At 75.4% G+C, this 47,938-nt stretch carries 42 protein-coding genes and 1 pseudogene; 22 read left to right on the plus strand and 21 right to left on the minus strand.

Translation table 11 applies throughout. The annotated features are described in order from the left end of the window. Window positions 1-44 precede the first annotated feature (44 nt). A complete protein-coding gene (locus tag IE329_RS35055; protein ID WP_190215080.1) occupies window positions 45-1,670 on the plus strand; it encodes an AMP-binding protein in 1,626 nt (541 codons plus the stop codon). Window positions 1,671-1,938: 268 nt separating this feature from the next. After that, window positions 1,939-2,685, plus strand: a complete 747-nt coding sequence (locus tag IE329_RS35060; RefSeq protein WP_190215081.1) for an SDR family NAD(P)-dependent oxidoreductase — start codon at window positions 1,939-1,941, stop codon at window positions 2,683-2,685. 461 nt (window positions 2,686-3,146) lie between these two features. Here the strand turns inward: IE329_RS35060 and IE329_RS35065 are convergent, their stop codons facing one another. Beyond that, complete coding sequence (locus IE329_RS35065) at window positions 3,147-3,776, minus strand: ScbR family autoregulator-binding transcription factor (protein ID WP_190215082.1); 630 nt, start codon at window positions 3,774-3,776, stop codon at window positions 3,147-3,149. Window positions 3,777-3,925: 149 nt separating this feature from the next. Here IE329_RS35065 and IE329_RS41730 point away from each other — a divergent pair. Then, window positions 3,926-5,134 (plus strand): annotated as a pseudogene (locus IE329_RS41730) (ScbA/BarX family gamma-butyrolactone biosynthesis protein); the annotation flags it as partial. Between the two features lie 877 nt (window positions 5,135-6,011). Beyond that, complete coding sequence (locus IE329_RS35075; RefSeq protein ID WP_190215121.1) at window positions 6,012-6,278, plus strand: hypothetical protein; 267 nt, start codon at window positions 6,012-6,014, stop codon at window positions 6,276-6,278. Window positions 6,279-6,345: 67 nt separating this feature from the next. On the opposite strand, the gene IE329_RS35080 is transcribed toward IE329_RS35075, so the two are convergent. Then, window positions 6,346-6,918 carry a TetR/AcrR family transcriptional regulator gene (locus IE329_RS35080; RefSeq protein ID WP_190215083.1) on the minus strand — a complete coding sequence of 191 codons (573 nt, stop codon included), beginning with the start codon at window positions 6,916-6,918 and terminating at the stop codon, window positions 6,346-6,348. Between the two features lie 74 nt (window positions 6,919-6,992). Here IE329_RS35080 and IE329_RS41735 point away from each other — a divergent pair, with 74 nt between their 5' ends. Next, entirely contained in the window at window positions 6,993-8,477 is a 1,485-nt protein-coding gene (locus tag IE329_RS41735; RefSeq protein WP_190215084.1) for an acyl-CoA dehydrogenase family protein, read from the plus strand. Between the two features lie 1,549 nt (window positions 8,478-10,026). On the opposite strand, the gene IE329_RS35090 is transcribed toward IE329_RS41735, so the two are convergent. From IE329_RS35090 to IE329_RS35100, 3 genes are read right to left on the minus strand one after another with little or no spacing between them, the layout of a single operon-like run. After that, window positions 10,027-10,734 carry a B3/B4 domain-containing protein gene (locus tag IE329_RS35090; RefSeq protein ID WP_190215085.1) on the minus strand — a complete coding sequence of 236 codons (708 nt, stop codon included), beginning with the start codon at window positions 10,732-10,734 and terminating at the stop codon, window positions 10,027-10,029. Between the two features lie 40 nt (window positions 10,735-10,774). Then, complete coding sequence (locus IE329_RS35095) at window positions 10,775-11,422, minus strand: FMN-binding negative transcriptional regulator (protein ID WP_190215086.1); 648 nt, start codon at window positions 11,420-11,422, stop codon at window positions 10,775-10,777. 23 nt (window positions 11,423-11,445) lie between these two features. Then, window positions 11,446-12,279, minus strand: coding sequence for a DMT family transporter (locus tag IE329_RS35100; protein ID WP_190215087.1), 834 nt, complete (start codon window positions 12,277-12,279; stop codon window positions 11,446-11,448). A 120-nt stretch (window positions 12,280-12,399) separates the two neighbouring features. Between IE329_RS35100 and IE329_RS35105 the strand changes: the two genes are divergently transcribed. Continuing rightward, window positions 12,400-12,975, plus strand: a complete 576-nt coding sequence (locus IE329_RS35105) for a helix-turn-helix domain-containing protein (protein ID WP_190215088.1) — start codon at window positions 12,400-12,402, stop codon at window positions 12,973-12,975. Window positions 12,976-13,998: 1,023 nt separating this feature from the next. Here the strand turns inward: IE329_RS35105 and IE329_RS35110 are convergent. The 6 genes from IE329_RS35110 to IE329_RS35135 form a co-directional block, all read right to left on the minus strand. After that, window positions 13,999-14,430, minus strand: coding sequence for a MerR family transcriptional regulator (locus IE329_RS35110; RefSeq protein WP_190215089.1), 432 nt, complete (start codon window positions 14,428-14,430; stop codon window positions 13,999-14,001). A 15-nt stretch (window positions 14,431-14,445) separates the two neighbouring features. Further along, the gene (locus IE329_RS35115) at window positions 14,446-14,673 is read right to left on the minus strand and encodes a hypothetical protein (protein ID WP_190215090.1); all 228 of its coding nucleotides are present in this window, start codon (window positions 14,671-14,673) and stop codon (window positions 14,446-14,448) included. A 1,036-nt stretch (window positions 14,674-15,709) separates the two neighbouring features. After that, window positions 15,710-17,143, minus strand: a complete 1,434-nt coding sequence (locus IE329_RS35120) for an MFS transporter (RefSeq protein WP_190215091.1) — start codon at window positions 17,141-17,143, stop codon at window positions 15,710-15,712. 67 nt (window positions 17,144-17,210) lie between these two features. Beyond that, the gene (locus IE329_RS35125) at window positions 17,211-17,561 is read right to left on the minus strand and encodes a tautomerase family protein (RefSeq protein WP_190215092.1); all 351 of its coding nucleotides are present in this window, start codon (window positions 17,559-17,561) and stop codon (window positions 17,211-17,213) included. 200 nt (window positions 17,562-17,761) lie between these two features. Continuing rightward, a complete protein-coding gene (locus tag IE329_RS35130; RefSeq protein ID WP_190215093.1) occupies window positions 17,762-18,565 on the minus strand; it encodes an SDR family oxidoreductase in 804 nt (267 codons plus the stop codon). A gap of 490 nt (window positions 18,566-19,055) precedes the next feature. Beyond that, complete coding sequence (locus IE329_RS35135) at window positions 19,056-19,661, minus strand: TetR/AcrR family transcriptional regulator (RefSeq protein ID WP_190215094.1); 606 nt, start codon at window positions 19,659-19,661, stop codon at window positions 19,056-19,058. Window positions 19,662-19,940: 279 nt separating this feature from the next. Between IE329_RS35135 and IE329_RS35140 the strand changes: the two genes are divergently transcribed. The 4 genes from IE329_RS35140 (at window position 19,941) to IE329_RS35155 (ending at window position 24,081) form a co-directional block, all read left to right on the plus strand. Next, window positions 19,941-20,711 carry an AfsA-related hotdog domain-containing protein gene (locus tag IE329_RS35140; RefSeq protein ID WP_190215095.1) on the plus strand — a complete coding sequence of 257 codons (771 nt, stop codon included), beginning with the start codon at window positions 19,941-19,943 and terminating at the stop codon, window positions 20,709-20,711. Window positions 20,712-20,871: 160 nt separating this feature from the next. Beyond that, window positions 20,872-21,498 carry a hypothetical protein gene (locus IE329_RS35145; protein WP_190215096.1) on the plus strand — a complete coding sequence of 209 codons (627 nt, stop codon included), beginning with the start codon at window positions 20,872-20,874 and terminating at the stop codon, window positions 21,496-21,498. Window positions 21,499-21,646: 148 nt separating this feature from the next. Continuing rightward, on the plus strand, window positions 21,647-22,600 hold the full coding sequence (locus tag IE329_RS35150; RefSeq protein ID WP_229928014.1) for a hypothetical protein: 954 nt from the start codon (window positions 21,647-21,649) through the stop codon (window positions 22,598-22,600). A gap of 416 nt (window positions 22,601-23,016) precedes the next feature. Continuing rightward, on the plus strand, window positions 23,017-24,081 hold the full coding sequence (locus IE329_RS35155; protein WP_190215097.1) for a 3-oxoacyl-ACP synthase III family protein: 1,065 nt from the start codon (window positions 23,017-23,019) through the stop codon (window positions 24,079-24,081). Window positions 24,082-24,277: 196 nt separating this feature from the next. Here IE329_RS35155 and IE329_RS35160 read toward each other — a convergent pair whose 3' ends face one another. Continuing rightward, window positions 24,278-25,153: an HAD family hydrolase gene (locus IE329_RS35160; RefSeq protein ID WP_190215098.1), complete on the minus strand. Its 876-nt coding sequence runs from the start codon at window positions 25,151-25,153 to the stop codon at window positions 24,278-24,280. A gap of 447 nt (window positions 25,154-25,600) precedes the next feature. Here IE329_RS35160 and IE329_RS35165 point away from each other — a divergent pair, with 447 nt between their 5' ends. Beyond that, entirely contained in the window at window positions 25,601-27,181 is a 1,581-nt protein-coding gene (locus IE329_RS35165) for an acyl-CoA carboxylase subunit beta (protein ID WP_190215119.1), read from the plus strand. After that, the gene (locus IE329_RS35170; RefSeq protein ID WP_190215099.1) at window positions 27,178-27,402 is read left to right on the plus strand and encodes an acyl-CoA carboxylase epsilon subunit; all 225 of its coding nucleotides are present in this window, start codon (window positions 27,178-27,180) and stop codon (window positions 27,400-27,402) included. The genes IE329_RS35165 and IE329_RS35170 overlap by 4 nt, the downstream gene beginning before the upstream one ends. Before the next feature lie 158 nt (window positions 27,403-27,560). On the opposite strand, the gene IE329_RS35175 is transcribed toward IE329_RS35170, so the two are convergent. The 3 genes from IE329_RS35175 to IE329_RS35185 form a co-directional block, all read right to left on the minus strand. Next, the gene (locus IE329_RS35175) at window positions 27,561-28,169 is read right to left on the minus strand and encodes an isochorismatase family protein (RefSeq protein WP_190215100.1); all 609 of its coding nucleotides are present in this window, start codon (window positions 28,167-28,169) and stop codon (window positions 27,561-27,563) included. Window positions 28,170-28,432: 263 nt separating this feature from the next. Beyond that, on the minus strand, window positions 28,433-29,431 hold the full coding sequence (locus tag IE329_RS35180; protein ID WP_190215101.1) for a GlxA family transcriptional regulator: 999 nt from the start codon (window positions 29,429-29,431) through the stop codon (window positions 28,433-28,435). Between the two features lie 350 nt (window positions 29,432-29,781). Continuing rightward, a complete protein-coding gene (locus IE329_RS35185; RefSeq protein ID WP_229928015.1) occupies window positions 29,782-30,843 on the minus strand; it encodes a PP2C family protein-serine/threonine phosphatase in 1,062 nt (353 codons plus the stop codon). A gap of 366 nt (window positions 30,844-31,209) precedes the next feature. On the opposite strand from IE329_RS35185, the gene IE329_RS35190 reads away from it, so the two are divergent. The 5 genes from IE329_RS35190 to IE329_RS35210 all read left to right on the plus strand — a co-directional run bounded on the left by IE329_RS35190 (window position 31,210) and on the right by IE329_RS35210 (window position 35,887). Next, on the plus strand, window positions 31,210-32,463 hold the full coding sequence (locus IE329_RS35190) for a sensor histidine kinase (protein WP_190215102.1): 1,254 nt from the start codon (window positions 31,210-31,212) through the stop codon (window positions 32,461-32,463). Window positions 32,464-32,517: 54 nt separating this feature from the next. Beyond that, window positions 32,518-33,204, plus strand: a complete 687-nt coding sequence (locus IE329_RS35195; RefSeq protein WP_190215103.1) for a response regulator — start codon at window positions 32,518-32,520, stop codon at window positions 33,202-33,204. A gap of 415 nt (window positions 33,205-33,619) precedes the next feature. Further along, window positions 33,620-34,000, plus strand: a complete 381-nt coding sequence (locus tag IE329_RS35200; RefSeq protein WP_190215104.1) for a hypothetical protein — start codon at window positions 33,620-33,622, stop codon at window positions 33,998-34,000. A 123-nt stretch (window positions 34,001-34,123) separates the two neighbouring features. Continuing rightward, window positions 34,124-34,396, plus strand: coding sequence for a hypothetical protein (locus IE329_RS35205; RefSeq protein ID WP_190215105.1), 273 nt, complete (start codon window positions 34,124-34,126; stop codon window positions 34,394-34,396). 399 nt (window positions 34,397-34,795) lie between these two features. Further along, on the plus strand, window positions 34,796-35,887 hold the full coding sequence (locus IE329_RS35210; RefSeq protein ID WP_190215106.1) for a lytic polysaccharide monooxygenase: 1,092 nt from the start codon (window positions 34,796-34,798) through the stop codon (window positions 35,885-35,887). Window positions 35,888-36,033: 146 nt separating this feature from the next. Here IE329_RS35210 and IE329_RS35215 read toward each other — a convergent pair whose 3' ends face one another. The 3 genes from IE329_RS35215 to IE329_RS35225 all read right to left on the minus strand — a co-directional run bounded on the left by IE329_RS35215 (window position 36,034) and on the right by IE329_RS35225 (window position 39,458). Continuing rightward, window positions 36,034-36,378: a RidA family protein gene (locus IE329_RS35215; RefSeq protein ID WP_190215107.1), complete on the minus strand. Its 345-nt coding sequence runs from the start codon at window positions 36,376-36,378 to the stop codon at window positions 36,034-36,036. A 198-nt stretch (window positions 36,379-36,576) separates the two neighbouring features. Then, window positions 36,577-37,689: a restriction endonuclease gene (locus IE329_RS35220; RefSeq protein ID WP_190215108.1), complete on the minus strand. Its 1,113-nt coding sequence runs from the start codon at window positions 37,687-37,689 to the stop codon at window positions 36,577-36,579. Window positions 37,690-37,835: 146 nt separating this feature from the next. Then, window positions 37,836-39,458 carry an MFS transporter gene (locus IE329_RS35225; RefSeq protein WP_190215109.1) on the minus strand — a complete coding sequence of 541 codons (1,623 nt, stop codon included), beginning with the start codon at window positions 39,456-39,458 and terminating at the stop codon, window positions 37,836-37,838. Between the two features lie 436 nt (window positions 39,459-39,894). Here IE329_RS35225 and IE329_RS35230 point away from each other — a divergent pair, with 436 nt between their 5' ends. After that, the gene (locus tag IE329_RS35230; RefSeq protein ID WP_190215110.1) at window positions 39,895-41,106 is read left to right on the plus strand and encodes a hypothetical protein; all 1,212 of its coding nucleotides are present in this window, start codon (window positions 39,895-39,897) and stop codon (window positions 41,104-41,106) included. 79 nt (window positions 41,107-41,185) lie between these two features. Here the strand turns inward: IE329_RS35230 and IE329_RS35235 are convergent, their stop codons facing one another. After that, entirely contained in the window at window positions 41,186-42,109 is a 924-nt protein-coding gene (locus IE329_RS35235; RefSeq protein WP_190215111.1) for an RNA polymerase sigma-70 factor, read from the minus strand. Window positions 42,110-42,283: 174 nt separating this feature from the next. Continuing rightward, window positions 42,284-42,757 (minus strand): carboxymuconolactone decarboxylase family protein, encoded by a 474-nt coding sequence (locus tag IE329_RS35240; RefSeq protein WP_190215112.1) that lies wholly within the window; start codon window positions 42,755-42,757, stop codon window positions 42,284-42,286. A 382-nt stretch (window positions 42,758-43,139) separates the two neighbouring features. Between IE329_RS35240 and IE329_RS35245 the strand changes: the two genes are divergently transcribed. The 4 genes from IE329_RS35245 (at window position 43,140) to IE329_RS35260 (ending at window position 46,938) form a co-directional block, all read left to right on the plus strand. Further along, entirely contained in the window at window positions 43,140-43,466 is a 327-nt protein-coding gene (locus IE329_RS35245; RefSeq protein WP_190215113.1) for a hypothetical protein, read from the plus strand. Beyond that, complete coding sequence (locus IE329_RS35250; RefSeq protein ID WP_190215114.1) at window positions 43,463-44,062, plus strand: hypothetical protein; 600 nt, start codon at window positions 43,463-43,465, stop codon at window positions 44,060-44,062. Before IE329_RS35245 ends, IE329_RS35250 begins: the two co-directional genes overlap by 4 nt. A gap of 311 nt (window positions 44,063-44,373) precedes the next feature. Continuing rightward, entirely contained in the window at window positions 44,374-45,954 is a 1,581-nt protein-coding gene (locus tag IE329_RS35255) for a PP2C family protein-serine/threonine phosphatase (RefSeq protein ID WP_190215115.1), read from the plus strand. 528 nt (window positions 45,955-46,482) lie between these two features. After that, complete coding sequence (locus IE329_RS35260) at window positions 46,483-46,938, plus strand: hypothetical protein (protein WP_190215116.1); 456 nt, start codon at window positions 46,483-46,485, stop codon at window positions 46,936-46,938. A 96-nt stretch (window positions 46,939-47,034) separates the two neighbouring features. On the opposite strand, the gene IE329_RS35265 is transcribed toward IE329_RS35260, so the two are convergent. Then, a complete protein-coding gene (locus IE329_RS35265; RefSeq protein WP_190215117.1) occupies window positions 47,035-47,814 on the minus strand; it encodes a helix-turn-helix domain-containing protein in 780 nt (259 codons plus the stop codon). Window positions 47,815-47,938 lie beyond the last annotated feature (124 nt).

Here is a 47,938-nt window from a genome sequence, read left to right on the forward strand (position 1 = left end):
TTCCAGCCGGGCCTGAGCACCTACCGTCGCGGGGACGCGGCGTCATGATCTTCACGGGGCCGCACGCGCCGACACCGGTTCCGGAGACGGCGTTCACGTCGTTCGTGCTGGAGCATGCCGGGCGTTGGACGGACAGCGTCGCGCTGGTGGACCTGGCGGGGGAGGCTTCCTTCACGTACGGGGAGCTGGTCGCCGGGGTGAGGCGGGTGGCGGGCGCTCTGCGGGCCCGCGGGTTCGGCCGCGGGGACGTGCTGGCCCTGCTGGCGCCGAACGTGCCGGAGTACCCGGTGGTGTTCCACGCGGCGGCGTCGCTGGGCGGCACGGTGGTGGTCCTCAACCCGCTGGACACGACGGAGGATCTCCTCACGCATCTGGGCGGCGCGGGCGCGGTCGTCCTGGTGACCAGCGAGGAGCAGGCGGCCAGGGCGGCGGAGCTGGTGGCGGGCAGCAAGCTGCGGGAGGTGGTGGTGTTCGGGCAGGCGCCCGGCGCGACGCCGTTCGCGGAGCTGCTGGGCCATGACGGCCCCGCCGACGGCTCTGTGTCCGACCCTGCGTCCGGGCCTGCTTCCGGCGCCGGCGCGTCGAATCCGGTGAGTGGACCGGTGCCGGTGGTGGCGGTGGACGCGGCCTCGGACGTGGTGGCGTTGTTGCACTCCTCGGGCAGTACGGGGCGCCCGAAGGGGGTGATGCTGACGCATCGCAACATGAGCGCCAACGTGCTGCAGACGATCGGCGGGGCGCCGCTGGACGAGGGGGAGCGGGTCCTGGCGGTGGCGCCGTTCCATCACGCGTTCGGGCTGATCATGGTGATGAACGCGAGCCTGCGCCAGGGTGCGACCGTGGTGACGATGCCGCGCTTCGACCCGCAGGCCTACCTGCAGGCGATCCAGGACCACCGGATCACCCGTCTGTACGTGGTGCCGACGATCGCGGTGCTGCTGGCGCGCAGCCCGCTGGTGGAGCGCTTCGACCTGTCGTCGGTGCGCACGATCGTCTCGGGCGGTGCGGCGCTGGACCCGGAGATCGCGCGGTTGTGCGCGGAGCGGTTGGGGTGCCGGGTGGGGCAGGGCTACGGACTCACCGAGGGCCTGGTGTCGTTCATGCAGGTGGAGGGCTCGCCGGCGGGGTCGGTGGGCCGGGCGACGCCGAACATCGAGTTCAAGATCGTGGACATCGCCACGGGCCGGGCCCTGGGGCCGGGGCAGGAGGGCGAGGTCCTGGTACGGGGCCCGCACGTGATGAAGGGGTACCTGGACGCACCGCAGGCGACGCGCGAGGTACTGGAGGCGGACGGCTTCCTGCACACCGGCGACCTGGGGCGGGCCGACGCGGACGGGGAACTGTTCCTGGTGGACCGGATCAAGGAACTGATCAAGTACAAGGGCCAGCAGGTCTCACCGGTGGAGCTCGAAGCGGTCCTGATGACGCATCCCAAGGTCGCCGACGCGGCGGTGATCGGGGTGCCGGACGAGGAGGCCAGCGAGATCCCGAAGGCGTTCGTGGTCGTACGGGAACCGGTCACGGCCCAGGAGATCATGGCGTTCGTCGCCGACCGCGTCGCACCGTACAAGAAGGTCCGGCAGGTGGAATTCATCGACGCGATCCCGCGCACCCCCGTCGGCAAGACCGAACGCCGAAGTCTGAAGGAGCGCGAACGCGCCGCTCGGTGATGTGCCCCGCTCGCCGCCGGCGGTCAGACTGCCAGCAGTTCTGGCGTATCGTCAGAAGCTGTCCGTTGTAACGTAGTTGCCGGATCACGGGATCGCGGGACGGTTTGGCTGGTGGCTGGTGGCTGGTGGCTGGTGGCTGGTGGCTGGTGGCCGGTGGCCGGTGGCCGGGGTCCTGGTCCCGGCCTTGTTGCCGGTGGCCGGGTAGTGAGGTTGTTTTCGGGCCGGGGTTGTCCCGGTGCGGGTTTCGGCACGGGTCTGGGAGGACGTCATGAGTGATCTGTCGGGCAGGACCACCATTGTGGTGGGGGCTAGCCGGGGGCTGGGACGGGGGATTGCCGGGGCCTTCGCGCAGGCGGGCGCTCCGGTGGTGGCGGTGTCCCGGACGGCGGCGGAGTTCCCTGCGGCGGTCGGCGGGGAGGGTGGCATCGTGGCGGAGCTCGCCGACGCGGGTGACGCGTCGGTGGCGGGCCGGCTCCTGGACCTTCACGAGCCGGACAACGTGATCGTGGTGGCGGGTGCGAATCCGCTCATGCGTCCGTTGCAGCAGCACACCTGGGAGTCGTTCTCCGCGAACTGGGAGAGCGACGTGCGGATCACCTTCCACTGGCTGCGGGAGATCCTCCTCAAGCCGCTGCGTCCTGGGGCCCGGGTCATCGTGGTCAGCAGCGGCGCGGCCCTGGCCGGATCGCCGCTCAGCGGTGGTTACGCGGGGGCGAAGGCCACCCAGCGTTTCATCACCGGCTACGCACAGGACGAGGCGCAGCGTGCGGGGCTGGACATCACGTTCACGACCGTGCTGCCCCGGATGACGCCGGCGACGGAGCTGGGCCGTTCCGCGGCACGGGCCTACGCGGTGCGCAACGGGCAGTCGCAGGAGGAGTACCTGCAGCAGATGGGTCCGGTGCTGACCCCGGAGATCGCCGGCGCCGCGCTGCTGGAGCTGGTGGGTGAGAAGGCCACCGAGGTGGCGCCCGGGTACCTGCTGACCGGCGCGGGGCTGAAGAAGCTCGGCTGAGTCCTCCCTGCACGGCGTGCGCACGCGGCGCGGGCCCGTCCCTGACCTCTTGGGGCGTGCCCGCGCCGTCGTGCTGCCACGCGGCGAGGCGCCGACGCCGGCGCCGGCCGTTCGCTGTGGTGCCGTCGGGGGCCTGTTGTCCGGTTCCCGTGCACGGCGGTGGTACCAGTGCTGGTGCTGGGTCTTTTCAGGCGCTCAGCACTGTGGGCGGCGGCCGTGGTTGGCTTTGTGCTTACTGCGTGCCTTCTTCTTGCGGCGTCGCTTGGACGACATGTCCGCTCCTTTCGCGGGGGCCGGGTCGTTCTCATTCCAAGGTGGCACACCTGGGCCCCGGTGGCGCGTCGTCGACCCCGGCCCCCGGTTGGCGTGCGGTGTCACCCGCGTCCGCCCGTGTTCACCTGCCTCCTTCCGGGTGCGGCTCGTCGCCTGCCTGCCACTGGCCTGTCGCCTGCCGGGTCTGGTCAGGGTGTGGGTGGGGTGGGGAGGATGGTGGCGAGGATTTCTTTGGTGCGCTCGGTGATGTCGGTGCGGTTGTTGAGGGTCCAGGAGATGTGTTGGGCGCCGAAGAAGGCGGCGGTGAGGACGCGGGCGGTGGTTTGGGGGTGGGGGTGGGTGGTTCGGGTGAGCCAGTTGGTGATGGTTTGGGTGAAGTTGATGTACGGGGTGGGGAGGTCGGTGTTGATCAGGTTGCGTTCGATCTGGAGGCGGGCGCCGGCTTGGATGAGGGTGTTGTTCTGGAAGGCTTGGGCGGTTTGGGTGAGGAGTTGGGTGATGGCCTCGTGGGGGTCGGGGTGTTGTTGTTCGATGTCGTGGGTGAGGTGGGCGAGGGTTTGGTAGAACTCGTCGGTGACGGCTCGGGCGAGGGCTTCCTTGTTGGGGTAGTGGAAGTAGACGGCGCCTTTGGTCATGCCGGCGAGTTGGGCGATGTCCTGGACGGTGACGGCGGGGAAGCCCTTGTCGGCGAAGGCGTGGGCAGCGGCGCCGAGGATCTGGGCGCGGGTCCGTAGGGCGCGGTCCTGGGTGAGGCCGGCTCGTCCGTGTTCGGTGGTGGGGTTGACTGCTGGGGGGCGTGGTGGGTTCGCCGGTGGCATGGGGTCCTCGTGGTGTGTGGTTGGGGGTGGTTGGTCGGTTGGGTGGTGCATCTTGAAATATACCTTCTCGGAGGTATATTTGCTGTCGTGTCGGTGGGTGGGGTGCCGGCTGTCGGGTTTGTCGGTGGTCTGTCAAGGGGGAATTGTTGATGTCGCAGCGTGTCGTGTCCGTCATACCCGCGCAGCGTGGCCAGGCGGGCGAGGTCGGCCAGGTCGGCCAGGTCGGCCAGGTGGGTCCGGTGGGTTCGGTGGGTCCGGTGGGGGAGCCTGGCGAGCCCGGCGGGGTGGGTGGGCCTGGCCCCGTGGTGGGCCCGGTGGACCCGGTGGGTTCGGCGGGTTCGGCGGGTTCGGCAGGCTTGGTGGGTGGGTGTGGCGAGGCGGGTGAGGCGGGCGGGGTGGGTCCGGTGGGGGAGCCTGGTCCGCGGGGTGAGCGGGGCGGGGTGGGCCCGCGTGGTCCGGTGGTGGAACCGGTGGAACCGGTGGAACCGGTGGGTGAGCGTGGCGGTGGCGGGGTGGGTCCGGTGGGTCCGGTGGACCTGGTGGGCTCGGTGGTGGGTCCGGTGCCTGGTGTGGGGGTGGGGTTGAGTTTTGAGCGGCCGGTTGCGCGGGGTTTGGTGCATCGGGCTGCGGTGGCGGAGGTGTTTGTGACGGATGGGGTGGATTTGGGGGAGGGGCGGTTTTTGGTGGCGGCGCAGTGGCCGCGTGATCATGCGTTGTATCACCCGGATGTGGCGGGGTTGAGTGATCCGTTGTTGTTTGCGGAGACGATTCGTCAGGCGTTGGTGTTTGTGGGGCATCGGTTTCGGGGGGTTCCGTTGTCGGATCGTTTTGTGGGGTGTGGGTTGGATTTTGAGATTACGGATCCGGTGGGTCTGCGGGTGGGGGCGGTGCCGGTTGCGGTGGTGTTGGAGGTGGTGTGGGGGGTGTCGTCGTCGCGGCGGCACGGGGTGTGTGTGGAGGTGGAGTTGGTGGTGGGTGGGCGGCGTTGTGGGCGGGGGAGTCTGCGGGTGGTTGTGGTGGACGGCAGGCGGTACGGGGTGTTGCGGGGGCGGGCGGCTGCTGCCGCTGCGGCGGCGGGGGGTCCGGCGGGGGGTCCGGCGGGTGTTGCCGCTGCTGCCGCTGCGGAGGGCCGGGCGGGTGCCGCTGCTGCCGCTGTGGGGGGTCCGGGGTCGGGGTGGCGGTTGCCGGCGGCGGCGGTGGGGCGGTTGCGGGCGAAGGACAGTGTGGTGGTGCGGGCGGGTGGGGGGTGGGAGTTGGGGTTGGATCTTGATCATGCGATTCTTTTCGATCATCCGGGTGACCATGTGCCGTTGATGGTGATGCTGGAGGGTTTCCGGCAGTTGGGGCATCATCTGGTCACTTCTTCGGGGGGCCCGGGGGAGGGGGAGGGGCTCTCCGTCCCGGACGGCGGCACTGTTCCGGATGCCGGCAGTGCCGTGCGGGGTCCGGGCGAGGTTCGTGGGGGCGCTGCGGCCCCGGAGGGGCGCGCGACGGGGCAGGGTCCTGGTGTCCCGGGTGCCGGTGGTGGCGGGCAGGGTCGCGCCGTCGGGCAGGGCCGTGTTGGGGCGGAGGGCCTCGGTGTCCCGGGTGCCGGCATCGGCGGGCGGGGCCCGTTGTCCGGTCCGGTGGGTGGCGTGGTTCTTGGGGGTCTCTCCGTCCCGGATGCCGGCACGGTGCCGGGCGTGGGTGGTGGCGGGCAGGGTCCGGGTGAGGTTCGTGGGGGCGCTGCGGCCCCGGAGGGGCGCGTCACGGGGCAGGGTCCTGGTGCCGGTGGTGGCGGGCAGGGCCCGTTGTCCGGTCCGGTGGGTGGCGTGGTTCTTGGGGGTCTCTCCGTCCCGGATGCCGGCACCTTCCCGGAGGGCGCCGTCGCGGGTGCCGGCAGTGCCGTGCGGGGTCCGGGCGAGGTTCCTGGGGGTGCCGCCGCCCTGCAGGGGCGCGCCGGGCAGGGCCCGTTGCCTGTTCCGGTGGGCGACGCAGGTCCCGGGGATTTCACCGCTCCGGACGCCGCGACCGTTGCGCAGGGCGTCACCGTTGCGCAGGGCGTCACCGTCCCGGGCGCCGGTGGTGGCGGGCAGGGTCGCGCCGCCGGGCAGGGTTGTGCCGTTCCGGACGCCGCGACCGTTTCGGAGGGCGTCACCGTTCCGGGTGCCGGTGGTGGCGGGCAGGGTCGCGCCGGCGGGCTGGGTTGTGCCGTTCCGGGTGCCGCGACCGTTTGGGAGGGTGTCGCCGTCGCGGATGCCGCTGGTGCTGGTGGTGCTGGTGGTGGTGCTGGTGGTGCTGCTGGTGGTGCTGGCGTTGCTGTCGTGGATGCCGTTGGTGCTGGTGGTGGTGTGGGTGGTGCCAGTGGTGGTGGTGCTGGTGGTGGTGTGGGTGGGGTGCCGGTGTTGTTGTCGTTGTCGACGGTGTGTTTGGCGTTCGGTGAGTTGGATCGTCCGGTGGGGTTGGTGGTGCGGGAGGATTGTGGGGGTGGTGGGGGTGGTGGGGGTGTGCGGCGGTTGGTGATTGATGCGGTGCAGGGTGGTTCGACGTTGGCGACGTCGACGGGGGTGTGGGCGTTGCCGGTGGGGGGTCATGGGGTTCGGGGCGGGTGGGGGGCGAGTGCGTCCCAGATGGCTTGCACCCTGGTGGACATTCCGGAGCGTTGGAGGGTGGGGGCGGTGTAGTAGGCGCCGACGAGGACGACGACGAGGAGGTCGGCGAGGACGGCGGGTTCGGCGGGGGGTGCGGGGGTGGAGGTTTCGAGGAGTTGGGTTGCGCGTCGGCGCAGTTCTTCGAGGAAGGGTGGTGCGCTCTCGCCGGTGAGTGCTCCGTCGACGGCCAGGCGCAGGGCGGCGTTGACCTGGATGTCGGATTCGACGGCGCGGGCGATGGTGAGGGCCATGTCCCGCAGGTCGGTGAGCGGGTCGGTGCCGGGGTGGGGTGCGGCGGGGTGGGGGAGGAGTTCGTCGAGGAGGGCGACGAGGGCGGCGGCGATCTCGCCCTTGGAGCTGAAGTGTCCGTAGAGGGCGCCTTTGGTGAGGTTCATGCGCTGTGCCATGCGCAGGAGGCTGGCGTCGGCGAAGCCGTGCCGGGCGAACTCGGTGCCGGCGGCGTCGAGGGCCCGTTGGTAGGTCTGGCGTGCTCGGGCCTGTTGCTTGCTCATCGGGTGTCCCCCCGGGGTCGGTTGTGATGTGGTGTGACATCCCCATCAACGATACCTTCGTGAAGGAATGTTATATGCGTGATGATCTGCTCGGCCATGCCGCCGTCGTCGCGGCCCGCAATGCGGGGCGTGCGGAGCGTGAGCGGCGGTTGTGCGGGGAGACGGTCCAGGCGTTGGTGGACGCCGGTTTCGCCCGGCATTTCGTGCCGCGGCGCTGGGGCGGGGAGGAGGGCGGTTTCGCGGAGCTGGTGGCCCGCAGTGCCGTGCTGGCGGAGCGGGGATGTCCCTGTGCGGCCTGGTGCGGGGCGTTGCTGGCCGCCCATGGGCGCATCGCTTCCTTCCTGCCGGAGCGCGGGCGGGCGCAGGTGTGGGCGCAGGGTCCCGACGCGCGGATCGCGGCGGCTCTCGCGCCGCCGGCCGGCACCGTGCTTCCCGTTCCCGGGGGTCTGTTGCTGAGCGGGCGCTGGGAGTGTGCCAGCGGCGTCGACTTCGCGCACTGGGTCCTGCTCGCGGCGTGGGAGGGGCGGGGTGCGGACCGGCGTGCCCGGGTGCTGGCGGTGCCGGCCGGTGACCTGGGTGTCCTGGACACCTGGGACAGTCCGGGCATGCGCGGTACCGGCAGCAACTCCGTGCTCGCCGAGTCCGTCCACGTCCCGTACCACCGCACGTTCCTGCTCGCCAACCTGACGGCGGGGCGCCCCGGTGCCGGCCTGCCCCGCTGCCACGGCGCACCCGCGCACCTGGCCGGCGCGTTGATGTTCGCCGCCCCCGCCCTCGGCGCCGCCACCCGCGCCCTGCACCTGTGGACCCACCGCGCCGGCACCGGCACCGGGACCGCCGGCAGCACCGGCACCGGCATCGGGACCCCCGGCACCGGCGGCGCCCCTGGCACCGGCAGCACCGCCGCGGCGGCCCTTGGCACCCCCGGCACCGGTACCGTCGCCGTCGCCAGCGGGACGGCCGGGGCCCACGGGACCGCCATGACCGCCGGCACGGTCGGCACCGGCACCGCCGTGGCTGGCAGGGGTGTGGCCGCCGTGGCCGCCGGGACTCCTGCCGCCGGCAGCGGGACGGCCGGGGCCCACGGCACCGCCATGACCGCCGGCACCGCCGATGCCCACGGCACCGCTGTGGCCGCCGGGACTCCTGCCGCCGGCAGCGGGACCGTCGGGGCCCACGGGACCGCCATGACCGCCGGCACCGCCGATGCCCACGGCACCGCTGTGGCCGCCGGGACCGCGGACATCCTCACCCGCTCCTCGGGCGAGGTCGAGGCGGCCCGGCTGCTGCTCACCGAGGCCGCCCGCCGCGCCGACACCGAACCCGTCACCGACCGGCTCGTGGCCCGCAACCGACGCGACGCCGTCCTCGCCGTGACCCTCCTCGCCACCGCCGTCCGGCGCCTGGCGGACACCGCCGGCCCCCACGAGGACGAGCAGGGCACCACCCTGCTGCGCCTGTGCCGGGACGTGACGACGGTCGCCTCCCACGGCGCCCTGCGGATGGGACCCGCCGCCGAGGCCTACGCCGCCGCGGTCCTCCGGCCGGCCGCACCCTGACCGCACCCGCCCCGTGAACAGCCGCACCCGCCCCGTGAACAGCCGCGCCCGCCCCGTACGCACGGGCGCGCCCGCCCACCCGCGGAGGGACGGTGGCGCTCCGGGTGAACGGGCGGTCGCACCTGCGCACGGGCGCGGCCGTCTGCGGCGGGCGCATCCGCCTGCCTGCGGAGGGACGGCGGTGCGCTCCGGGTGAACGGGTGGTGGCGTGCCGGGGGAGCTGTCGTTGGGGTGCCGGGGGGGCATGCGTGTCACCGTCCGTCCTGTTGTCCGTCCTGGGTGTGCGGGCCGGGGCGGGCGGCCCGGGGGTGTGGGCCGGTGATCCGGTGAGCGTGCCCCGGGTGCAATGCCGTTGCCGCTCCTCATCCGAGATGAGGGCGGAGGCGCGCCCGGGGGAGCGGCCGTTGTGGGTGCCGGGGGTGGAGGGCATGCGTCTCGCCGTCCGGTCGCTCTGCTGCCGGCCCTGCTGCCGGCCCTGGTCGTGCGGGCCCGGCCGTGCGGGGCGGACGTGGGCGTGTGGGCGTGTGGGTGTGTGGGCCGGTGAACGTGCCCGGGGTGCAAGGTCGGTGCGGCGCAGGGGCTTGCGGGCGGAGAGCCCGCGGACAGGCCGACGTACCTTCCCGTATTTGCGCACGGGTGTACGCGTCCACCTGCGAACGGGTGGTGGCATTCCGGGCGGCCGGGCGGACACGTCCGGGTGGACGCGTGCCGAGGGCGCCGCTGGTGCGGGTGCCCGTGCGGGTGCCCGGGTGGAGGGCATGCGCGTCACCGTCCGGTCGTTCTGCCGCCTGCCCCGGCCGTGCGGGCCCGGCCAGGGGCTGTCGGGTGAACGTGCCCCGGATGCCTTGCCGCTGCCGGCACGCGCATCCGCGAACGGCGAAGCGTCCTGGGTGCAGCGCTGTTGCGGGCACCTGGGCCTGCGGACGGGCGGACGGGCGGACGCGTGCCGCGGGTGCCCGGGGCAAAAGCGCACTCACGTCGCCAGCGGGGCGTCCTGCCGCCGGCCTCGGCCGTGCGGGGCGGACGTGGGCCTGTGGGCGTGGGCGTGTGGGCGTGGGCGTGTGGGCCGGTGAACGTGCCTGGGGTGCAAGGTCGTTGCGGCACTCGGGACTGCGGGCGGAGAGCCTGCGTGTCTTGCCGTTGCCGGCACGCGCATCCGCGAACGGCGAAGCATCCCGGGGTGTACCGCGGTTGCGGGCAGGTGGGCCTGCGGAGGGGCGGACACGTCCGGGGGCGGGTGACAACCTGGCGGGGGGCTCGTGCGGGTGCCCGGGGTGGAGCGCGTGCGCGTCATGATGAGGCTCCCTGGATTTCCCCACCCCACGCTCGGGTGTTCCTCAGGCCTGCTCCCACGATTCCCCACCCTGTGGCGGGCTGGCCTGTGGCCGGGCACCGCTTGGGAGGGGCCGCCCGGCCGCCAGGTTCAGGGCGGGACGGACTGTCATGGGCGGTCCCAGGCCAGCGCGCAGTATGCCGCAGGTGCCCTTGGCCGGCAGGCACAGTCCCGCATGCTGCACGAGCGGGCGGCCCCGGGCTTCAACGGCTGCCGTCAGGGAGTGGTTTGCGGGTGTGCGGGGCTGAGGTAGTGGACGGTGCTCCGGGTGCAGCGGCCGGCGAGTAGGTCGGTCAGTTCGTCGGCGGCGGTGGTCAGGAGGTGGCTGTCGCGGGTGGCGTGGAGGGTTTCGATGACGAAGGCGACGTGGGTGGAGTCCTCGGTGACGCGGGTGCGGTGGGCGTCGCGGTGGTTCCAGTGGCGGGTGAGGACGTCGATGGTGTCGGTGTAGACGACCTCGCCGTGCTTGGGGTGCTCGACGGTGTCGGGTTCGCCGAGCGGGGTGAAGGTCTCGTTGCCCTCGGCGTGGCGGATGTCGATGTCACCGGTGACACGGTCGAGGTCGAAGGCACCGGCGGGCAGGCCGTGGCGGACGGAGACGGTGTTGTAGGAGTCGACGGCCGGGTTGATCCGGGGCAGGGAGCCCTTCTTCGCCAGACGGCGGCCCAGAGCGTCGACGCTGGGCCGGACGCGGCGGGGGTTGGTGCCGAAGGAGCGGTAGGCGGTGTGCCACGCCTCGATGCGCGGGTCGCTCTCGTCGGCGGGGGCCCACGTGCCGGCGGCGAGCCGGGCCTCCAGGTCTTCCTGGGCGGCGACGGTGGCCGGCCAGGGCTCGTGGCCGCGCAGGCCGGAGGCGGTGACGATGGCGATGAGCGTGTCGGGGAAGGCGTCGGCGACGGTGGGGCTGAGGCGGAAGGTGGTCATCGCGAAGGAGTGTCCGTTCAAGGGGCGGGACGGGGCGGGTTCAGGGCTTCCAGGTGCCGATGCGCTCCAGACGGCGCAGTTGCTGGGCGGCGGTGGGCGCGTCCAGGGCGGTGCCGCGCTCGGTGAGTCGGCGGGCGGTGGTGGTGCGGTGCTCGGCGGGCCTGTGGTCGTCGTACTTGAACTTCGCCCGCACCTCGGTGACGTCCAGGCGCAGGCCGCGGATGCCGGACAGCATCCGCCCGTAGGGGGGCCGGTCGGCCTCGATGGGGGTGTGGTCGCCGTCGGGCTGGAAGTGGGCCATCTGGTGGCGCAGGAGGTCGGCCTTGGCCTGGGGGTCGTCGATGACCGCGGCCCGGCAGGTGAACTGGACGGCGGCGTAGTAGCTGGTGGGGACGCCGTCGTTGGGCGGGGTGCCGGGCTTGGCGCGCCAGGGGCCGGGGACGAAGGCGTAGTCGCCGGTGACGGTGAAGGTGACGTTCGGGTCGGCCTCGATCGCCTTCCAGGCGGGGTTGGGGCGGGCGAAGTGGATCAGCAGTGCGGTGTCGTGGGTGGTGAAGTGGGTGGGCACGGCGGTCGGTGGGTGGCCGGGCAGGCCGTTGACGCTGAGGATGCCGAAGTCGTGGCCGTCAGCGATCCACGCCTGCCATTCGGCGTCGTCCAGTGCGGCGTCCCAAGGCTGGATGAACATCACGGGTTCCTTTCGTACGGGGTTCAGGCGAGGGCGAGGAGACTGACGGCGAGGGCGGCGACGCCCAGGCCGACCAGTTGGCCGCGGTGGATGCGTTCGCCCAGGACGCTGCGGGCGAGCAGGACGGTGCCGGCCGGGTAGAGGGCGGTGATGACGGCGACGACGGCCAGGTCGCCGCTGCGGGCGGCGAGCAGGAACAGCAGGTTGGCCACGGAGTCGAGCACGCCGGCGGCGGCCGAGATCGCGTAGGCGGGCTTCTCCGGGCCCAGGCGCCGGAACATCGCCCCGGCGGCGGCCAGGGTGACCGCGGAGGAGACGGCGCGGCCGACGATCAGCGGACCGACGCCGCTGTCGGCGGGCGCCTGGTGCAGGAAGACCAGTTGCAGGGCGATGGCGGCGCCGGCGCCGAAGGCCAGCAGCAGGGCGGTGCGCGAGGGGCGGGTGCCGCCGCCGGGCCCGGCGCTGACCAGCACCACGGCCGCCAGGGCCAGGGGCAGGCCGATCAGGGCGGCCGGCCCCAGGTGCTCGCCCTGCAGCAGGCCGACGGTCACCGGCAGCATCGCCGAGACCAGCGCGGTGATCGGGGAGAGTACGTTCATCGGGCCGATCGCCAGGGTCTTGTAGAGCAGCGCGAACGCGGCGGCCGACGCCACGCCGGAGGCCGCGCCCCAGGCGAGGGTGGCGGGGGCGAAGGAGGCGCCGAGGAAGGGCCACAGCAGCAGTTCGACGGTGAGCGAGGCCGGGGCGGCGACCATCACGGTGCGCAGGACGTGGGCCTTGCGGGCGCCGAGTCCTCCGAGGAAGTCGGCGCACCCGTATGCCAGGGAACTGCCCAGGGCCAGCAGGAGGGCGATCACGGTGGTACATCCCTTACTATCAATGGAACGACTACACCGTACAACGAAACGACCGATGGTTGTCGATCGACCGACCGAACGGTGCAGTGCACCGACCTGCTGGAGCGAAGGGTGACGGCGATGACCGAGACCGAGGCGGCGCTGCAGGCGCTCGCGAGCAACGTCCGCGCGGCCCGCACCCGCGCCGGACTGTCCCTGGACGAGCTCGGCCGCCGCGCCAAGGTCAGCAAGGGTGCCCTCGTCGCCCTGGAGAAGGCCCAGGGCAATCCGAACTTCGCCACCCTGGTCCGCCTCGCCGACACCCTCGGCGTCTCCGTCTCCGCGCTGACCGAAGGCCGCACCGAGCAGCGCGTACGGGTGGTGGACAGCGCCGCCGTAGCGCCCCTGTGGAAGGGCGAGCACGGCGGCGAGGCCCGTCTCATGCTGACCACCGGCGGCCCGGCCCCCACCGAGGTCTGGCGCTGGACCTTGGAACCCGGCGAGGAGTACCCCAGCCACCCCCATCAGGCCGGCGTGAGCGAGACCGTCAGTGTCACCGCCGGCGAGATGGTCCTCGTCGTCGACGGCACCGAGCACCCCGTCGCCGCCGGGCAGACCGCCGCCTTCGACGCCGACGCAGCCCACACCTACCGCGGCACGGGCACCGGGACCTGCCACCTGATCATGACCGTCCACCTGCCCCCGGGACCGGCGTAGGTTTCCGATGGCCCCGCGAGGCGGACGGCCCCCGCTCGGAGGCGCGGCCGGGACTGCACCCTGCGCACCGAAACTCCCCACTCAGTTGAAGGCCAGACGAAGTGGGGAATCGCGAGTAGACCTGGCCGTTTTCCGAGATCCTCATCAGTCACCGTCCGGTTGTCCTGGCGTCGGCCCTGGTCGTGCGGGCCGGGCCGGGCCGTGCGGGGCGGACGTGGGTCTGTGGGCGTGTGGGCCGGTGAGCCGGTGAACGTGTCCCGGGTGCAGTGCCGTTGCGGGCCCGCGCACCTGTCCGAGAGTGGGCGGGACGTGCCCGGGGTGCATCAAGGTTGCGGGCGCCCGGGCGACGGGCGGAGGCGTGCCGGGGAGCCGTTGGTGTGGGTGCCCGGGCCGGGTGCGCGTGTCGCCGTCCGGTCGTCCTGCTGCCGGCCCTGGTCGTGGGGGCCGGGACGTGCGGCCCGTGGGCGTGTGGGCCGGTGGCGGGTGGGTGAGCGTGCTTCGGGGGAACGTCGTTGGGGCCACTCGTCCGAGGGCGGGTGGGCGCGTGCCGGGGTGGGGGCGGGGCGGTGTCGGTGTGTGCTGTCGTGGGCGGGAGCGGGCGGCCGGTGCCGGGGATGCCGTGCCTCGGGGTGGCCCGGTGCCGGCCTGCTGCGCCGCCGGTGCGTCCGCCCGTCCGTCCGCGGTGCGTCGGCCGGTCCGTGCGCGGTGTGTCCGGCTGCGGTGCGGTGCTGCGCCGTGGGCGGTGGGTCCGGTGGTGCCGCCTGCCGTGCACCCGCACCTGGGTTGCCCGTACCCGGTCCTGTGCCCCTGCCGGCGCCGGTGCCCGGGCCGGTGCCCGGGCAGGTGCCCGTGCCGGTGCCGGTGGGCCGGTCTGTGGTCCCGGGTCGTGTCTCGTGTGCTGTGCCCGTCTGCGGTGGTGGCCGGCCCGGGGGCCGGTCGGGGTGCCCGGGTGTGCGGGGACGGGTGTGCCGCCCGGGTGTGGGGGTCCGGGGCCGGCGGGGTGGGGGTGTGTGCGGGTGGGGGTCAGTCTGCTTCGGTGTGGCCGGGGCCGGTGGCCAGGGCGGTGCGCTTCTTCTCGTAGAAGTCGATCTGCCAGTCGAGGTAGTGGACGGTGGCGGCGAGTTCCTCGGCGTGGGCGAGGACGCGTCGGCGGTGGCCGGCGAGCAGGTCGCGTCGTTCGCCGACGGTGTGGTCGCCGGCCTGGGCGAGTTCGACGTAGTGGCCCATCTCCTGGACCGGCATCCCGGTGGAGCGCAGCCGGTTGAGGAATTCCAGCCAGCGCAGGTTGGAGGCGGAGTAGACGCGTTGGCCGCCGGGTTCGCGCGAGACGGAGTCGATCAGTCCCAGTTCCTCGTACCACAGGAGGTCCTCGGAGGAGAGGCCGCTGATCCGTTCGACCTCGACGGGGGAGAAGGTCTCGGCGGGGCGGGTGGCGGCGGATGCGGGCGTGGACACGGTGGCGACCCTTCGTCAGGCGGCAGGGGAGGGGAGGTGCGGTACTGCTGAGGGGGGACCGGGGGCCGCGGGCAGCGGTGCGTGGGCGGCCTGGGCCGCGCCGGGCGCGGGCCCGTCCTGCCCGGCCCCGGGGGGCCGCGGACGGTGCGGTGCGGGGCCCGGGGGCAGATGGTCCAGGGCCCGGACGAGTTCGGCCCGCCGGTTGTAGGCGCGGACCTTCTCCCGCAGTGCGAGCGCGGTCATGTGCTGTCCATCCATCGCTTCACACCGCAATAATACCTTCGCGAAGGTATTATTGCGGTGTGATTGGCGTCACACTCCCCGTCCCGGTCGGGCCCCCGCCGGACCGTCCCGGCCACCCCGGCCACCCCGGCCGGTCCGCCCGGTCGCCCGGCTGTGCCCGCCGGCCCGCGCCCCGCCGATCCGCTTCCCCGGCTGCCGCGTTGGCCCGGCCGGTCCGCCCGCCCGGCCCGGCTCGGACCGGGCCGTGTCCCCGGGTGTCGGTATCCCCGTGGCGGGGCCGCTCCCGTCCGTCCGGCCGTCGGCTCCCCGCGGCCCGTGGCCCGCGGCCCGTGGCCCGTGGCCCGTGGCCCGTGCCACCGTGACCGTGCGCCCGCCATGCCCGCCGCCTGCCGCCCGTGCCCCGCGTCGCCCGTGCCCCGCGTGGTTCGAGTCCCACGGCGCCCGTCGTCCGTCGTCCGTGCGTCCACCGTCCCCGCCGTCCGCGTCCCGCGCCGCCCGTCGCCGTGCCCCCGCGCTGCCCGCCGTCCGTGCCCCGCCGTCCGTGCCCCGTGGCCCGTCGCCCACCGCCCGCCGTCCGCCGTCCGTGCCCCGAGGCCCGTCGCACACCGCCCGCCGTCCGTGGCCCGTGGCCCGTCGCCCACCGCCCGCCGTCCGCCGTCCGTGTCTTCGTCGTCGGCCGCCGGTGCCGGTGGCGGTGGCGGTGGCGGGAAGGCCTGTTGCCCGCCCCGCCGGGTGGCGGGACGGGCAACAGGCGTCAGGGGCAGGGGCTTCGGGGCGGCAGGTCGTGGGCCTTCGGGCTGCGGGGCCGGGCGGCCGGGTGGCTGAGCAGCGTGCGGCCGGGGCGCCGGGGCGCCGGGGCGCTGGGCGGGTTGCCGGGGTGCCGGGGCGCCGGGGTGCCGGGGTGTGGGAGGGGTGCTGGGGCGCCGGGCGGGTTGCCGGGGCGTTGGGTTGGTGGTGGCCGGGGTGCGGGAGGGGCCGGGTCCGTCGCGCATCCGGGGGTGCGAGGCGGATCCGGCCCCCTCGGGGGTGGGTGCTTTCAGGTGGTGGTCCTGGTGCCGGACTTCGGCAGCAGGACCAGGGTCGCGGCGGCGGTCACGGCGAGCATCGCGCCGGAGATCACCAGGCTGACCGTCAGGCCGTGCTGGAAGGACGCCTGTTCGGCGATCAGCGCGCCGAACACGGCGATCGCCAGGCAGCCGCCGACCTGCCGGCAGGTGTTCAGCACGGCGGCCGCGGTGCCCGCCCACTCCGCCGCGACGCTCTCCAGCAGCACGGCGGTCAGCGAGGGGACCGCCAGTCCGCCGCCGATGCCCACCGGGACCAGCAGCAGCACCGGGACCAGCACCGGGGTGTGCGGGCCGACCAGCAGCAGCACCAGCGCACCGGCGCCCATGATCAGCTGGCCGAGGACCATCGGCACCCGCGGCCCGGTGCGCGCCGACAGCTTCACGCTGGCCATGTTCACCACCGCGATCAGCCCGCACATCGGCACGAACATCGCCCCGGCGCTGACCGCCGACTCCCCGCGCATCTGCTGGAAGTACAGGCCGAACAGGAAGATCACCCCGTAGAAGACCGCGTTCAGCGCGAACCCGGCCGCCACGCACACCACCACCGTGCGCGAACGCAGCAGCCCCAGCGGCACCATCGGCTGCGCCCGGCGGGCCTGGCCGGCCAGGAACAGGACCAGGGCGACGGCGGAGACGGCCAGGGTGGCGAGGATCTGCGGGGAGCTGAAGCCGTCGCGTCCGCCCTCGATGACGGCGTAGGTCAGGCTCGCGAGGCCGACCACGATCGACAGCTGGCCGAAGAGGTCCAGGGGCGCCGCGCGGCGCGGGGAGCGGGGGATGCGGGCCAGCAGGGCCAGGCCCACCGCGCCGACCGGGATGTTGAGGAAGAAGATGGACTGCCAGTTCCAGGCCGTCGTCAGGGCGCCGCCGGCGACCGGGCCGATGGCCACCGCCACCGCGCCGGCGGCCGTCCAGATCGCCACCGCCCGGGCCCGCCTGCCCGGGTCGGTGTAGCTCTGGCGGATCAGCGCCAGCGAGGTGGGCACCATGATGGCGGCCGCCGCGCCCTGCACCATCCGGGCGCCGATCAGCGCGCCCAGGCCCGGGGCGAGGCCGCAGGCCGCGGAGGCGAGCGTGAAGGCGCCCAGGCCCACCGCGTAGGCGCGGTTGGCGCCGATGCGGTCCGCCGCGGCGCCGGCCGACAGCATCAGCGCCGCGAACATCAGGGTGTAGCCGTCGACGACCCACTGCAGGGCCGTCATGTCGCCGCTCAGGCTGTGCGCGATGGCCGGCAGCGCGACGTTGACCACCGAGCCGTCCAGCGAGATCACGAAGAAGCTCAGCAGCGCGGCCGCCAGGACCAGGTGCGGGGAGGAGGGACGGGCGGGCCTGCGGGGCGCCTCGGCCCCGTCGGGGGCGGGGGCGGCGGACCGCGTACCGCGCGTGATGGTCATGGCCATCGGGACAACTCCAGGAAAGAAAGGGGACGGACAGGACGGGGAGGACGGGAGGACGGACGGGCGGGCGCTACGCGGACACGGCACCGGCACCGGCACCGGCACCGGCGGCGGCTGCGCCGGCCGCGGCACCGGGGGCACCGGGGGAGACGGGGGCGACGGTGTCGGTGCCGGTGCCGGCCGCGGTGCCGGGGGCGGCGGCCGGGCGGGTGCGGCGCCGGCTCAGCTCGGCGAAGCCGGGGTCGGTGCCGAGCACGCCGCCCTCGCCCCAGCGGTTCTGCGCGATCTCCTGGATGTACACGGTGATCTTGTCGAAGGGGGCGCCGGTGACCCGGTTGACCGTCAGGGTCAGCTCCTCGACCAGCTCACGGCACTTCTCGTCGCTCTGGTTGGGCCAGGTGGTCACGTTCACGATCGGCACGGCGGATTCCTGTCTCTGCGAAGGGGCGCAACGGTACGGACGGGCTGTACGGGCTGTGCGGGTTGTACGGGCGGCGGCGGGCGCCAGGTGCGAGGTGCGAGGTCGAGGTGCGAGGTGCGAGGGGCAAGCGGTGCACGGGCTGCGCCGGGCGGCCCGGGCAGGGGCAAGCGGTGCGCGAGGTGCGCGCGGTGCGCGGGGCGTCACAGTGCCCGGCAGGCACCGCCGTCGATGGTGACCGCGGCACCGGTGATCTGCGCCGCCGCGGGCGAGAGCAGGAAGGCGACCAGCTGCGCCACGTCCCCGGGACGGGTCAGGACGCCCAGCGGCGTCTGCGCCACCACCTGCCCGGTGACCTGCGCCGCGGTGCCGCCGTGACGGTCGGCCAGCTCCTGGGCGGTCTGGGTCCACAGCCCGGTGTCCACCGCGCCCGGGTCCACCACGTTCACCCGGATCCCGCTGCGCCCGAGGTCGGCGGAGACGGCCTTGGCGAAGGCGGCCAGGCCGGCGTTGACGGTGCTGTTGACGGGGAACAGCGGGTCGGGGGTGCTGCGGAAGGCGCCGCCGACCAGGACGATCCGCCCGCCGCCGGCGGCGGCCATGGGGGTGGCGACGGCCCGGGTGAGGCGGACGGCGCCCATCAGCTTGCTGTTGAGGGTGGTCTGCCACATGTCGTCGGTGGCCTCGGCCAGCGGGGCGACGGGGCCGTCGCCGGCGGCGTGGACCAGGGCGTCGATGCGGCCCAGTGCGGCGGCGAGCTCGCCCACCGCGGTGTCGACCGAGCGCCGGCGGTTGATGTCCACCACCCGGGTCAGGAGCAGCTCCTCGGCGCCGCCCGCCGCGGTGATGCGCTCGCGGGCGGCCTCCAGGCGTTCGGCGTCCCGCCCGAGCAGCACCACCGTGGCCCCGGACCGGGCGAGCTCCTCGGCCACGGCGCCGCCTATTCCGCCGGTCGCGCCGCTCACCAGCACGACCGGGGACATCTCCGCGGGACGGTCAGAGGTCATCACTGCATCCTTTGTTCACGACGATCAGTCAGAAGGAGGCCGCAACTCACCCTGTCCACAGGGGTCTTCGCCTCGAAGGAGGCGGGGCGGCCTGACAACCACGACGGTAGCCGAGGACCGCCCCCCATGGCAACCATCTAGTTGGTTTTCGTGTCGGGGATGCTCCCGGACACGCGAAAGCCCGGCCGGTACGCGTCGCGGGACGCGTTCGGGCCGGGCGCTTCGACGGGCGGTCGACGGGACGTGGCGGCGGTCGTGGACGGGGTGCGGGCGGGGCGTGGACGCCGGCGGGGTGCCGGCGGCGACGGGTCGTGGACGGGACGGCGGGGTGGGGCGGCGGGCGGTGGCGGGTCGTGGGCGGGACGGCGGACGGGTCGCGTCGGGCGCCGGGCGGGCGGGTCGCGTCGGGCGCCGGGCGGGCGGGTCGTGTCGGGTGCCGGGGCGGGTCGTGGGTGGGGCGGCTCGTGGGGGCGTGGGGGAGGGGCGGGGGTCAGACCGTCCCGTGCAGGGCGTTGTCGATGATGACGTGGCCGGCGGCGGCGACGCTGGCGCGCAGCAGGGTCCAGCTGGCCTCGGAGTCGTGGTCGGGGCCGAGCATCAGGCGGCGCTGCTGGGGGACGATGAAGGGCCAGGAGGCCAGGCCGATCAGGGAGATGAGCACCCGGGCGGCGGCGGTGGGGTCGTCGATGCCGAGGGCGACCGAGAGTGCGGCGGTCTTGTGGGTGTAGTAGGTCTCGCGTTCCTTCTCGTTGGGGATGGGGCGGTCGCGGTAGAGCAGGCCCTCCCAGGCCAGGAGCCGGACGAGGTCGCCGGAGCGGCGGTGGTAGTCGAACACCTCGCCGACGTACTCGCGCAGTCCCGCTTCGGAGGTGGGGATCGGGACCTGCTCGCCCATGTGCTCGTACACCCGGGTGAGGACCGCGGAGAAGAGCGTCTCCTTGTTGCCGAAGTAGGCGTAGATCCGCTGCTTGTTGACCCCGGACCGCTCCGCGATCCGGTCGACCCGCGCTCCCGCGAGGCCGTGCTCCGAGAACTCCTCCTGGGCGGCTTCGAGCAGCTTGCCGCGGGTCTCCTGGGCTTTGGCGCTGACTGTCATGGGGGAAGGCTAGCCGATCGGCAACCAACTGGATGGTTCAGAAAAACCAACTAGATGGTTGCGTTGCTTGGCGGATCTGTTCTAACGTTCTTTCAGCAGGACGCGGCGGACCGCACCGAGTACCTCAACTCCGGTCGCCGGCAAGCAGATCAGCCGTCCTGCCGGCCCCGCCGAACCGGCCCGGGGACCGCGCCGCAGCGGCGCGGCCGGCAACCCGGCCTGTCGGCCACCCTCATGCGGCCCGCCCTTCCCGCGGCCCGCCACGCCAAGGAGAGACCCATGTCGGCCCAGCCCCGCACCGTCCTGCTCGTCGGCGACCGCTTCGCCGGGTTCGCCGTCCACGAGGGGGTGCTCACCGTCTCGCAGTTCACCGAGCAGCTGCCGCTGTACGCGGCTGCCGCCGCGGCCGGACGCACGCAGGTGCTGGCCGGGCAGGGCATCACGGCCGTGCGCTGGCAGGAGCTGCGCGAGGACGCGGCCCGCCACGGGCTGCGGGAACGTCTGGACTTCCGCCGGCCCGAGTCCGCGCTCTCCCCCCGCGGGGAGGCGCACAAGCACCAGAGCCAGAACACCCTGATCGCCGGCCTGCGCCGGGAGGGGGAGGGCCGCTTCGGCGCCGACCTGCGCCTGCACGAGGACAACGAACTGCTGCTGGACCACCAGACCGGCCAGCACGTGCAGGGCATGGTGGCCGTCGAGGCCGCCCGCCAGATGTTCCTCGCGGTCAGCGAGCGCTACTACGCCTCCCGCCACCCCGGGCGCTCCTACTACTACGTCATCGACTCGATGAACACCTCCTTCGAGAACTTCCTCTTCCCGCTGGAGGCCACCATCGAGTTCCTCACCCTGCGCGCCGAGGTCGCCGACCCCGAGCGGCTCTCCTTCGCCGCCGACATCAGCGTCCACCAGGCCGGCCGGCGCGCCGCGCTGACCTCCGTCACCTACACCGCCTTCGACCCCGCGCTCATCGAGTCCAAGGAGACCCGCCGCGCCCGCTTCGCGGTCGACCACACCGTCTCCGCCACCGCCCAGGTCCTGCTCGCCGCCTGAGCCCGAGCCGCCCGCACCCCATCCGCCCGCACCCCGCCCGCCCGCCCGCACCCCGCTTTCCGCACCTGCTTTCCCGTCGCACGGCTTCCCGTTGCACGGCTTCCCCGTGCCCCGGGGCGTTCCCTTCCCTTCCGTACACCGAACCCGCAAGGAGACCACCATGTCCAGCGCCCTGATCACCGTCACCGAGCTGTCCGTCAAGCCCGCCGAGGCCGAGGCCGCGGCCGCCGCCTGGCTCGCCCACCACGCCGCCTCCGGCTTCGAGGGCCGCGTGCTGTACCGCGGCCTGGAGGACTCCACGCTGCTGGAGCTGGCCCCGCTGGCCGGCTACGAGCAGATCGAGTCCCTGCGCAAGGACTGGCGCGAGCTGTGGGACGTGGTCGGCCCGATGGCCGAGAGCGACTTCAGCCGCCAGCTGCTGCACTTCGTGGAGGCCCCCAAGCCCAGCGCCGACCCGCTGCCGGACACCGCCTACATCCAGATGCGCCACGTCGAGGTGCCGCCCACCGCCTACCGGGCCTACCGGGCCTGGCGCGAGGAGACCATCTTCGACGTCGTCCGCAACGCCCCCGAGGTCGACTACTTCGAGGCGTACCACTCGGTGCTCAGCAGCGAGCCGGGCGTCATGTTCGTCTCCGGCTTCTCCTGCGAGCCCAAGGACTACACGGCGGTCTTCACCTCCCCGCGCTACCAGGAGATCGTCCGCCAGGCCGGCGACTCGTACATCACCGGCGGCGACCGCGGCCTCTACACCCGCCTGTACGCCCGCCTGACCCCGGCCGCCTGATCCCGTCCGCGTCCCGCACCGACGCGCACCCCTCGCGTACGGGACGCGGACGGGCCGCCCGCCGCGCCCTGCCCGGCGCCGGCCCCGCGCCGTCCGCGTCCCGTCCCCACCCGCCACCGGTGCAGGACCCTCCCGAAGGACCACCGTCATGACCACCGTCACCAGCACCCCTCCCGCCGCCGGCACCTCCGCGGCCGGCGCCCCTTCCGCCGCCGGCACCTCCGCCGCCGCGCCCGTGTCCGTCCCCGCCGTGCCGCCGGCCACCGACCGCACCTACGACCTCAGCGTCACGACCCAGGGGCCGCTCTACCCGCCGAGCGAGATCGTCGACGAGAACGGCGACTTCGTCGTCATCGGCCGGATCAACCGGCCGGGCCCGGACGGCGGCACGCTCGCCCAGTGGGGCAGCGCCGTGGTCTCCGCCGGCAGCCCGGTGCCGCCCTTCGGCCGGCACCTGCCGTACACGATCGTCCGTGAGCTCGACCAGGCGCTGGCCCCCGAGGACGCGGCGACGGCGCTGTACACGCTGCCGCTGCCGCTGCCCTGCAACAACTACAACATGCTGTTCGCCCCCGAGCAGCGGCCCGACGCGCACGCCGTCGAGCGTCCGAGCTTCCCGCTGCACCAGGCGCCCATCCCCGACGCCCGCTTCGAGGACGGCCTCAAGGTGCGCGAGCCGATCCGGCTCGGACAGTGGGTCAAGGCCCGCGGGCAGCTGGAGGTCTCGCTGTCCGCCGACCGGCGCAGCGCGCACTTCTCCTTCGCCTTCACCGGCCTGATCCCCGACAGCCTCTACACCGTGATGTCGCTGCGCGAGCACGACCTGGACCCGGACGGTCCCACCCGGCCCGGCCCGCTCGGCATCCCCAACGCCTTCATGAGCGACCAGATGGGCATGGCGCACTACCGGGCCACCCTGCCCAACCCCTTCCCGGAGGCCGGCACGCCGGGCGCCAACCGCGTGATCAACGTGATCGTGCTGTGGATGAGCTACCAGCAGAACTACGGCGGCGCGATCGGGCACTTCGGCCTCGGCGGGGACATCCACGCCCAGCTGAAGCTGCAGGGCCCCAGCTTCGCGGAGTTCACCACGATCGCCTGAACCCCCCCCACCGGCCCACCCCGGCCGGCCCGCCCACCCGGCCGGCCACCCACCCTGACCGTCCGCCCCGTCCGCCCGGCCCACCTGCCCCGACCGCCCGCCACCCGTCCGCCTCCCGTCCGCCTCCCGTCCGCCTCCCGTCCGTCCGGCCGCCCGGCGGCCGCCCCCACCGGCCCGGGCCGCCCCTGCCCGCACCTGCCCGCCGGGCCCCGCACCTCCCCGCGGGGCCCCCGCACCCCGCACCCCGCACCCGCACCCGCCCCACCCCTGAACCCGCCCCACCCCCGCACCCGCACCCGCACCTCCCGCACCTTCCTGCAGATCCGACAGGACACCGCCCGGAACCCACCCGCAGGCACCACCCCACCAGCCGTGCCCGGCCCGCGAGGCCGGCCGACACCCCAACGGAGCGCCGTATGAACGACCAGCACGCCATCGGCATCATCAGCACCGGGTCCTACCTTCCCGCCAACGTCGTCGACAACGAGGAGGTCGCCCGCCGGGCCGGGGTCACGGCGCAATGGATCGAGCGCAAGACCGGTATCCGCCAGCGGCGCCGGGCCGCCTCCTTCGAGGCCACCTCCGACCTGGCGGCGGCGGCCGCCAGGTGCGCGCTGGCGCAGGCCGGCCTGGACCCGGAGCGGATATCGCTGATCCTGGTCGCCACCTCGACGCCGGACCACCCGCAGCCGGCGACCGCGAGCATCGTGCAGTCCCTGATCGGTGCCCGCAACGCGGCGGCCTTCGACGTCAACGCGGTCTGCAGCGGCTTCGTCTTCGCGCTGACCGCCGCGGAGCGGATGCTGCGGGCCGAGCCGGAGGACTCCTACGCGCTGGTGATCGGCGCCGACGTGTACTCGCGGATCCTGGACCACTCCGACAGCAAGACGGCGATCCTCTTCGGGGACGGCGCCGGCGCGGTGGTGCTGGGCCGGGTGCCGGCCGGCCAGGGCACCCTGTCGAGCAGCCTGCTGACCAGAGGCGACCAGCACGGCCTGATCAGCGTGCCGGCCGGCGGCAGCCGGCGCCCGGCCTCGGCGGCCACCCTCGCCGAGGGCGGCCACTTCTTCCGGATGGACGGCCGCGGGGTGCGCGGCTTCGTCCAGGAGAACCTGCCGCAGGCGGTGCGGGCGCTGCTGGCCAAGGCCGGCACCGCGGCCGGCGAGGTCCACCACTTCGTCCCGCACCAGGCCAACGGCGTCATGCTGGGCGAGGTGTGGCCGGGCCTGGGCCTGGACGCGGCCACCTGCCACCTCACCCTGGAGCGCCTGGGCAACACCGGCGCCGCCTCGATCCCGATCACCCTGGACCTGGTGCACCGCCAGGGCGCCTTCGCCGAGGACGAACTGCTGCTGGTCTCCGGGTTCGGCGGCGGCATGTCGGTGGGCTCGGTGCTCCTGCGCTGGGCCGCCACCACCCACGCCCGGCCCTCCGCTGCCGAGCGCGAGGACGCACCCCTCCAGCTCGTCCTGGCGGGCTGAGCCGTGCACACCGCCGCCGCCGTCCGCGCCGAGGCGCCCCGGCCGCCCCAGCTGCCCCGGCCTCCCGAGGACCGGGAGGACGATGAGCCGAACATCTTCCGGAGCGTCAACTGAACGCGGTGCGGGGGGTGCCGGACGGAGAAACCTCCGTCCGGCACCCCCCGCACCACGTGCCCGCCCGCACCGGGCGGGCACGTCACAGGCAGCCGTGGCCGCACGCCTCCACCCCGGCCAGCCCCGCGCCCATCGACCAGCACGCCACCGCGCAGCCCGGCACCGCGGCACCCGCGGCCACCGGCCCGCCACCGTCCACCACCCGGCCCGACTCGTGCGTTGCCGCCGGGCGCGGGTCGCCGGCGTCGCCCGGCCCGGCGTCGTAGGGGACGGGCCGGGCGCGCCGGCCCAGGCGCTCCAGCAGCTGCGCGTCGCCGCCCACCACCCGGGGGTGGCCCACGCACTCCAGCATCGGCAGGTCGGAGATGTGGTCCCCGAAGGCGAAGCACCGCGCCGGGTCCACCCCGGGGTGGAAGGCCAGCAGGTCCAGCACCGCCGCGCGCTTGCCGGCCCCGATCATCGGGCGCACCACCTCGCCGGTGTAGCGGCCCCGCTCCACCAGCGGCTCGGTGGCCAGCGTGTACGCCGCGCCGACCGCCCGGGCCAGCGGCGCCAGGCAGGGCGAGAAGGAGCCGGAGACCAGCACCAGCGCCGCCCCGGCCTCGCGGTGGCGGCGCAGCGCGGCCAGCGTCGCGGGCACGAAGAAGCCCGGCTCGGCGGACCGCTCGGCGAACCACTGCTCCCCGAGGGCGGCCAGTTCGCCGGCGTCCTGCCCGGCGTGCAGGCGGTAGTAGGCCCGGTTCACCTCCTCCCGGGGCACGCCGGCCTCGCCCTGGGCCCGCAGCTGATCGCGGATCAGCCGGTAGCGGGCCTCGCCCTCGTCCCCGAGGCTCCGGGTCAGCCGGAAGCGCAGGAAGTCGAACATGCTCTTGCAGGTGATCAGGGTCTCGTCCACATCGCTGAAGACCAGGTAGGCGGGCTGCTGGAGGGTCAGCTCCGGGTGCGCCACAAGGCTCATGGGGGTGTCGTCCTCTCCGCTACGAGTAAAGATTCCTTCGGGAAGGAATCTTATTTGCTGCCATCATGGCCCACCCGCCCCGCCCGGTCCAGCCCCGAACTCCGCCCCGAACTCCGGTCTCCGCCCCCGGGGGAGCGGCCGCCATAAAACATACCTTCACGGAGGTATGAAAATGTGTCAGGATGGCCGCCCGGACCCCAGGGCCCGGGACCACCGCCGCCGCCCCAGGAGGGAAGACCCATGACCGTGCTCCAGGAGAGGCCGCTGCCGCCCGTGCCTCCCGCCGGCCCCCGCCACCCCGGCCCCGGCCCCCACGACGGCCTCCACGACGGCCTCCACGACGGCCCCCAGGCCGCCCGCCCGGCCCCGCCCGAACCGCCGTCACCCGAACCGCCGTCGGTCGTACCGCCGTCACCCGTACCGTCGTCGGTCGTGCCGCCGTCACCTGTGCCGCCGTCGTCGGCCGGGCCCGGGGCGCCCTCGCCCGAGCCGGGGCCGCCCGACCTGGCGGCGGTGCGCCGCGCGGCCCAGGACGGGCCCTCGCCCGCCGCCACCGAGGCCCAGCACGCCAAGGGCAAGCTGACCGCCCGTGAGCGGATCGGCCTGCTCCTGGACGAGGGCTCCTTCCACGAGGTGGAGGCGCTGCGCCGGCACCGCGCCACCGGGTTCGGCCTGGAGGCGAAGCGGCCCTGGACGGACGGGGTGGTGACCGGCTGGGGCACCGTGGAGGGGCGCACCGTCTTCGTCTACGCCCACGACTTCCGGATCTTCGGCGGTGCGCTGGGCGAGGCCCACGCCGAGAAGATCCACAAGATCATGGACCTGGCGCTCGCGGCCGGCGCCCCGCTGGTGTCGTTGAACGACGGTGCCGGCGCCCGGATCCAGGAGGGCGTCACCGCGCTCGCCGGGTACGGCGGCATCTTCCGGCGCAACACCCGCGCCTCCGGCGTCATCCCGCAGATCTCGGTGATGCTCGGGCCCTGCGCCGGCGGCGCCGCCTACTCGCCGGCGCTGACCGACTTCGTGTTCATGGTCCGCGGCATCGCGCAGATGTTCATCACCGGCCCGGAGGTGGTGCAGGCCGTCACCGGCGAGAGGATCAGCCAGAACGGGCTCGGCGGCGCGGACGTCCACTCCGGCGTCTCCGGCGTCTCGCACTTCGCCTACGACGACGAGCACAGCTGCCTGGAGGACGTGCGCCACCTGCTGTCCCTGCTGCCGGCCAACAACCGCGAACTGCCCCCCGCCCAGCCGGCCGACGACCCCGCCGACCGCCGCTGCGAGGCGCTGGCGGCCCTGGTGCCCGCCGACGCCGGCCGCGCCTACGACATGCGCGCGGTGATCGAGGAGATCGTCGACGACGGCGACCTCTTCGAGGTCCAGCCCGGCTGGGCCGGCAACGTGCTGTGCGTGCTCGCCCGCCTGGACGGCCACGTCACCGGCATCGTCGCCAACCAGCCGCAGGCCCTGGCCGGCGTGCTGGACATCCACGCCTCCGAGAAGGCCGCCCGCTTCGTCCAGATGTGCGACGCCTTCAACATCCCGCTGGTCACCCTGGTCGACGTCCCCGGCTTCCTGCCCGGCGTCGGCCAGGAGCACGACGGCATCATCCGCCACGGCGCCAAGCTCCTCTACGCCTACTGCAACGCCACCGTCCCGCGCGTCCAGGTCATCCTGCGCAAGGCCTACGGCGGCGCGTACATCGTGATGGACTCCCGCTCCATCGGCGCCGACCTCTCCTTCGCCTGGCCCACCAACGAGATCGCCGTGATGGGCGCCGAGGGCGCGGCCAACGTCATCTTCCGCCGCGAGATCAACGCCGCCGACGACCCCGAGGCGGTGCGCGCCCAGAAGATCAAGGAGTACAGGAGCGAACTGATGCACCCCTACTACGCGGCCGAGCGCGGCCTGGTCGACGACGTCATCGACCCGGCCGACACCCGCCGCGTCCTCGTCGACGCCCTGGCCATGCTCCGCACCAAGCACGCCGACCTGCCCACCCGCAAGCACGGGAACCAGCCCGCATGACGCACCCCGACCACCCCGCCGCCGCCCTGCACGTCCTGCGCGGCGACCCCGGCCCCCTCGAACTCGCCGTCCTCACCGCGGTCCTGCTCGCCGCCCGCCGCCCCGCCCCGCACGCCCCCGCCCCGCACGCCCCCGCCCCGCGCGCCGGCGCCCGGGCGCGGGCCGCCTGGAACCCGCCCGGCCCCGGCCACAACCGGCCCTCCTGGAAGACCCCGCCGTGACCTGCCGGCCCGGCCCGCCGGGCGGTGGCACCGCCCGGCCCCGTGCCCGCCGCCCGCCCCGGCGGGGACGGCGGGGACGGCGGGGACGGCGGGCCGGGGCCGGGGCCGGGCCGGGGTGCGGGACGGCGGGCCGGGCGGCAGGTCGCGGGAGCCCCGGCTCAGGCGCCGGTGAGGAGGTCCTCGACGGTGGCGGCGACGGGGCCGAACAGGTCGGCGACGGTGGCCAGGGCCGCGTTCTGCAGCACGGCGGCGGCAAGGACGGTGCCGTCGGGCGCGGCCAGCGCACGGGTGGCGGTGGCCTCGGCCACCACGGTGGGCCGGTAGCCGGCGGTGAAGGCGCCGTGGGCGGTGAAGGCGACGCACATGTGCGTCATGAAGCCGGCCAGCACCAGCTCGCTCCCGGCCCCCAGCGCGCGCAGGGTCTTCTCCAGCTCCGTGCCGTGGAAGGCGTCCGGGAACCGCTTGACCACCACCGGCTCCCCCTCGGCCGGGGCGACCTCGGCGCTGATCGCGCCGACCCGCGCCCGGATGTCGTAGGGGGTGCCCGCACCGCCGTCGTTGACGACGTGCACCACCGGCGCACCGGCCGCCCGGGCGGCGGCCAGCAGCCGGGCACCGGCCGCCAGCGCCCGCTCGGCGCCCTCCAGGGCCATCACCCCGCCGCGGTAGGTCTCCTGGAAGTCGATCAGGACGAGGGTGCTGCCGGCCAGCCGCGGCAGCCGGTTGTCGAGGCCGATCACGTCACGCAGGGTCGTGGAGACGGTCATCAGGGATTCCTTCCGGGGAGGGACGAGGACGCGGCGAAGCCGCGCCGGGCACGGGTGTGCCGGGACGAAAGAGATTCGGGGGACGCAGGAGGTCCGGGGGACGAAGGAGGTCCGGGGACGCGCCGGGCCCGGCCGTGTGGTTCGGCCGTGTGGTTCGGCCGGACGTGCCGGTGCGGCGGGTGGGCCGGGTGTGCCGGGTGTGCCGGGTGTGCCGGGTGTGCCCGGGTGTGCCCGGGTGTGCCGGGCCGGTGTGGTGCGGCGGGTCAGCCGGTGGTGCGGAAGCGGCGGCGGTAGGCCGCCGGCGAGGTGCCGGTCTGCTTGCGCAGCGCCCGGTGCAGGGTCTCCACCGAGCCGATCCCGCAGGCGGCGGCGACCTGCTCCAGGGGCTGGTCGGTGCTCTCCAGCAGACGCCGGACCGCCTCCACCCGGGCGGCCTCGACGTAGGAGGCGGGGCTGGTGCCGGTCTCCTGGCGGAACACCCGCGCGAAGTGACGCTCGCTCAGGTGCATCCGCTGCGCCAGGGCGGGGGCGGACAGGTCGCCGTCGAGGTGCTCGGCGATGAACATCCGCAGCTCGTCGATGTCGCGGCGGGCCGCGGGCGGGCGGCTCAGCGGGACGGAGAACTGGCTCTGCCCCCCTTGGCGCTTGAGGTACATCACCAGCTGCCGGGCCACCGCCAGCGCGACCTCCTCGCCCAGGTCCTCGGCCACCAGCGCCAGCGCGAGGTCCATGCAGGCGCTGATCCCGGCCCCCGTCCACACGTTCCCCGACCGCAGGAAGATCGGGTCCGGGTCCACCGTCACCGCGGGGTGGTCCGCGGCCAGCTGGGCGGCCGTCGACCAGTGCGTGGTGACGGTCCGCCCGTCCAGCAGCCCGGCGGCCGCCAGCAGGTGCGCGCCCACGCACACCGACGCCACCCGCCGGGCCTGCGGCGCGGTCTCCCGCACCCACTCCACGACCTCCCCGTCGATCCGGGCCACCGGGCCGCCGGGTCCCGGGTCGACCGCCCCGGGCACCAGCAGCGTGTCCAGCACCCCGCCGACCTCCGCGAAGGACAGGTCCGCGAGCAGCCGCACCCCGGCCGAGGTGGTCACCGCCCCGCCGCCCGGCCCGGCCAGCTGCACCAGGTACCCGGCCCGCCCGCCGCCCGCCGGGCCGGCGACCTCCCGGTTGGCGAGCGCGAAGACCTCGGCCGGACCGGTGACGTCGAGGAGGTCGACGTCGGGGAAGACCACGATCACGACACGGCGGGGAGCTGGCATGCCCCCATCGTCGTGCGGCCCCGCCCATGGCCGCAATGACGGCTTTCTGTCAGATCCCGCCACCGCCCCACCGCGACCGCCCCACCGCGACCGCCCCACCGCGACCGCCGCGCCGCGACCGCCGCGCCGCGACCGCCCCACCGCGACCGCCCCACCGCGACCGCCGCGCCGCGACCGCCCCACCGCGACCGCCGCGCCGCGACCGCCGCGCCGCGACCGCCGTACGGCCGCCGCCGCGCCGCCGCCGTACGGCCCGGGCAGGGGAGCGGCGGAGCGGGGGAGCGGGGGCGGGGCGGGCGGCCGGCCCGGGGGAGCGGCGGCCTCCCGGGGGCGGGTGGTGGCGGGCCGGGTCAGGGCGCGGCGGCGAGGTGCAGCAGGAGGAACGCCGAGTCGTCGGCGAGCGGTGCCCGGGTGTGCCGGGCCACGTCCGCGCGCAGCAGCGACAGTGCCCGGTCCGGGTCGGGTTCGGCCAGCGGCGCGCCGGCGCGCTCCAGGACGGGGTAGAACGTGCCGCGGGGGTCGCGGGCCTCGGTCAGGCCGTCGGTGTGGAACAGGATCCGGTCCCCGGGGCGGAGCGTGACCCGGCTGGTGCCCGGCGCCGCGGCCGTCCCGCAGTCCAGCCCCAGCGGGGGCCCGGGCACCGGGGGTTCGGCCAGTTCCACCGCGCCGCCGGCCCGGCGGACCAGCGGGGCGGGATGCCCGAAGTTCAGCAGCCGCACACCGCCCTCGTCCCCGACCTCGGCGAGGACGGCGGTGACGAAGCGCTCGCCGTCGGTGCGCCGCTTGAGCGCCCGTTCGATCCGCTCGCCGACCTCGGTCAGCCGGGCGGCGTAGGGGGCGGCCTCGCGGAAGGCGGCCAGCACCACGGCGGCCCCGCGGACCGCGGGCAGGCCCTTGCCCTGGACGTCCGCCACGATGATCCGCACCCCGCCCGGGACGGCCACCGCCTCGTAGAGGTCCCCGCCGATCTTGGCGGCGTGGGCGGCCGAGGTGTAGGAGACCGCGATCCTGCTGGCGCCCGCCCGCGAGGGAACCGGCCCCAGCAGCACCTTCTGGACGGTGTCCGCCACCGCCCGCACGTCGGTCAGCTCCCGCTCGGTGCGCAGCCGCAGCGTCGCGACGAACCAGGCGGCGACGGCGACCACGGCGATCGCGGTGGCCGCGACCGCGAAGCGGGTGCTCCCGAGCTGCCCGTGGTGCGCGGCCATGACCGAGCACAGCGCCGCGCCCGCCAGGGCGGCCGAGACGACGCGGCGCCGGGGCCCGGTGGCCGCCGCGAGCGCCGGGCCGACCGCGAACAGCGGCAGCAGACTGGTGTCCTTCCAGGTCAGGAAGTCGGCCAGGGCGACCGCCCCCATGGCCGCGGCGGGCAGCCACCGGTACAGCCGGCCCGTGGCGTCGCGGCGCTCCACTCGTCCTCCTCACGCCCGGCACGGACGCACATCACATTGCCATCACTTTACCTTCATTGCCTTTACTTTACCTTAGCCGGAGGGGAAACCCCGAGCCCGGCCGGCCGGGCCCGCGCCCACCCCGCTGCCCCGACCCCTGCCCGACCCCCTGCCCGACCCCGCTGCCCGACCCCTGCCCGACCCCGCTGCCCGGCCCCCTGTCCGCCTCGCCCCGTCGTGCCCCCGCCCCCGTCGTGCCCCCGCCCCCGTCGTGCCCGTCGCACCGTCAGGACCGCCCGCCCGCCCCCGCGACTGCGACCAACGCGGTAGTACGGCTACCGCGCCCGGCCGATGAACCACCCCGCCGCCAGGCCGTAGGCTGCGCCGGTGCGCCCGGAACCGGAACCCCGCCAGCGGCCCGCGAAGGGCCGCCACCGGCCCCTGGCCGTCGACTCCCTGCTCGCCACGGCCTACGCCGGCGCGAGCCTGCTGCTCGGACAGGAACCACCACCCGCCCCCTGGCACGCCCTGGACGCGACCGGCACCGCCCTGACCGTCCTGGTGAGCGCGGCCCTCGTCGCCCGGCGGATCGCACCCGTACCGGTGCTCGCCACCGTCCTCGCCCTGTGGGCCCTCTACATCGCCGGCGGCTACTGGCCGGTCGTCAACTCCCCGGCCTCCCTGCTCGCCCTCTACACCGTCGCCGCCGCCCGCGGCACCCGCACCGCCGGCGCCGGCGCGGCCGCCGTCGGCGCGACCTGGCTGTTCGCCGGCGCCGTGCACGCCGGGTACGGATCCATGAAGACCGTCCTCGTCCAGGCCCTCGCCTTCCCCCTGGTGATGGTCTTCTTCGGCCGCACCGCAGGCCGCGCCGCCGAACGCAGCCACCGCCTCGCCGAACTCACCCGCCGCCTGCGCGCCGAACAGGAGGCCCGCGCCCTGCAGGCCGTCACCGAGGAACGCCTGCGGATAGCCCGCGAACTGCACGACGTCGTCGCCCACCACATGTCCGTCGTCTCCCTCCAGGCCGGCATGGCCTCCTACGTCTTCGAGGGCGACCCGGCCACCGCCCGGGCCGCCCTCGGCACCATCGCCGCCACCAGCCGCGAAGCACTGGAGGAACTGCGCCGCCTGCTCACCCTGCTGCGCACCGGCCCCGAGGACCCCGCCGGCCCCGGCCCGCACGAGGACGACTCCCCGGAGCGCTACACCCCCGCCCCCGGCCTGGACCGTCTCGGTGAACTGCTGGGCCGGGTGCGGGCCGCGGGCACCCCGGTCGAACTGCACGTCGAGGGCGAGCCCCTCGCCCTGCCGCCCGGCATGGACCTGTGCGCCTACCGGGTGGTCCAGGAGGCCCTCACCAACGTCCTGCGGCACGCCGGCCCGGCCACCGCCACCGTCACCGTCCGCCACCGGCCCCAGGGACTCACCGTGCGGATCACCGACGACGGCCGCGCCCCCGCCGCCCCCGCCCGCGTACCGGGCACCGGACACGGCTTGATCGGCATGCGCGAACGCGCCAGGATCTACCGGGGGACGGTGAGCGCCGGCCCCCGCCCCCAGGGCGGCTTCGAGGTGCTGCTCAGCCTCCCGGCCCCGGACGCCGAAGGCACCCGCCCGCACGGCCGCCCGTCCCCGTAACCCGCGCCCCACGCCCCGCCGAGGCCGGGCCCCACCCGGTGAGGATGCCCGACGATGCCCACAGTCCTGGTGGCCGACGACCAGCTCCTCGTCCGGGCCGGTCTCTGCGCCCTGCTGCGGATGGCCCCCGGGGTGGAGGTCGTCGGCGAGGCCTGCGACGGCGAGGACGCCCTGCGCCAGGCCGCGGCGACCACCCCCGACGTCGTCCTGATGGACATCAGGATGCCCGGCACCGACGGCATCCAGGCCACCCGGCGCCTGCTCGCCCGGCCCGCTCCCGCCCCGACCCGGGTCATCGTCCTCACCACCTTCGACCTCGACGGGTACGTCTACGACGCCCTGCGGGCCGGCGCCAGCGGGTTCCTGCTCAAGGAGACCCCGCCCGAGCGCCTGATCGCCGCCATCCACACGGTCGCCGCCGGCGACATGCTCTTCGCCCCCTCGGTCACCCGCCGCCTGATCGAGGCCTACGCCCCGCCCGGCCTGCCCGCGGGCGACCTCCCGCCCGCCTGGCACGCCGTCACCAACCGTGAGCGCGAGGTCCTGCTGCAGGTCGCCTCCGGCCGCACCAACGGCGAGATCGCCGAACGGCTGGTGCTGAGCGAGGCCACCATCAAGACCCACCTCAACCGCGTCATGGGCAAACTCGGCCTGTCCAGCCGCGCCCAGGCCGTGGTCTTCGCCTACGAGAGCGGCCTGGTCGTGCCCGGCCACACCACCGCCGAGCACCGGGACCACTGACCCCGCGCCGCCCCTTCCCCTCCCGTCCCGCCCCTCCCGTCCCGCCCCTTCCTCTCCCGCCCCGCGCCACTCCTCCGCGCCCGCCCCTCCCGGCCGCCGCCCGCCGCTCGTGGGCGCGGCCCGCGCCGGGCGGCTACCGCGGTGGTATGAGGGCGCATGCCGCCCACGGGGATGCTGACACCCGCTCAGTGAACCTGCGGGGTAGGGGAGTTCCACCCGCAGCCGGTCGAGCCCCCCACGGCACCGGGCCTAGGTTTTCTCCTGTTCCCGCCGCCGCGCTCGGGGGCGGCGGCGGGAACCCGCACCCCGCACCCTGCGCTTCGAGGCCCGCCCGCACCCTGCGGCCCACCCGCCCCCGCCCACCCGCCGCCCGCCCGCTTGCCCGCCCGCTTGCCCGTCCGAGGAGAGACCTTTCATGAACGTGCGCCGATACGCCGGCGCGGCCCTCGCGGCCGCCGCCTTCGCCTCGCTCACCGTCGTCGCGGTGCCCAGCGCCCAGGCCACCTCCCGCTACGGGTGCGACTGGCCCTACGTCTGCTTCTACGCCACCGAGTCGTCCACCACCCCGGTGGCCAAGTACAAGGACCTCGGCGAGCAGCCCCTGTCCGAGACCGCCCAGCGGGCCCTGAAGGTCTACAACTCCCGCAACGACGACCGGGTCAAGCTGTGGATGTTCAACCAGTACTGGGAGTGCGTGAACCCCAACCAGGCGAAGGCCACCTGGTCGGGCAAGACCACCCCGCACGGCATCAACTGGCCCATGAAGATCAAGATCGAGGACGCCGCGAAGTGCTGACGGCCCCGCGCCCCGGCGCCGGGGCGGCCCGGCCCCCCGGGGTGCGGCCCGCCCCGGCACCGGCTGGGCCGTTCGGGTGACGTGGCGGTTGGGCCGGGGCGCCCGGTGGGCAGAGCCCGTTGCATGACGACCTCCTCCGCCGGGCGCCGGCGCCACCGCTCCGCCCAGGCCCCCGCCGCCCCCCTCCCGGCCGGCCCCGCACCGACCGGGCCCCCGCCGGCCAGGACGGCACCGGCCCGGACCCCGCCCGCCAGGGCCGCTGCCGCCGGGGCCCGGTCCCGCACCGGGCCGGGCCGCTGCTGCCGGACCTGGAGCAGCGAGCGGCTGCTGCCCGGCGGCGCCGTCTCCCGCACCACCTGGCACGAGCCCGCCTGCGCGGCCCGGGGCCGGGGCTGACACCCGCCCCGCCCGGCACCGCCCCGCCCCGCCCGGCACCGCCCTGCCCGGCACCGCCCTGCCCGGCACCGCCCTGCCCGGCACCGCCCCGCCCGGTGCGGCCCCGCGCCGCTGCGCCGCGCCCCTTCCCGCCCCTTCCCGGCCGGCCCGCGCACCGGCGCCGGAGCCGCCCGGTGCGTCCGCGGCCCGCGCCGTCCGCGCGCGGGCGGGGCCGGACACCGCCCGCCCGCCGGGGCCGGAGGCCTCCCTCCCGCCCCCGACGGACGGTCAGATCGCTGCCACGCGCGAGTGTTGGGCGTCCGGGTCCCTCGCCGAACCCACTCGTTCGGATACGATCGATATCGGTTCCCGCGACCGTCGCGGGAACCGGCAGCGACCGGCAAGGAAGGGAAGGGCGCCATGGGCAGCACCAGCACGGAGGCCGCGGCTCCACGCGATCTGCGGGCCACGGCCACGTTCCGCACCGACGGCGGGGAGAAGCTCTACGGCATCTCGCTGGAGTGGACGACCGGCGCGAACGACGGCGGCGGCAGACCCGGCGACTGGGACAGCGGCCTGGCGGGCGGCTACCCGACCCGGTACGAGGTCGACCTGAACGAAGGCGCGCTGCGCCAGAGCGTCGTCATCGGCCTGCACGCGCTCCCGACCTGGGGCACGTACTGGAACCTGGCGCGCACCCACTGGGTGAGCCTGGGCACCGAGGTGGACGGGCAGTACCGGCTGAGGGTCCGGGCGAAGCTGGCGGACGGCTGGAGCCCGTGGACCAACACGGTCACCGTCGACCCGCAGGGCGCCGTGGCCTACGTCAACCCGTACTCCGAGAGCGGCGCGCCCGCCCGCGCCGAGGAGGTCGCCCCGGCGCACGGCAGCGTCGACGAGCCGGTCAGCCGCGTCCTGCTGACGATGCAGCTGAAGGACCCCTCGCCGATGTGCGCGGCGGCGCGCGAGCGGATCACCGCCGACGACGGGGACTGGCCCGCGGTCGTCCCGCCCGGGACGGTGCAGAACCCGCCCTGGAACGGCCAGTACCTGGAGTACCGCAAGTTCTTCGCCGGCCTCGGCCCGGTCGTCGCCTCCGCGAACAACCCGGCCTACGCCGGCCTGGACCTGACCCCCGCGCAGGCCGGCGGCCAGGACTGGCCGCTCACCCGCATCGACGCCGCCGCCACCGAACTCACCCTGCGCTACGGGTACACGGCCTTCCACCGCGGCTGGACCTGGACCCACCAGTGGTTCGTCACCGTCGACGGCTGGCAGCCGGACGACGGCATCTCCTGGCAGACCCTGGAGCCGTTCCCGTTCTTCGTCGACCTCTACGGCGGCCCCGGCGAGAAGGCGCAGCCGCCGTACAACGAGACCGAGACCCACGTCATCGGGACCGTCCCGAGGAAGTCCGGCCGGCACGCCTTCGTGAACATCTGGGGCGGCCACGGCGGCCACGGCGGCGCGGGCGAGTTCTTCGTCTCGGTCAGCGACGTCCTGTTCGACTGACACGGGCGGACGGGCGGACGGAGGGCCGGGCGGACGGAGGGCCGGCCCTGGCGACGCGCCGGACCCGACTGCCCCCGCCGGCCCCGGCGACCCCGCCGGTCCCGGCGCGGCGCTGTGCCCCGCCCGGGCGGGGCACAGCGGCCCGGTCAGAGCGCGGCGGTCACGATGATCTCGACCAGCACCTCGGGGCGGTAGAGCTGCGCCTCCACGGTCGCGCGGGCGGGCGCGGCCCCGGCCGGCACCCAGGCGTCCCAGGCCAGGTTCATCTCGGCGAAGTCCTTGACGTCCGCGAGGAAGATCTCCGCGCGCAGCACCTTCGACTTGTCGCTGCCCGCCTGCGCCAGCAGGCCGTCGACGGCGGCCAGCACCTGCTTCGTCTGACCCTCGACGCCCTGGGTGAGGTCCCCGGCGACCTGGCCCGCCAGGTACACCGTGCCGTTGTGCACCACGGCCTCGCTCATCCGCTCGCCGGTGCCGAACCGCTGGATCATGTGTGGGACCTCCGGTAGATCGTTCAGGAGCGCCGATGGTAGCCGCGCCGCCGGTCCGCCGTCGGCCCCGTCCAAGCTGTGGCCGCGACCGGGGCGCGGCCCCCCGGTCGGCCGCCCGCGTCCGCCCCCGTCGGCCGTGCCCGTCGGCCGTGCCTGGACGCCGCGCTGTCCGGTGCGCCCGTCCGGTGTGCCCGTCGGCTAGGCGTCGTCCACCTCCAGGCCGTAGGCGACCACGGCCTGGTGCAGTCCGCCCGGGTAGCCGGCGAGGGCGGGGGTGAAGTCCCAGTCCCCGGCGCTGTCGCGGTCGAAGCGGCCCAGGCGCATCGCGGTGTTGGCGCCGGCGCCGTCGGCGAGGTGCATGACGGCCGGGGCCTGGTCGGCGCCGGGCTCCAGGATCAGCGCCGGTCCCGCGAACCCGGCCATGGTGGCGGCCGGGTGGTTGCCGGTGTCGGCCGCGGCGACGATGACCAGCCGGTCGGCGTCGGCGGGCAGCGCGTCGAAGTCGACCATCAGGCAGGCGTTGGCGTCGCCGTAGCCGGTGACCAGCCGCACCGAACCGTCCGGCGTCGCGCCGTTGTTGTAGAAGACCAGGTGCTCGTCCGACAGTGCCCGGTTGCCCCGGCACACCAGGGCGGCGATGTCGTACTCCTGCTCGCCGCTCCAGTGCAGCAGCAGCCGGGCGGGCTCGGCGGCGACCGCGACCTCGGGCAGCGCGTCCTCGCCGCCGGCACCCGCCCCGCCGGCACCCGCCCCGCCCGCCCCGCCGGCGCCCGCGCCGTCGTGCCGGGCCGGTGCGAACACCTCGTGGAAGCCGTGGTGCTTGAGCAGGCCGACCAGTTCGGCGCCGTTGATCAGGGCGATCGGCTTGCCCGCGACGAACTGGTGCGAGCTCGGGCCGAACCGGCTGGTGGTGACGAGCACCGCCTTCGTCGCGGCCCGGTCGTGCTGCAGCGTGCCGTACAGGTCCCGCACGGCCGACGGCGTGACCGTGTCCCGGTACCGCTTCACCTGCACGATCACGTTCCCGCCGCGGAAGGGGTCGGTGTCCACGCCGCGCACGTCCACCCCGCCGTCCCGCGAGCGGGCCGTGAGCTCGACCTTCATGCCCATCGCCGCCATCAGCCGGGCGATCAGCTGCTCGAACTCCACCGGGTCCATCGCCAGCAGGAGCTGGAGTTCGCGCACCCGCCTGGTCATCCGGCCGCGCTCGGCGTCGGTGTCGTCGCGCAGGTGACGGAAGAGCAGGCGCTGCGCGCGGCGCTCGTCGGTGTCGGGACTGCTGAGGCGGTGGATCTTGCGGCTTCGGGACATACGTCGCCCCCCTCGGAGATTGACCGGGCGATGGTAGGCGCCCAGGCTAGGGGGTGCGCTGATGCCGCGTCAGGCACCTGCGGCAATTGATCATTTCCGAAAGAATTCCGTCGCGGGCCGTGGCCGGCGCGCCGCCCCGCGCGAGGTCAGGCCGTCTTCCCGCGCTCGCGGACGGCGGTGTCCGCGGGCGCGCCGGGGGCGGCGGTGACCCGGGTGCCGGGGTGCAGCAGGGCGCACAGGAAGGCGACCGCGAGGGCGGCCGCCATGCCGTACAGCACCGGGCCGTTCGCCTCGGCGAAGTCGTGCCGGACGGCGTCCAGCAGGCCGGCGCCGGCGCCGGTGGCGGGGCCCTGCCCGCCGGGGGCGCGGCCGGTGATGCTCCCGGTGAGGGTGTCGGCGACGTTGTGCGCGGTGTCGGCCGGCACGCCGTTGTCGACCAGGGTCCGCTGCACGTTGCGGACGGTGCCGTTCAGCAGGACGGTGCCCAGCACCGCCAGGCCCAGGCTGGCGGAGTAGTTGCGCACGGTCTGGGTGATCCCGGTGACCTCGCCGTAGGAGGCGTCGATCGAGCGGTTGACCGCGTCGGTGGAGGCCGGTGTCAGCAGCAGCCCGATGCCCGCGCCCGCCAGCACGATGTACGGCCACTGCGCGCCCAGCGACAGGTCGGTGATCTTCGAGGCCCACAGCGCGAAGCCGGCCGCGGACACCGCCGTGCCCAGCAGCATCGGCGGGCGCGCGCCGCGCCGGTCCAGCATCCGCCCGCCGAGCTGCGAGCCGGGCGCGAAGCCGGCGAAGAAGACCAGCAGGTACAGGCCCGCCTCGTCGGGGGACTGGCCCAGCGCCACCTGCGCGTAGACCGACGCGAAGAAGAACACCGGGACGAAGGCGATCATGGCGAAGAACAGCACCGCGTTGTCCGCCGCGAACGCCCGGTCGGCGAAGACCCGCAGCTTGATCAGCGGATGCTCGGTGCGCAGCTCCACCAGCACGAACACCACCAGCACCAGCAGGCCCCCGACGATGCACAGCCACGTCGCCGCGCTTCCCCAGCCCCAGGCCGCCGCCTGCTGCAGGCCCAGCACGCTCAGCCCCATGCCGGCGGCCACCAGGAACGCGCCCCGCCAGTCGACCGGCTCCCGGCGCGCGGTGTTGCGGATCCCGGCCAACGCCGTCAGCACGAGCGCGACCACCGCCACCGGCACGTTGACCCAGAAGATCGCCCGCCAGGTCCAGGTGGTCAGCCAGCCCCCGAGCAGCGGGCCGATCGCCGTCAGGCCGCCCGCCACCCCGAAGAACAGCGCCAGCGCCCGCCCGCGCCGCTCCACCGGGAACACCTCCACCACCACCGCGAGCGCCGCCGGGAACATCAAGGCCGCACCCAGGCCCTGCACCGCCCGGAAGCAGATCAGCCAGGTCTCCGCGGCGCCGCCGGAGGGCACCGCCCCGCACAGCGCGGAGGCGCTCACGAAGGTCAGCGTCCCGGCCAGCATCATCCGCTTGTGGCCGAGCACGTCCGCCAGCCGCCCGCCCAGCGCGAAGAACGCCGCCAGCGACAGCAGGTAGGCGTTCACCACCCACTGCATGCCGACCGCCGACAGGCCCAGCTCGCGGATGATGTCCGGCGCGGCGATCGACACGATCGTCTGGTCGATGAACGTCATCGACACCGCGAACAGCATCGCGGCCAGCGTCAGCGACTGGTTGGCCGCGACGGGCGCGGGGCCCCGTGCGGGCCCCTGCGCGGTGGGATCGGGCCGCCGGCCTGCCATCCGTTGCGTCCTTCCGTCCTGCGGGCCCGCCGCCGCGCGGCCCGCGCCTGATGGTCCGCGCCCGGTGGTCCGGACCGGGGCGCCGCCCCCGCCCGTGGGCGCCTGGCCCGGCCGCCGGGGCCGGCGCCCGCTCCACCCACCGACCCTGCCCGGGCCGCGCGGCGGCGCGCGGCAACGCCACGTCCCACCGACGCGATGTCAGCTGTTCGGCGGATCGGCCGCTCGGCGGATCGGCGGATCGGCGGGCGGTCCGGGCGCCGCCGCCCGGGCCGCCCGCCCCGCCCGCCCCGGCGCCCCGCCCCGTCCCGCCGCTCGCCCCCCCCGGCGCCCCGCCCCCCTGGCACCCCCGCACCGCCGGGCCGTGGGCGGCGTCCCGTAATCTCACCCGACCTGGGCCGACACCCGAGTGCCCAGCAGGACGGGGACCGAGAACACCATGACCTACCGCCGCGCGGCGATACCGGCACTCGTCGGGGGACTGCTGCTCACCGCACTGCTCTGGTGGGCGGGAGCGAGCACACAGGCGCTGCGCCTGCCGGGCAGCAGCGGCGTGTTCGGCGGGCAGGGCGCCGTCGACCTCGACCACTGGCTCGCCCCCTGGTCCTACGACCCGCCGCCCGGCGTCCAGCTCGGCACCGAGCCGGGCCCGGGCGGCGGCGCGGGCGTCACCGGGGCCCGCTACCTCTCGCTCTGGGGCACCGCGATGCAGATCCGCTACGGCGCGCTCCTCGCCTTCTTCGTCCCCGGGGCGCTGTTCCTGCTCCGCCGGCTGCCGCCGGTGCGCGGCCGCACCACGGCGGCGCTGCTCGCCCTGTGGGCCTGGGCACCGGTGGCCGGCACGCTCGCGGTGACCGTCTCCGCGCCGTGGCTGATCGCCGCGACGGGGCACGGCAGTTACCGCTTCCTGCCGCAGCTGGCCGGTGTCATCGCCTCGGGACAGCAACTGCTGGTGCTGCTGGGGCTGCTCACCGCGGCCGTGACCGTGGCGGTGGCGCGGATCACCGCGCAGGGCGCCGGCCCGCTGCCGCGGCAGGCCGTCCCGGCGCGCGCCGCCCGCCTGTCCGCCACCGCCGGGACGGGCGTGGTCGCGCTGTCCCTGGTGGTCCTCTCCTACCAGCCGGTCGCCGCCGCCCTGCAGACCGCCGCCCTCGGCGGGGGACTCCTCTCCGAACCGGGTGAACTCCTGCGCGAGTGGCTGGTGCTGGGCGCCTGGGCGGCCCCGGCGGGCGCCCCGGACGGCGACTGGCTGCTGTACCGCTGCCCCGACCTGGTGCTGCTCGTCGTGGTGTGGTGCGCCCTGCGGCGGCTGCCCGCCCTGCTCACCCGGGTCACGGTCCCGGCGATGGCGGTGGGCGCGGTCTGCGCGACCGTCCTCGGGCTGCTGGCCGGCCGGCTGACGCGGATGCCGCTGGACGCGAGGATCCCGGGCCGCGGGCTGCTGCAACTGGCCGCGGGCCTCGGCAGCGGCGTGCCGGCCGCCCTGACCTGCGGTCTGCTCGCGGGGGCCGCGGCCGCGGTGACCCTGCGGGCGGCCACCGGAGACCCGCGCGGCACCCGCACCCCGGCCCCGGCCCCGGCCCCGGACTCGGCCCCGGACCCGGACCCGGTCCCGCCCCGGCCGCAGGACCCGCCCCGCGCGGCGGGCTGAGCACGGGGCGGCCACGTCCGCGCGGTTCCTGCGGCCGGTTCCTGCGGCCGGGGCCGGGGTGCGGGGCCGGCGGGCAGGGTCAGCGGGTGCGCCGGCGGGCCTGCCTCATCTCGCGGTCGACGGCCCAGGCGTCGGCGACCGGCCCGAGGTGGCCGAGCTTGTCGGGATTGCTCACCGCGCGGACGGCCTGCACCCGCCCGTCGAGCACGTCGAGGGCCATGGTCTGCAGGATCCGGCCCTCCCGGTCCCGGAAGATCGCGCCGGGCTGGCCGTTGACCTCGTGCTGTTCCAGCGTCACCTCGACCTGGAGCAGCCGGGGCAGGACGGTGGCCAGCAGCCGGGCCACGTTCTGCGCGCCGGTGACGGCCCTGGCCAGCTGCGGGGCCCGGCCGCCGCCGTCCCCGACCAGCTGCACGTCGGCGGCCAGCAGTCGCTGCAGCCCGTCCACGTCGCCGTCCTTCAGCGCCTCGAAGAACCGGGCAGCCAGCTCCTGCCGCTCCTGACGGTCCGCCGCGAACCGCGGCCGCCCGGCCGCCATGTGCCGCCGGGCCCGCACCAGCAGCTGCCGGCACGCCGCCTCCGAACGCTCCACCGCCGCGGCGGTCTCGTCGAACCCGAAGCCGAACACCTCCCGCAGCAGGAACACCGCCCGCTCCAGCGGGCTGAGCCGCTCCAGCAGGAGCAGCGCCGCCGTCGACACCGAGTCGGCCAGCTCCGCCGAGCGCGCCGGGTCCTGGTACGGGTCGTTCAGCAGCGGCTCGGGGAACCACGGCCCGACGTACGCCTCGCGCCGCACCCGCGCGGAGCGCAGCACGTCGATCGAGACCCGGGTGACCGTGGCCGACAGGAAGGCCCTGGCCGACACGGGCCGGGTCGCCGACCCGTCGAAGCGCAGCCAGGTCTCCTGCACGGCGTCCTCGGCCTCGCTCACGCTGCCCAGCACCCGGTAGGCGATCGAGAACAGCAGCGGCCGCAGCTCCTCGAACTCCTCGACCTTGCTCACGCCGGCTCTCCTTCCCCCGAAGTCTCCCGCCCGGCCGCCCCGGCCGGCGCGCGCTGTCCGCCATGACCGGCCGGAGCCCGCCGGCGGGTCAGCGTAGTGCCCGCCGGGCCCGGGGCCCGCCGGCCGGGGCCGGGCGGTCCGTGCACCGGCCGGCGGGCCGGGCGCGCGGCCCGCTCAATGGAACTGGCCGGCCTCGTAACCGCCCGCCGGCTGCCGGGCGATGACGTTCAGCCGGTTCGCCGTGTTCATGAACGAGACCAGCACGACCAGGGCGGTGAGCTGCTCCTGGTCGAAGTGCCCGGCGGCGCGCGCCCACACCTCGTCGCTGACCCCGCCGGCCGCGTCCGCGATCCGGGTGCCCTGCTCCGCCAGCTCCAGCGCGGCCCGCTCGGGCCCGGTGAAGACGGTGGCCTCCCGCCACGCCGCCACCAGGTGCAGCCGCACCGCGCTCTCGCCGGCGGCCGCGGCGTCCTTGCTGTGCATGTCGATGCAGACGGCGCAGCCGTTGATCTGACTCACCCGCAGCGCCACCAGCTCCTGCGTCGCGGCGGGCAGCGGCGAGTCCTTGAGGATCCGCCCCGCCGACATGAGGTGCTTGAGGATCTTGCCGGCGGTCGGGTCGGCGAAGTAGTCCAGTCGCGCGTCCATGGGGTGCTCCTTCGGGGTCGTCGTCGGTGGGTCTCGTTCCTGGGACGAGACAGCGCCGCTCCCTGTGACACGGGCGGATGTGACCTGCGTCTCCCGCCGCACCCGCCGCACGCGCCCGCACCCGCCGCACCCGCCGCACCCGCCCGCACCCGCCGCGCCGCGCCGGGGCGCGCCGGGGCCGGGGGCGGAGGGCCCCCGTCGGCCCGTCAGCCCGTCAGCCCGTCAGCCCGTCGGTCCGTCGGCCCGGCAGCCCGTCGGTCCGTCGGCCCGGCAGCTTGTCCGGACGGCCTGTCAGCAGGCCCGGCCGGTGCGGATCCCCGCCGTCCCCGCCCTTGTCAAGGAAGTCTTGACAAGGGCGAGGGTGTCAAGGTTTCCTTGACACATGCCGATCCTGACGCCGACGACGGCGGCCCGACCCGCGCCCGCCCCGGCCTCCGCCGCCCTGCCGGCCCTCCTCCCGCTGACGGCGGTCCTGCCCGCCCTCACCGGCCTGTTCGCCGACCGGCTCGCAACGCCCGCGACGATCGCCCTGATCGGGGCGGACCTCGCGCTCGTCGCCGCGGCCGGCGCCCTGGTCGCCCGCCGGACGGCCACCACCGGTACCGGCCCGGCCGGCCCGGGCCCCCTGCAGCAGGCCCGCCGCGACCGGGAGACCCTCGACCGCCTCGAACCGCTGCGCCCCGACACCCCCGCGGGCGCGGCACGATGAGCGACGGACCACTGCTCAGCCCGGAGGAGGTCACCCGCATCCGGGAGGGGATCGCCGCCACCGTCCTCGCCGCCCCCGAGGGCCTGGCCGACTCCCTGGAACACGACCCCGCCGGCTACCTGCGCCTGGTGGACGCCACCCGGGTCGGCGCCGAGGAGACGAGCCGGCTGCTGCGCGAGGCGGTCCAGGGCGCCCGGGCCGCCGGCCACAGCTGGGACACGGTCGGACGGGTCCTGGGGGTCAGCCGCCAGGCGGCCCAGCAGCGCTTCGCCGACAAGGGCGCGAACGCCGCAGCCGCCCACCCGGCCGGCCCCGGCCCCGACGGCCCCGAACGGCGCGTCCTGACGCCGCTGACCGCCTTCAACGAGATGGCCGCCCTCGCGGAGGCCGGCCGCGAGGGCTGGCACCTGGTCGGCTACGGCGCCCTGTACCACGAGGTCGAGGCCTCCGGGCAGCCCTGGGAGCACTGCCGCGTCACCCTCGCGGCCGGCGGCCGGCACCGCCGGATGGAGAGCGAGGGCTGGATCCCCGTCGGCGCCGGATGGTTCCCCTGGCGGTACTACAAGCGCCCCCTGGCCCACCCCCAGGACCGGTAGGCCCGCCCCCGCCGCCCCCGCCCCGGCATCCCGGGCACCACCGCCCGCCGCGGCGCCCCGGGCACCCGTCCGCCCGCCCGGGGATCCCGTGGTGGTCGGAGGAACCCCGGGGCGGCGCGGGGCCGGCCGACCCGGCCCCGCCCCGGCCAGGTCGGGACCTTGGGCCCCGCCCGGTCCCGGCCCGCCCTCCCTACGCTTGGAGCGGCGACCGCACGCGGTCGCGGCGGCCCCGGCGGCCGTCCCGACGCCCGGTTCGAGGGCGCCCGGTCCCCGACGCCCGCCCGGCTGCACCGGCGAGGAGAGCCAACGCGATGATCGGAACGCTCCGTCCGGGCGGACGCTGTCCCGGACGGCTCACGCCCGCCAGACTGCTCTGGGGCGGCCTCGGCTCCGCCGTCGCGATCGCCGCCGTCACCGCCCCCGGCGCGCTGGACGCCCGGGACGACATCGACCACGCCGCCCTGCGCTTCAGTGCCCACCTGGACCCGGCCGCCCGCGCCCTGCACGAACTCGTCGCCGCCGTCCAGACCCAGCCCGGCACCCCCGGCCCGGCGCCCCGCGACACCGCGGCCCCGGCCGCGCCGGGTGCGCCCCGCCCCGGAGCCGCCGTCGCGGCGGACCGGATGGCGGCCCTGCGCGCGGCGGCCGACGGCCTGCCCCGGCTGAGCGCCCCCGTCGGTGACCTGGAGCGCGAACTGTCCGCCTGGCTCACCGCCGCCACCGCGGCGCGCCCCTTACCGGCCCTCGCCCCCGCCGACCGCGGCGAACTCACCGACCGGGTGCTCGTCCACGCCACACGCCTGACCGACGCGGTCTACCAGGAGTACGACCTGGCCCGCGCCGACGCCTCCCGGGCCCGCGAGGCCATGGGCCTGCGCCTGGCCCTCGGCGCCGCCGCCCTGCTGGCCCTCCTGTGCACCCTGACCATGCTCATGTGGTGCCGCATCGTCCTGCCGCTGGCCACCCTGGAACGCACCCTGGGCGCGGTCGCCTCCGGCCGGCCCGGCCGCCTGCCCGCCGTACCCCGCCGCAGCTGGCTCTCCCACGCCCACGCCGAGACGCGGCGCGTCCAGCTCGCCCTCAAGGAGGAGCGCTGGGCCGCCCGCCGCGACCGCGAGGCACTGCGCAGCAACGGCACCGCGGCGATGGGACTGCGCCACATCCTGACCGTCACCGAGCAGCCCGGCCCGGGCGTGCGCAGCCACGGCGACACCGTCGCCGCCGAAGGACTGATCGCCGGGGACTTCCTCGACACCGTCGCACTGCCCGGCGGCGCCACCGCCCTGCTCCAGGGCGACATCGCCGGCCACGGCGTCCAGGCCGGACTGCTCGCCGCCCAGGTCAAGTACGCCGCCCTGGCGGCGCTGCGCCTGGGCCGCGGCCCGGAGGCGGCCGTGCAGGCGGCGTGGTCGGCGCTGGCCCACGAGGACGAACGCTTCGCGACCCTGGCCGTGGTCGTGGTGGACCCCGCGGCCGGTGCGCTGCACTGGCTCAACGCCGGCCACGAGGAGCCGTTCCTGCGGCGGGCCACGGGCGAGGTGGAGCGGCTCGCCGCCACCGGCCCGCTGGTGGGTTCGCTGATCACCGAACCGGACGGCTCCTGGTCGGTGCGCAGCACCGCCTTCGCCCGCGGCGACCTGGTGGTGCTGTGCACCGACGGCCTCACCGAGGCCCGCAACGCCGCCGGCCACCAGCTCGGGGACACCACCGTCGCCACCGTCCTGCGGGACGGCCCGCCGGACCCGGTCGCCATGGTGCGGGCGCTCTACCTCGCCGTCGAGGACCACGGCGCCGACTGGCAGCGCGACGACGTCACCATCCTGGCCGCCGACACCACCTGCCGGCCCGCACCGGCCCGCACCACGGCCACCGGCGGTGACCGGCGGCGCTGACCGGCAGCACCGACCCGGCGCGCTGACCGGCCCGGCCGGCGCGGGGCCTGACGGAGCGTGGGCCCCGGGGCCCGGCCGCAACCGGCTGTGCTCCGGGGGCGTCCGTACCTCGTGGCGGCGCGGTGTCGCGTCGTCAGGGGCCGGTGTCCGTACGACCTTTCCGGGGAGGGGGCACGGTGGCACAGGGGACGTCCCGGGACGGGAGCGGCCGGCCGCAGGGACCGGGGCCGCGGCGGCCGGCGGTGGGGGAGGAGCGGGCCCCCGCAGGCGCGGGCCGCCTCGTCGTGCCGTCACCGGGCCGAGCGGGAGCGGCCCCGCGACCTCCTGGCCCGGCACCGGGCGAAGCAGGCCGCCGGGGCCGTTGCCGGCGGTGGCTGAGGTGATGGACCACTCCGCGCTGGCCCGCCGCCTGGACGGCAGGAGCGCCGAGGTCGTGGTCAGGAGTTTCTGCCGGGGCCCGAGCTGGCGCAGCAGATCTGGGCAGCGGGCCTGTACGGGTATCGCCTGGAGCGCCACGACCCCGGAGCGGTGCCGGGCCTGGCCGGCCCACGCCTGCACTTCGTCCTCGGCCCGGACCCGGCCGCGCGGCGGCGGGCCGCCTGGATGCGCCGTCCCGACCTGCGCCCCGGTGTGCTCGCCCCGGTGCGGTGGGGGACCAGCCGGGTGGGGGAGTGGCCACCGGTGTGGACGCCGCCGGGCCGGCCGCCCGGCCACGGCCCCGTGCCGCCGGCGGACGGGGACCTGCCGTCCGCGCCGTGGATCGCCCCGTGGCGCACCAGGCTGAGTCCGGGCAACATCGCCCTGCTGGCCGGCTTCGTGGTGCTCGTCCGGACGCTGGCCGCGCTCGGGCTGACCCGCAGCGGCCGGGCGGTGGCGTTCGCCGCCTGGGACATTGGCACCGCATTCCTGGTGGCCGTACTGCTGACCGGGGCACTGGTCGCCCGGCGGGTCCGCAACCGCGCCCGCCGGGCACCCGGCACCTGACGGCCCGTCCGGCCGGGCACCCGTCAGGTGCCGGGTGCCCGGCACAGGGCCTGGTCCGGGGCGTGCGTGGGCCCGGTGCCGGGCTGGTGCATGGTGTCAGTCCTGGTCCGGGGCGGCGCTCCGTCCGTCCTCGGGGTCCGGTCCGGCGGTGCCGTCCGAGGCCGTCGCGGGCATCGAGTGGAGGATCTCGCGGGCCTGTTCCGCCGCGCGGGCGATGCTCTCGGAGACGAAGTCGAGGAAGCGGGCGATGTTTTCGAGGCGGGCGCCGGCCGGGGTGCCGGAGCCGAAGACGCTGACGCCCTGCCGCGCGGTTTCGACTATCTGGGCGGTGGAGCGGGCGCTGGCCATCATCGACCGGTACCAGATGTCGTTGTCGACGATGTAGCGCTCACGGCGGCGTTCGTCGCGCTCCCGGCGCACGAGGCCCTGGCTCTCGAGGAACGTGATCGCCTTCGAGACGGACGCCGGGCTGACCTGGAGGCGCTGGGTGAGCTCGGCCGAGGTGAGGCTGCCCGTGTCGGTCAGGCAGAGGCAGGACATCACCCGGGCCGTCATCTGGGGCATGCCCGACTGCAGCATGACGGTCGTGAAGACCTCCTCGTACTGGCGCACGGCCTCGGGGTCGCGCCCGTGCGCCTGCGGGGAGGCCTCCGACCCCCGGGGCGCGGCCTGCCGGCGCCGGTGGGCGCGGTGCTCGGTGGCGCGGTGGGCGAGGTCGGCCCGGTAGGAGGTGGGGCCGCCGTTGCGCATCACCTCGCGCGTGACGGTCGAGGTGGGGCGGTCGAGGCGTCTGGCGATCTCGGCGTAGGCGAGGCCGTCGGCCAGTCCCAGCGCGATCTGCTGACGTTCCTGCTGGGTGAGCCTGCCTCCCGGCATCGCGGTCTCCTTCGTCGTCCGTGGTGTCCCCAGTATAGCGTTCACGCTCATTCCATTGCAACGGAACACCCGGGGCTCGTTGCGTTAGCGTCGAGACTATTGCAATGAAAAAGCGGCAACTGCC

This window comes from Kitasatospora indigofera (assembly GCF_014655955.1).
Lineage (GTDB): Bacteria > Actinomycetota > Actinomycetes > Streptomycetales > Streptomycetaceae > Kitasatospora > Kitasatospora indigofera.

Bases quoted from the DNA above. Each gene is read 5' to 3' on its own strand.
- IE329_RS35130 (WP_190215093.1), bottom strand. From the start codon at position 18,565: ATGACCTCTGACCGTCCCGCGGAGATGTCCCCGGTCGTGCTGGTGAGC.
- IE329_RS35140 (WP_190215095.1), top strand. From the start codon at position 19,941: ATGTCGGCCCAGCCCCGCACCGTCCTGCTCGTCGGCGACCGCTTCGCC.
- IE329_RS41735 (WP_190215084.1), top strand. From the start codon at position 6,993: ATGCGTGATGATCTGCTCGGCCATGCCGCCGTCGTCGCGGCCCGCAAT.
- IE329_RS35095 (WP_190215086.1), bottom strand. From the start codon at position 11,422: ATGTTCATCCAGCCTTGGGACGCCGCACTGGACGACGCCGAATGGCAG.
- IE329_RS35150 (WP_229928014.1), top strand. From the start codon at position 21,647: ATGACCACCGTCACCAGCACCCCTCCCGCCGCCGGCACCTCCGCGGCC.
- IE329_RS35105 (WP_190215088.1), top strand. From the start codon at position 12,400: ATGACCGAGACCGAGGCGGCGCTGCAGGCGCTCGCGAGCAACGTCCGC.
- IE329_RS35180 (WP_190215101.1), bottom strand. From the start codon at position 29,431: ATGCCAGCTCCCCGCCGTGTCGTGATCGTGGTCTTCCCCGACGTCGAC.
- IE329_RS35205 (WP_190215105.1), top strand. From the start codon at position 34,124: ATGACGACCTCCTCCGCCGGGCGCCGGCGCCACCGCTCCGCCCAGGCC.
- IE329_RS35060 (WP_190215081.1), top strand. From the start codon at position 1,939: ATGAGTGATCTGTCGGGCAGGACCACCATTGTGGTGGGGGCTAGCCGG.
- IE329_RS35170 (WP_190215099.1), top strand. From the start codon at position 27,178: ATGACGCACCCCGACCACCCCGCCGCCGCCCTGCACGTCCTGCGCGGC.
- IE329_RS35255 (WP_190215115.1), top strand. From the start codon at position 44,374: ATGATCGGAACGCTCCGTCCGGGCGGACGCTGTCCCGGACGGCTCACG.
- IE329_RS35090 (WP_190215085.1), bottom strand. From the start codon at position 10,734: ATGACCACCTTCCGCCTCAGCCCCACCGTCGCCGACGCCTTCCCCGAC.
- IE329_RS35065 (WP_190215082.1), bottom strand. From the start codon at position 3,776: ATGCCACCGGCGAACCCACCACGCCCCCCAGCAGTCAACCCCACCACC.
- IE329_RS35115 (WP_190215090.1), bottom strand. From the start codon at position 14,673: ATGACCGCGCTCGCACTGCGGGAGAAGGTCCGCGCCTACAACCGGCGG.
- IE329_RS35080 (WP_190215083.1), bottom strand. From the start codon at position 6,918: ATGAGCAAGCAACAGGCCCGAGCACGCCAGACCTACCAACGGGCCCTC.
- IE329_RS35215 (WP_190215107.1), bottom strand. From the start codon at position 36,378: ATGATCCAGCGGTTCGGCACCGGCGAGCGGATGAGCGAGGCCGTGGTG.
- IE329_RS35155 (WP_190215097.1), top strand. From the start codon at position 23,017: ATGAACGACCAGCACGCCATCGGCATCATCAGCACCGGGTCCTACCTT.
- IE329_RS35250 (WP_190215114.1), top strand. From the start codon at position 43,463: ATGAGCGACGGACCACTGCTCAGCCCGGAGGAGGTCACCCGCATCCGG.
- IE329_RS35195 (WP_190215103.1), top strand. From the start codon at position 32,518: ATGCCCACAGTCCTGGTGGCCGACGACCAGCTCCTCGTCCGGGCCGGT.
- IE329_RS35055 (WP_190215080.1), top strand. From the start codon at position 45: ATGATCTTCACGGGGCCGCACGCGCCGACACCGGTTCCGGAGACGGCG.
- IE329_RS35175 (WP_190215100.1), bottom strand. From the start codon at position 28,169: ATGACCGTCTCCACGACCCTGCGTGACGTGATCGGCCTCGACAACCGG.
- IE329_RS35220 (WP_190215108.1), bottom strand. From the start codon at position 37,689: ATGTCCCGAAGCCGCAAGATCCACCGCCTCAGCAGTCCCGACACCGAC.
- IE329_RS35160 (WP_190215098.1), bottom strand. From the start codon at position 25,153: ATGAGCCTTGTGGCGCACCCGGAGCTGACCCTCCAGCAGCCCGCCTAC.
- IE329_RS35075 (WP_190215121.1), top strand. From the start codon at position 6,012: ATGCCGCTGGTGCTGGTGGTGCTGGTGGTGGTGCTGGTGGTGCTGCTG.
- IE329_RS35200 (WP_190215104.1), top strand. From the start codon at position 33,620: ATGAACGTGCGCCGATACGCCGGCGCGGCCCTCGCGGCCGCCGCCTTC.
- IE329_RS35245 (WP_190215113.1), top strand. From the start codon at position 43,140: ATGCCGATCCTGACGCCGACGACGGCGGCCCGACCCGCGCCCGCCCCG.
- IE329_RS35120 (WP_190215091.1), bottom strand. From the start codon at position 17,143: ATGGCCATGACCATCACGCGCGGTACGCGGTCCGCCGCCCCCGCCCCC.
- IE329_RS35135 (WP_190215094.1), bottom strand. From the start codon at position 19,661: ATGACAGTCAGCGCCAAAGCCCAGGAGACCCGCGGCAAGCTGCTCGAA.
- IE329_RS35225 (WP_190215109.1), bottom strand. From the start codon at position 39,458: ATGGCAGGCCGGCGGCCCGATCCCACCGCGCAGGGGCCCGCACGGGGC.
- IE329_RS35230 (WP_190215110.1), top strand. From the start codon at position 39,895: ATGACCTACCGCCGCGCGGCGATACCGGCACTCGTCGGGGGACTGCTG.
- IE329_RS35265 (WP_190215117.1), bottom strand. From the start codon at position 47,814: ATGCCGGGAGGCAGGCTCACCCAGCAGGAACGTCAGCAGATCGCGCTG.
- IE329_RS35210 (WP_190215106.1), top strand. From the start codon at position 34,796: ATGGGCAGCACCAGCACGGAGGCCGCGGCTCCACGCGATCTGCGGGCC.
- IE329_RS35145 (WP_190215096.1), top strand. From the start codon at position 20,872: ATGTCCAGCGCCCTGATCACCGTCACCGAGCTGTCCGTCAAGCCCGCC.
- IE329_RS35240 (WP_190215112.1), bottom strand. From the start codon at position 42,757: ATGGACGCGCGACTGGACTACTTCGCCGACCCGACCGCCGGCAAGATC.